The 56,034-nt window shown below is 58.6% G+C and carries 55 protein-coding genes and 1 tRNA gene (1 of these 56 only partly in view); 24 read left to right on the top strand and 32 right to left on the bottom strand.

All coding sequences use genetic code 11. From position 1 onward, the window contains the following. The 4 genes from G5221_RS10475 to G5221_RS10460 all read right to left on the bottom strand — a co-directional run. Nucleotides 1-154 carry the 5' portion of a DUF3820 family protein gene (locus G5221_RS10475; RefSeq protein WP_421263205.1) on the bottom strand. Its footprint begins 77 nt before the window's first position, so only the first 154 of its 231 coding nucleotides appear in the window; the start codon lies at nt 152-154; its stop codon lies beyond the left edge, outside the window. A gap of 1 nt (nt 155) precedes the next feature. Continuing rightward, on the bottom strand, nt 156-827 hold the full coding sequence (queE, locus tag G5221_RS10470) for a 7-carboxy-7-deazaguanine synthase QueE (protein WP_040069335.1): 672 nt from the start codon (nt 825-827) through the stop codon (nt 156-158). A 61-nt stretch (nt 828-888) separates the two neighbouring features. Beyond that, nucleotides 889-1,596, bottom strand: a complete 708-nt coding sequence (gene queC / locus G5221_RS10465; protein ID WP_005359893.1) for a 7-cyano-7-deazaguanine synthase QueC — start codon at nt 1,594-1,596, stop codon at nt 889-891. Between the two features lie 20 nt (nt 1,597-1,616). Beyond that, complete coding sequence (locus G5221_RS10460) at nt 1,617-2,240, bottom strand: tRNA-uridine aminocarboxypropyltransferase (protein WP_421263204.1); 624 nt, start codon at nt 2,238-2,240, stop codon at nt 1,617-1,619. On the opposite strand from G5221_RS10460, the gene rrtA reads away from it, so the two are divergent. Continuing rightward, nucleotides 2,239-2,832: a rhombosortase gene (gene rrtA, locus G5221_RS10455; protein ID WP_421263203.1), complete on the top strand. Its 594-nt coding sequence runs from the start codon at nt 2,239-2,241 to the stop codon at nt 2,830-2,832. The two genes, G5221_RS10460 and rrtA, sit on opposite strands and share 2 nt — an antisense overlap. Here rrtA and pyrF read toward each other — a convergent pair. From pyrF to cmk, 6 genes are all read right to left on the bottom strand, one after another. Beyond that, complete coding sequence (gene pyrF, locus G5221_RS10450; protein ID WP_108614207.1) at nt 2,807-3,508, bottom strand: orotidine-5'-phosphate decarboxylase; 702 nt, start codon at nt 3,506-3,508, stop codon at nt 2,807-2,809. The genes rrtA and pyrF overlap by 26 nt on opposite strands. A gap of 18 nt (nt 3,509-3,526) precedes the next feature. Next, nucleotides 3,527-4,693 carry a lipopolysaccharide assembly protein LapB gene (gene lapB, locus G5221_RS10445; RefSeq protein ID WP_005346478.1) on the bottom strand — a complete coding sequence of 389 codons (1,167 nt, stop codon included), beginning with the start codon at nt 4,691-4,693 and terminating at the stop codon, nt 3,527-3,529. 9 nt (nt 4,694-4,702) lie between these two features. After that, nucleotides 4,703-4,987 (bottom strand): LapA family protein, encoded by a 285-nt coding sequence (locus G5221_RS10440; RefSeq protein WP_005337143.1) that lies wholly within the window; start codon nt 4,985-4,987, stop codon nt 4,703-4,705. Nucleotides 4,988-5,145: 158 nt separating this feature from the next. Continuing rightward, complete coding sequence (ihfB, locus tag G5221_RS10435; protein ID WP_005299934.1) at nt 5,146-5,430, bottom strand: integration host factor subunit beta; 285 nt, start codon at nt 5,428-5,430, stop codon at nt 5,146-5,148. Nucleotides 5,431-5,522: 92 nt separating this feature from the next. Then, nucleotides 5,523-7,193 carry a 30S ribosomal protein S1 gene (rpsA, locus tag G5221_RS10430; protein WP_005337148.1) on the bottom strand — a complete coding sequence of 557 codons (1,671 nt, stop codon included), beginning with the start codon at nt 7,191-7,193 and terminating at the stop codon, nt 5,523-5,525. Between the two features lie 94 nt (nt 7,194-7,287). Beyond that, nucleotides 7,288-7,980, bottom strand: coding sequence for a (d)CMP kinase (gene cmk, locus G5221_RS10425; RefSeq protein WP_421263202.1), 693 nt, complete (start codon nt 7,978-7,980; stop codon nt 7,288-7,290). Between the two features lie 248 nt (nt 7,981-8,228). Here cmk and ribA point away from each other — a divergent pair, with 248 nt between their 5' ends. Beyond that, the gene (ribA, locus tag G5221_RS10420; protein ID WP_005351157.1) at nt 8,229-8,822 is read left to right on the top strand and encodes a GTP cyclohydrolase II; all 594 of its coding nucleotides are present in this window, start codon (nt 8,229-8,231) and stop codon (nt 8,820-8,822) included. A gap of 81 nt (nt 8,823-8,903) precedes the next feature. On the opposite strand, the gene G5221_RS10415 is transcribed toward ribA, so the two are convergent. Continuing rightward, nucleotides 8,904-9,860: a LysR substrate-binding domain-containing protein gene (locus G5221_RS10415; RefSeq protein ID WP_421263201.1), complete on the bottom strand. Its 957-nt coding sequence runs from the start codon at nt 9,858-9,860 to the stop codon at nt 8,904-8,906. A gap of 63 nt (nt 9,861-9,923) precedes the next feature. Then, nucleotides 9,924-10,799: a LysR family transcriptional regulator gene (locus G5221_RS10410; RefSeq protein WP_042053074.1), complete on the bottom strand. Its 876-nt coding sequence runs from the start codon at nt 10,797-10,799 to the stop codon at nt 9,924-9,926. A 95-nt stretch (nt 10,800-10,894) separates the two neighbouring features. Here G5221_RS10410 and G5221_RS10405 point away from each other — a divergent pair, with 95 nt between their 5' ends. Continuing rightward, complete coding sequence (locus tag G5221_RS10405; protein WP_421263200.1) at nt 10,895-12,118, top strand: MFS transporter; 1,224 nt, start codon at nt 10,895-10,897, stop codon at nt 12,116-12,118. Nucleotides 12,119-12,263: 145 nt separating this feature from the next. Here G5221_RS10405 and G5221_RS10400 read toward each other — a convergent pair whose 3' ends face one another. From G5221_RS10400 to G5221_RS10380, 5 genes are all read right to left on the bottom strand, one after another. Then, nucleotides 12,264-12,818: a VOC family protein gene (locus G5221_RS10400; protein WP_421263199.1), complete on the bottom strand. Its 555-nt coding sequence runs from the start codon at nt 12,816-12,818 to the stop codon at nt 12,264-12,266. After that, nucleotides 12,812-13,576 carry a DNA repair protein gene (locus G5221_RS10395; protein ID WP_216953387.1) on the bottom strand — a complete coding sequence of 255 codons (765 nt, stop codon included), beginning with the start codon at nt 13,574-13,576 and terminating at the stop codon, nt 12,812-12,814. Before G5221_RS10395 ends, G5221_RS10400 begins: the two co-directional genes overlap by 7 nt. Nucleotides 13,577-13,768: 192 nt before the next feature. Beyond that, on the bottom strand, nt 13,769-14,494 hold the full coding sequence (gene nfsA / locus G5221_RS10390; RefSeq protein WP_421263198.1) for an oxygen-insensitive NADPH nitroreductase: 726 nt from the start codon (nt 14,492-14,494) through the stop codon (nt 13,769-13,771). A 71-nt stretch (nt 14,495-14,565) separates the two neighbouring features. Continuing rightward, the gene (locus tag G5221_RS10385) at nt 14,566-16,131 is read right to left on the bottom strand and encodes an AbgT family transporter (protein WP_421263197.1); all 1,566 of its coding nucleotides are present in this window, start codon (nt 16,129-16,131) and stop codon (nt 14,566-14,568) included. A 143-nt stretch (nt 16,132-16,274) separates the two neighbouring features. Beyond that, nucleotides 16,275-18,227 (bottom strand): putative bifunctional diguanylate cyclase/phosphodiesterase, encoded by a 1,953-nt coding sequence (locus tag G5221_RS10380; protein ID WP_421263251.1) that lies wholly within the window; start codon nt 18,225-18,227, stop codon nt 16,275-16,277. Between the two features lie 833 nt (nt 18,228-19,060). Here G5221_RS10380 and G5221_RS10375 point away from each other — a divergent pair. From G5221_RS10375 to G5221_RS10365, 3 genes are read left to right on the top strand one after another with little or no spacing between them, the layout of a single operon-like run. Then, nucleotides 19,061-19,999: a LysR family transcriptional regulator gene (locus tag G5221_RS10375; protein WP_216978986.1), complete on the top strand. Its 939-nt coding sequence runs from the start codon at nt 19,061-19,063 to the stop codon at nt 19,997-19,999. 54 nt (nt 20,000-20,053) lie between these two features. Next, nucleotides 20,054-21,076: a response regulator gene (locus tag G5221_RS10370; protein WP_042055618.1), complete on the top strand. Its 1,023-nt coding sequence runs from the start codon at nt 20,054-20,056 to the stop codon at nt 21,074-21,076. Nucleotides 21,077-21,084: 8 nt separating this feature from the next. Next, nucleotides 21,085-21,516 carry a PAS domain-containing protein gene (locus G5221_RS10365; protein WP_042055615.1) on the top strand — a complete coding sequence of 144 codons (432 nt, stop codon included), beginning with the start codon at nt 21,085-21,087 and terminating at the stop codon, nt 21,514-21,516. A 90-nt stretch (nt 21,517-21,606) separates the two neighbouring features. On the opposite strand, the gene ltaE is transcribed toward G5221_RS10365, so the two are convergent. The 3 genes from ltaE to G5221_RS10350 all read right to left on the bottom strand — a co-directional run bounded on the left by ltaE (nt 21,607) and on the right by G5221_RS10350 (nt 23,935). After that, the gene (ltaE, locus tag G5221_RS10360) at nt 21,607-22,626 is read right to left on the bottom strand and encodes a low-specificity L-threonine aldolase (RefSeq protein WP_421263196.1); all 1,020 of its coding nucleotides are present in this window, start codon (nt 22,624-22,626) and stop codon (nt 21,607-21,609) included. A gap of 112 nt (nt 22,627-22,738) precedes the next feature. Continuing rightward, the gene (locus G5221_RS10355) at nt 22,739-23,440 is read right to left on the bottom strand and encodes a short-chain dehydrogenase (protein WP_421263195.1); all 702 of its coding nucleotides are present in this window, start codon (nt 23,438-23,440) and stop codon (nt 22,739-22,741) included. Nucleotides 23,441-23,527: 87 nt separating this feature from the next. Further along, nucleotides 23,528-23,935, bottom strand: a complete 408-nt coding sequence (locus tag G5221_RS10350) for a helix-turn-helix domain-containing protein (RefSeq protein ID WP_005351138.1) — start codon at nt 23,933-23,935, stop codon at nt 23,528-23,530. Between the two features lie 147 nt (nt 23,936-24,082). Between G5221_RS10350 and G5221_RS10345 the strand changes: the two genes are divergently transcribed. Then, nucleotides 24,083-24,982 (top strand): aldo/keto reductase, encoded by a 900-nt coding sequence (locus G5221_RS10345; protein ID WP_139411973.1) that lies wholly within the window; start codon nt 24,083-24,085, stop codon nt 24,980-24,982. Nucleotides 24,983-25,053: 71 nt separating this feature from the next. On the opposite strand, the gene G5221_RS10340 is transcribed toward G5221_RS10345, so the two are convergent. Further along, complete coding sequence (locus tag G5221_RS10340) at nt 25,054-25,335, bottom strand: RNA recognition motif domain-containing protein (protein ID WP_005337180.1); 282 nt, start codon at nt 25,333-25,335, stop codon at nt 25,054-25,056. A 216-nt stretch (nt 25,336-25,551) separates the two neighbouring features. Next, nucleotides 25,552-26,094 carry a hypothetical protein gene (locus G5221_RS10335; RefSeq protein WP_421263194.1) on the bottom strand — a complete coding sequence of 181 codons (543 nt, stop codon included), beginning with the start codon at nt 26,092-26,094 and terminating at the stop codon, nt 25,552-25,554. Nucleotides 26,095-26,200: 106 nt separating this feature from the next. Between G5221_RS10335 and G5221_RS10330 the strand changes: the two genes are divergently transcribed. The 9 genes from G5221_RS10330 (at nt 26,201) to G5221_RS10290 (ending at nt 32,490) form a co-directional block, all read left to right on the top strand. Continuing rightward, nucleotides 26,201-26,971, top strand: coding sequence for an amino acid ABC transporter ATP-binding protein (locus G5221_RS10330; RefSeq protein WP_069555748.1), 771 nt, complete (start codon nt 26,201-26,203; stop codon nt 26,969-26,971). Next, nucleotides 26,964-27,761: an amino acid ABC transporter permease gene (locus tag G5221_RS10325; RefSeq protein WP_216978992.1), complete on the top strand. Its 798-nt coding sequence runs from the start codon at nt 26,964-26,966 to the stop codon at nt 27,759-27,761. The genes G5221_RS10330 and G5221_RS10325 overlap by 8 nt, the downstream gene beginning before the upstream one ends. A 2-nt stretch (nt 27,762-27,763) precedes the next feature. Further along, on the top strand, nt 27,764-28,585 hold the full coding sequence (locus G5221_RS10320) for a transporter substrate-binding domain-containing protein (protein WP_043823663.1): 822 nt from the start codon (nt 27,764-27,766) through the stop codon (nt 28,583-28,585). Continuing rightward, on the top strand, nt 28,585-29,490 hold the full coding sequence (locus G5221_RS10315) for an amino acid ABC transporter permease (RefSeq protein WP_069555751.1): 906 nt from the start codon (nt 28,585-28,587) through the stop codon (nt 29,488-29,490). Before G5221_RS10320 ends, G5221_RS10315 begins: the two co-directional genes overlap by 1 nt. Beyond that, complete coding sequence (gene mepA / locus G5221_RS10310; protein WP_421263193.1) at nt 29,484-30,221, top strand: penicillin-insensitive murein endopeptidase; 738 nt, start codon at nt 29,484-29,486, stop codon at nt 30,219-30,221. The genes G5221_RS10315 and mepA overlap by 7 nt, the downstream gene beginning before the upstream one ends. An 85-nt stretch (nt 30,222-30,306) precedes the next feature. Beyond that, nucleotides 30,307-30,897, top strand: a complete 591-nt coding sequence (locus tag G5221_RS10305) for a LemA family protein (RefSeq protein WP_421263192.1) — start codon at nt 30,307-30,309, stop codon at nt 30,895-30,897. Then, nucleotides 30,894-31,619, top strand: a complete 726-nt coding sequence (locus tag G5221_RS10300; protein ID WP_421263191.1) for a TPM domain-containing protein — start codon at nt 30,894-30,896, stop codon at nt 31,617-31,619. The genes G5221_RS10305 and G5221_RS10300 overlap by 4 nt, the downstream gene beginning before the upstream one ends. A 20-nt stretch (nt 31,620-31,639) precedes the next feature. Further along, entirely contained in the window at nt 31,640-32,257 is a 618-nt protein-coding gene (locus G5221_RS10295) for a TPM domain-containing protein (RefSeq protein WP_005337196.1), read from the top strand. Between the two features lie 145 nt (nt 32,258-32,402). Continuing rightward, a tRNA-Ser gene (locus G5221_RS10290) sits at nt 32,403-32,490 on the top strand. A gap of 449 nt (nt 32,491-32,939) precedes the next feature. Here G5221_RS10290 and G5221_RS10285 read toward each other — a convergent pair. The 4 genes from G5221_RS10285 to G5221_RS10270 all read right to left on the bottom strand — a co-directional run bounded on the left by G5221_RS10285 (nt 32,940) and on the right by G5221_RS10270 (nt 39,204). Continuing rightward, nucleotides 32,940-34,835, bottom strand: coding sequence for a DEAD/DEAH box helicase (locus G5221_RS10285; RefSeq protein WP_199258754.1), 1,896 nt, complete (start codon nt 34,833-34,835; stop codon nt 32,940-32,942). A gap of 180 nt (nt 34,836-35,015) precedes the next feature. After that, a complete protein-coding gene (locus G5221_RS10280) occupies nt 35,016-35,477 on the bottom strand; it encodes a hotdog fold thioesterase (RefSeq protein WP_064336666.1) in 462 nt (153 codons plus the stop codon). A gap of 167 nt (nt 35,478-35,644) precedes the next feature. Then, nucleotides 35,645-36,133 (bottom strand): hypothetical protein, encoded by a 489-nt coding sequence (locus tag G5221_RS10275; protein WP_421263190.1) that lies wholly within the window; start codon nt 36,131-36,133, stop codon nt 35,645-35,647. Then, nucleotides 36,133-39,204: an FAD-binding and (Fe-S)-binding domain-containing protein gene (locus G5221_RS10270; RefSeq protein WP_421263189.1), complete on the bottom strand. Its 3,072-nt coding sequence runs from the start codon at nt 39,202-39,204 to the stop codon at nt 36,133-36,135. The genes G5221_RS10275 and G5221_RS10270 overlap by 1 nt, the downstream gene beginning before the upstream one ends. Before the next feature lie 166 nt (nt 39,205-39,370). Between G5221_RS10270 and G5221_RS10265 the strand changes: the two genes are divergently transcribed. From G5221_RS10265 to G5221_RS10250, 4 genes are all read left to right on the top strand, one after another. Further along, nucleotides 39,371-40,297 (top strand): cation diffusion facilitator family transporter, encoded by a 927-nt coding sequence (locus G5221_RS10265; protein WP_421263188.1) that lies wholly within the window; start codon nt 39,371-39,373, stop codon nt 40,295-40,297. Between the two features lie 284 nt (nt 40,298-40,581). Next, on the top strand, nt 40,582-42,117 hold the full coding sequence (locus G5221_RS10260) for a TerC family protein (protein WP_421263187.1): 1,536 nt from the start codon (nt 40,582-40,584) through the stop codon (nt 42,115-42,117). A gap of 196 nt (nt 42,118-42,313) precedes the next feature. Next, nucleotides 42,314-43,414, top strand: coding sequence for an alkene reductase (locus G5221_RS10255; protein WP_421263186.1), 1,101 nt, complete (start codon nt 42,314-42,316; stop codon nt 43,412-43,414). A 167-nt stretch (nt 43,415-43,581) separates the two neighbouring features. Then, nucleotides 43,582-44,568: a zinc-binding dehydrogenase gene (locus G5221_RS10250; RefSeq protein ID WP_421263185.1), complete on the top strand. Its 987-nt coding sequence runs from the start codon at nt 43,582-43,584 to the stop codon at nt 44,566-44,568. A 111-nt stretch (nt 44,569-44,679) separates the two neighbouring features. On the opposite strand, the gene G5221_RS10245 is transcribed toward G5221_RS10250, so the two are convergent. Further along, nucleotides 44,680-45,744 carry an adenosine deaminase gene (locus G5221_RS10245; protein WP_279623733.1) on the bottom strand — a complete coding sequence of 355 codons (1,065 nt, stop codon included), beginning with the start codon at nt 45,742-45,744 and terminating at the stop codon, nt 44,680-44,682. A 197-nt stretch (nt 45,745-45,941) separates the two neighbouring features. Between G5221_RS10245 and G5221_RS10240 the strand changes: the two genes are divergently transcribed. The 4 genes from G5221_RS10240 to asnB all read left to right on the top strand — a co-directional run bounded on the left by G5221_RS10240 (nt 45,942) and on the right by asnB (nt 50,676). Then, on the top strand, nt 45,942-46,691 hold the full coding sequence (locus tag G5221_RS10240; RefSeq protein ID WP_005337281.1) for an HAD-IIA family hydrolase: 750 nt from the start codon (nt 45,942-45,944) through the stop codon (nt 46,689-46,691). A gap of 54 nt (nt 46,692-46,745) precedes the next feature. Then, complete coding sequence (locus tag G5221_RS10235) at nt 46,746-48,320, top strand: cation:proton antiporter family protein (protein WP_160880283.1); 1,575 nt, start codon at nt 46,746-46,748, stop codon at nt 48,318-48,320. Nucleotides 48,321-48,450: 130 nt separating this feature from the next. Next, nucleotides 48,451-48,819: a cupin domain-containing protein gene (locus G5221_RS10230; protein WP_421263184.1), complete on the top strand. Its 369-nt coding sequence runs from the start codon at nt 48,451-48,453 to the stop codon at nt 48,817-48,819. A 192-nt stretch (nt 48,820-49,011) separates the two neighbouring features. Then, entirely contained in the window at nt 49,012-50,676 is a 1,665-nt protein-coding gene (asnB, locus tag G5221_RS10225; RefSeq protein WP_005361356.1) for an asparagine synthase B, read from the top strand. A 317-nt stretch (nt 50,677-50,993) separates the two neighbouring features. On the opposite strand, the gene G5221_RS10220 is transcribed toward asnB, so the two are convergent. The 5 genes from G5221_RS10220 to G5221_RS10200 all read right to left on the bottom strand — a co-directional run. Further along, nucleotides 50,994-51,500 carry a hypothetical protein gene (locus G5221_RS10220; RefSeq protein WP_227342501.1) on the bottom strand — a complete coding sequence of 169 codons (507 nt, stop codon included), beginning with the start codon at nt 51,498-51,500 and terminating at the stop codon, nt 50,994-50,996. A gap of 60 nt (nt 51,501-51,560) precedes the next feature. Beyond that, nucleotides 51,561-52,895, bottom strand: coding sequence for a capsule biosynthesis protein (locus G5221_RS10215; protein WP_216953368.1), 1,335 nt, complete (start codon nt 52,893-52,895; stop codon nt 51,561-51,563). A gap of 7 nt (nt 52,896-52,902) precedes the next feature. Further along, nucleotides 52,903-54,936 carry a capsular polysaccharide biosynthesis protein gene (locus G5221_RS10210; RefSeq protein ID WP_421263183.1) on the bottom strand — a complete coding sequence of 678 codons (2,034 nt, stop codon included), beginning with the start codon at nt 54,934-54,936 and terminating at the stop codon, nt 52,903-52,905. Between the two features lie 106 nt (nt 54,937-55,042). Next, complete coding sequence (rfbC, locus tag G5221_RS10205) at nt 55,043-55,594, bottom strand: dTDP-4-dehydrorhamnose 3,5-epimerase (RefSeq protein ID WP_421263182.1); 552 nt, start codon at nt 55,592-55,594, stop codon at nt 55,043-55,045. A 63-nt stretch (nt 55,595-55,657) separates the two neighbouring features. Further along, nucleotides 55,658-56,034: sugar phosphate nucleotidyltransferase (locus G5221_RS10200; RefSeq protein ID WP_421263181.1), on the bottom strand; the 377-nt coding region annotated here is incomplete at its 5' end.

Below are 56,034 nucleotides of genomic sequence, written 5' to 3'. Positions count from 1 at the left end.
GCGTCTGGCCCAATTTACCCACCGGAAAACCGCTGCGCGCCATCCACACCAGATAGGGCTCTGGAATATCGATGATACGCCGCCCCTGATATTTACCGTAAGGCATCTTGTTGGTCAGGGTCAGCAGTACCTGTTCGTCGGATAGCCAATCCATATTAATCGATATCCAGATATTTATGAGTCTGGATTGAGAGTCGCCAGTTACGCGCGATACAGGTATCCATCGCCAATTGGGTGGCCCTTGGCTTCTGGCTGATCGGCTGCAAGGCAATGACCACATCAGGGCGCAGGGTAGCAGTAGCGAGCAGCGTATCCAGCTCTTCAATATGGTGCTCGGTGGCCACCGGATGCTTGATCTCGTTGGCCCGCTCCAGCGCCGAGACCAGCACAGGCAGCCCCCCTTTCATGCCAATTTTGGGGGAGACGGTCACCCAGGTCTGCTCATGGGTCTTGATCTCGCTGGTGCCACTGGTTTCAATCTGCACCTGATAACCCGCCGCCAGCAGGGCTGACGAGAGTTCGTGCAGATCATAGAGGCAGGGCTCGCCACCGGTGATCACCACATGGCGCGCCTGATAACCCAGGTCGGTAAAGCTCTTGATAATCTGCGCGGTGCTAAGTTGGCTCCAACAATCGGATTCGTTGGAGCGATCCAGCACCGCCTCCTTGCCCACTTCACGAGCCGGATCAACAACCCAGGTATGACGGGTATCGCACCAGGGGCAGCCCACCGGGCAACCCTGCAGGCGAACAAAGATGGCGGGCAGGCCGGTAAAGATGCCCTCCCCCTGGATGGTCTGGAAAATCTCGTTGATTGGGTAGTGCATCTCGATCACGGCTTGTTGCAAAAGTCGCGGATTATACCCCAAGCCACGGCAAGACGCAGGCTCACTCTGCGCTTTTCTCGCCCAGCCCGGTTTTCTCAAACAGTCTGGCCATGATGCCCGCCTTGTCGGCCAGATAGTTGTTCAGGCCGCGACTGCGCAGTTCACACGCAGGACACGTGCCGCAGCCGTCACCGGCAATGCCGTTGTAGCAGGTCAGGGTCTGCTGGCGCACCGTGTCGAGGTGACCATAGTGATCCGCCAGTGCCCAAGTCTCGGCCTTGTCGAGCCACATCAAGGGAGTTTCAAAACGGATGCCGCGATCCAACCCCAGCGACACCGCCTGATTGAGGGCCTTGACGAACTCGTCACGGCAATCGGGATAGCCGGAGAAGTCGGTCTCGCAGACACCGGTGATCACCGCTTCGGCGCCCACCTGATAGGCATAGATGGAAGCCAGGGTCAGGAACAGGATATTGCGACCCGGCACGAAGGTGTTGGGCAGGCCATTATCCTGCAGCTCGCAGCTGACCGGGATGTCGTCACGGGTCAGGGCAGAGACCGCCAGCTCATTGAGCAGCGTCACATCCATCACCTTATGGGCGGCGATCCCCAGTGCACTGCCCAGACGGCGCGCGGTGTCGATCTCTTCCCGATGGCGCTGGCCATAGTCAAAGGTGATGGCGTGCACTTCATCATACCGGGCCAATGCCTGCACCAGACAAGTAGTGCTGTCCTGACCACCGCTGAAAACCACGACTGCTTTTTTCATCTTGATAACTCCTTGAATTGTCACGCGCGGCGGCCTTCGGCAAAGTCCTGCCACTGGGTATTCAACCGATTGAACAGGGTCAGCAAGGGCGCATAGCGCTCCGGCCTCCCCTCCCACCGGGACAAGAGGTGATAGCCCGCCTCTATGGTAGAGAGGGCATCGGGAAAGGGTTTCTTTCGAATGGCATATTGACCGGCAATGGCACCAATGCAGATGCGGGGCAAGCAGGCCAGTGCCGGGTTGCTCTGCAACATGCGATAGGCTTTGCGCCAGGTGCCGTCAAGCAAGATAAAGGCGACTGATGCGGAGCCAGAGGATTCACTCTCCCACTGTTGGCGAAGATCGGTCAGCGAAATGGCATCCTCATCCGGCCAGAGCAAATAATAACGACGGGATTGGTCAGCCAGCAGCACATTGAGCCACTCATCGCGGGAAAAGTCCTCCCCCACATGGATCTCGCACTGTTGCAAAGAGGCCGCCAGCAGTGCCGCGGTCCCCTTGGGATGTGCCACCTCGTTGGGGTGCTGCAAGATGTAGAGGGGCGTGTGATTGTCAACCGGCACAATATAATCGCACATGCAGGCTTTGAGGGCTCGGGTGCAACGTGTACAGTATCGACTGTTCTTGTCGTTGGACTGTTTCATGTTGTCAGACAAATCTGGATTGCTCTGGGTTATCACGCTCTCTCTCACCAGCTTGCTACTCTTCTTTACCGTTCCCAATCTTCAGCTCTCCTTCGATCGGCCCTTGATCGCCGGGGGCGAAGGGTGGCGGATCATAACAGGCAATCTGGCTCATACCAATCTGTGGCACCTGCTGCTCAATCTGGGCGGCCTCGCCATCCTCTATAGCCTGTTTCGCGACTATCTGGGTGGGGCTCGCCTGCCGCTGCTGATGTTGCTGCTCTGGTTGGCCGTGGGCTTGGGGATCTGGTGGTGGTGCCCGCAGACCCAGTGGTACATGGGGCTATCCGGCTCGCTGCATGGCCTGTTTGTCTGGGGGGCAATGCAGGATATTCACCACGGACGCCGCACATCGGGCTGGCTACTGCTGGCAGGGATGGGGCTCAAGCTGGCGATGGACTTCTACAACGCAGGAGAGAGCCCGATCTCCACCCTGATCAATGCCAGGGTACACATCGGCTCTCATCTTATCGGGGCCGGTGCAGGCCTGTTGCTCGGCCTGCACCGTGTATCACTGGGTGAGCCTGTTACGCACCAACCAACTCGGCATTGATGCTGGCCAGCATGGCGGCCGGATCGGCAGCCTGCGTAATGGGGCGACCGATAACCAGATAATCGGACCCCGCCTCGACCGCCGCTTTGGGTGTCATCACCCGGCGCTGATCCCCGGCCGCGGAACCGGTCGGGCGAATACCCGGGGTCACCAGCTTGAACTCATCACCCAGCAAGGCTTTAAGCTCATGGGCCTCGTTGGCAGAGCAGACAACCCCATCCAAGCCGGATGCCTTGGTCAAGGTAGCCAGCCGGATCACCTGCTCGGCAGGGCTCACATCCAGACCAAGAGGGATCATGTCGGACTGCTCCATGCTGGTCAGTACGGTCACCCCGATCAACAATGGCGCCTTGTCGCCATAAGGCAGCAGCGCCTCTTTGGCGGCACGCATCATCCGCTCACCACCACTGGCATGCACGTTGACCATCCAGACACCGAGCTCGGCACTGGCTGCCACGGCTTTGGCAACGGTATTGGGAATATCGTGAAATTTCAGATCCAGAAAGACATCGAATCCCTTGGCCACCAGCTGGCGTACAAACTGCGGGCCAAACAGGGTAAACATCTCCTTGCCTACCTTGAGACGGCACTGGGCCGGAGAGATACGTTCAACGAACGCTAAGGCATCTGCCTCGTGCTGATAATCCAGCGCTACCAGTACTTTGGGATCTTGCATCTCACATCCTATTGCTTGTTATTCACCGTCCAGACCACGGATCGGCTTGATGGAACCCCACTGGCGACAAGACGGGCACTGCCAGAACAACGAGTGAGTGGCAAAGCCGCACTGCCGACACTTGTGGGTTGACTTGATTTTTATCTGCTCGCCGACCAGCTGTTGCAGCAGTTCGAGGCTCTCCTTGGCAGGCCCCTCTTCCGCACTGGCCAGCTGAAAACCCACCAGCTGGTAAAAACCTTTCATCGACGGATGACGACGCAGCTGACGCAACACCAGCGAACGGGCCTGGCTCAGGCCATCACGCTCTTCAACCAGCTTGGCAAGGGCCAGGGTCACGCTGACACCGGCGTGATCTTCCACAGCCTTCTCAAGCAGCGGGATCAACGCAGGCGTGCGCCCCAACTGCTGATAGCACTCGAGCAATTTGGGCATTGCCTCGGAGGCAAAGTCGATATCCTGCTCGAACACCCGCAGCAGCTCCTTGCTGGCCTGCTCATACTCCCCCTCTGCCATGGCGAGCTCAGCGAGGCGCAAACTGGCTCGGGCACATGCCGGATTGATACTGAGCGCCCGTTTGAGCTTGGCCAGCCCCTCCCCTTTATTGCCCTCACGCAGCGCGATCTCGGCTTGCTCGCAATAGAAATGGGAGATGGGGTCGGCCAGCTTCTTGCCCTGGAATTTTTGCAGACGAACCGCCACATCGATGGCCTTATCCCAATCCCGCAACTGCTGATGGATGATCAACAGCTGTGCCAGCGCCGTCTCTTCATAGTCGCTGTCATCGCACAGCTCATTCCAGAGCGCTTCAGCTCGGTCCAGCAGACCAGCAGCCAAAAAGTCGCGCGCAAGCTCCTGCAGGGCAAGCTGTCGCTGCTCCCGGGTCAGTTGGCGGGTTACCAGGTTCTGGTGGATCTTGATGGCACGATCGACCTCCCCACGCTGGCGAAACAGGTTGCCGAGGGAGAGGTGTGTTTCGATGGTTTCACTGTCCACCTCAAGCAGTTGGATAAAGAGATCCACCGCCTTGTCGGATTCATCGGACAGCAAATAGTTGAGGCCCGCCACATACTGGCGGGAAAACTGGTTACTCTGTTTTTGGGTGTCCTGGCGAACACTCCTGCGACCCATGTACCAGCCATAACCGGCGGCGATGGGTAACAGCAGGAAAAGCAGTTCAAGCATTGAGGAACATTATTCCTTACCCGGTGACCGGGCCAGCTCCAACTCGCGGGATTGACGACGCATGGTGCGGTTGAGGGTGCGGTTTTGCATTTTCAGGCGCAGGAACAGCAGGCCGAATACCAGCCAGCCCAGCAAAAAACCGCCAGCGAAGAAGAAGCCCAACAGCATGGCAAGCGAAAACTCACCCTGAGCAATCAGGTAATTGAACTGAACCAGCTGGCCATTTTGTGAGCCCAGCGCCAGGGTCAGAACAAACACCAGCACCAGCGGAATGAGGGCCAAAATACGCTTCATAAGAGCTCCCTGTCAGTATCTAATGAGAGGCTGATTATCCTTAAAATCGCAGGCAGACTCTAGAGTGAATGGGAAAAGAGTTTAAGAAACAAGACGATTGGCACAGGAATCGGTGCCAAAAAGAAAAAAGGCATACCCGAGGTATGCCCATTTCTGCATTATTCAATGATGTTGACGCGCTCGCGCAACTCTTTGCCAGGTTTGAAGTGCGGGACATATTTCCCGGTCAGTTCAACCTTGTCCCCAGTCTTGGGGTTGCGGCCCACACGGGGCGCACGATAGTGCAGTGAAAAACTGCCAAATCCGCGGATTTCAATCCGGTCGCCGTTTTGCAAGGTCGACGCCATCTGCTCAAGGATCTCCTTGATGGCGGCTTCGACATCCTTGGCCGGCATATGCATGCGGCTGGCTGCCAGTTGTTCGATGAGATCTGATTTGGTCATAACGTTAAATCTCCTTCCCCGATCACATGCAATATTCATTTTGCCAGGATAAAAAAGGGCGGCGCAATGCCGCCCTTTTCTTGCATCAAGGATTACTCACCCTTGGCGGCTTTGAACGCTTCCATCATAGCATTGCTGAACACAACTTCTTCTTGCTGGTTCAGGTTATCGATAGCAACACGCTCATCAGCCTCGTCCTTAGCACGGACAGACAGGCTTACGGTGCGGTTCTTACGATCAACGCCCATGAATTTAGCTTCAACTTCGTCACCAACAGACAGCACCAGAGTGGCGTCTTCTACACGGTCACGAGCAGCGTCGGAGGCACGCAGGTAGCCTTCTACGCCATCAGCCAGTTCGATAACGGCACCTTTGGCATCAACCTCGGTAACCTTACCCTTCACGATAGCACCTTTCTTGTTGTCAGCCAGGTACTTGTTGAACGGGTCTTCTTCGATCTGCTTGACACCCAGGGAGATGCGCTCACGCTCCGGATCCACTTGCAGAACAACGGCTTCGATCTCGTCGCCTTTCTTGAATTCACGCACGGCTTCTTCGCCCTGGTTGTTCCAGGAGATGTCAGACAGGTGAACCAAGCCGTCGATGCCGCCATCCAGACCGATGAAGATACCGAAGTCAGTGATGGACTTGATCTTGCCGGAAACACGGTCGCCTTTGGCGTGAGTTTCGGCAAACAGCTGCCACGGGTTGGATTTGCACTGCTTCAGACCCAGGGAGATACGACGACGCTCTTCGTCGATGTCCAGAACCATCACGTCAACCACGTCGCCAACGTTAACAACCTTGGACGGGTGGATGTTCTTGTTGGTCCAATCCATCTCGGATACGTGTACCAGGCCTTCAACGCCTTCTTCGATTTCAACGAAGCAGCCGTAGTCGGTCAGGTTGGTCACGCGGCCAGACAGACGGGTGGTCTCCGGGTAACGCTTGGCGATAGCAACCCAGGGATCTTCGCCCAGCTGCTTCAGACCCAGGGATACACGGGTACGCTCGCGGTCGAACTTCAGAACCTTGACAGCGATCTCGTCGCCAACGTTGACGATTTCGGAAGGATGCTTAACGCGCTTCCACGCCATGTCGGTGATGTGCAGCAGGCCGTCAACACCGCCCAGATCTACGAATGCACCGTAGTCGGTCAGGTTCTTGACGATACCCTTAACTTCTTGACCTTCTTGCAGGTTAGCCAGCAGGCTTTCGCGCTCGGAGGTGTTCTCGGTCTCGATCACGGCACGACGGGAAACAACAACGTTGTTGCGCTTCTGGTCCAGTTTGATGACTTTGAACTCGAGTTCTTTGTTTTCCAGGTGAGCGGTGTCACGGATCGGACGCACGTCAACCAGAGAACCCGGCAGGAAGGCACGGATGCCGTTCAGTTCAACGGTGAAACCACCCTTGACCTTGCCGTTGATGATACCGATAACGGTAGCTTGCTCTTCGTAAGCCTTCTCAAGCTGCAGCCAGGCTTCGTGGCGCTTGGCTTTTTCGCGGGACAGCTTGGTTTCGCCGAAACCATCTTCGATAGAGTCCAGAGCCACGTCAACGGTGTCGCCGACGTTGATTTCCAGCTCGCCCATGGCGTTCTTGAATTCTTCAGCCGGGATAGCGGACTCGGATTTCAGACCGGCGTCAACCAGTACGAAACCGTTCTCGATAGCAACGACAGTACCCTTGACGATGGAACCTTGACGGGTTTCAACGGCGTTCAGGGACTCTTCAAAGAGTTGAGCAAAAGATTCGATCATTGTTTATGTCACAAATGAAACATCCACTTGCAATCCGGCACAAGCGGGGCTGTTTTAAATAATCTGCGCCATCCTTGGTGCAGACGACCGGATGTCAGCTTGCGCTGGCATCACCAAGTTGTTGCTCTGCATAGGTGAGCACTGTTGCCAGCACTTCATCTATGGTCATGGCGGTAGAGTCTACCACCAGAGCATCTTCTGCCGGTTTCAGGGGTGCAGTAGCGCGATTTCTGTCGCGATCGTCACGTTCCCGAATCTCGGTTAAAAGACGCTCAAAGTTAACATCAAAGCCCTTATCTTGCAACTGCTTATAGCGACGCTGGGCCCGTTCTTCGGCACTGGCGTCGAGGAAAATCTTTACCTCGGCCTCGGGGAAAACAACTGTACCCATGTCACGACCATCGGCAATCAGACCCGGGGCCTGACGAAATGCCCGCTGACGGCGCAACAATGCTTCGCGCACCCGGGGGAAGGCGGCGATTTTACTGGCAGCATTACCCACTTCTTCGGTGCGAATGGTGCGGGAGACATCTTCCCCTTCCAGGATCACCTTGACCAGATCGCCCTCAACCTGAAATTGCACATCCAGATTGGCGGCCAGCGGCACCAGTGAGGCTTCACTGTCCAGCTCTACATCGTGATGCAGGGCGGCCAGGGACAACACCCGATAGATGGCGCCCGAGTCCAGCAAGTGCCAACCCAGCTTCTCAGCAAGCAGCTGACACAAGGTGCCTTTACCTGCACCACTGGGGCCATCAATTGTCATTACGGGGGCCATCTGAGGCATAACTTCTCTCCTGCACTGTGTTGCTCCCATCCCGAAGGGGTGGGTTAATGGGCGCCGATTATACCCGAATGTGGTGAGCCGGGCAGTCATCAATCCGCACAAAGGGCCAAAACCCCGCCGGACAGCTGTGCTTGTATCTCATTTGGATATTTCATTAAGCAATGCAGGGACTTGTTCTTATGGTCGTTCCTGACAAGGCGCGCTAAACTGGCCCCCTTTTTTGAGCCGTTAGTAGTAAGGAGCAACCTATGAGCAGCGTTACCCTCGTGGCCAAATCCAAATTGCCAACCCCCTGGGGCACCTTCACGCTGGTAGGTTTTCAGGAAACCGGCACAGGCAAAGACCACGCCGCACTGGTGATGGGCGACATTACAGGTGACGAGCCCGTGCTGGGCCGGATCCACTCAGAGTGCCTGACCGGCGATGCCCTGTTCAGCCTGCGTTGTGACTGCGGTTTCCAGTTGCAGGCGGCCATGGAGAATATCGCCAAAGCCGGTCGTGGCGTGTTGCTGTATGTGCGTCAAGAGGGCCGTGGCATCGGCTTGCTCAACAAGATCCGCGCCTATCACCTGCAGGATCAGGGTGCCGATACCGTGGAGGCCAACGTAGCCCTTGGTTTCGCCGCCGATATGCGCGACTACACCATCTGCGCCGATATGCTCAAGCAGCTTGAGGTCAAGTCTCTCAAACTGATGACCAATAACCCGCGCAAGATGAAAGCGATGGAATCCTTCGGTATTCCGGTGGCCGAACGGGTACCGTTGCAGGAAGGGCGCAATCCCCACAACGAGTTCTATCTGTCGACCAAGGCCAACAAGCTGGATCACATGCTCAAAAAATGAGCCTGCATTGACGAATACCAGATAGTCAAACGCCTCCTATTCGGAGGCGTTTTTCTTGGATCGACCACACATCAACCCTGGCTATCGCTGTGGTACGGTCAGATTGACCAGCAGAGCTTCAAGCTCTTCGCCAGTGCGGGCCGCGCAGTATTGATCGACCCGCTCCCGGGTCAATTGCGGCGCGAGACGTTCAATCAGATCGTAGAGATAGCCGCATAAAAATGCCCCTCTGCGCAACCCGATAGCGGCCACACCGCCTGGTAGCCAAGGCGCCGTTTTGAGCACCAGATCGCCATCGCGCTGGGGCTCCCAAGCAAAAGTTGCCATCATCCCGATGCCCATTCCTTGTCTGACATAGGTCTTGAGCACATCGCTGTCGCTCGCACAGCAGGCGATCCGGCTCTCGGCATGAGCGCAATCAGTGCCTTGAGCTGTGGAGAGAGCCCTTCCATCGGTCACCAATGCAAACTCCACCAGCTCAGCCGGGGTCAGCGATGTTGCTTTGGCCAACGGATGATCCTTGGGCAGCACCAAGCCCCGTTGCCACTGAAAAGAGGGGAGCATGAGCAGCTCGCTCCCCTCCTCCGGTTCATCCGCCAGCAGCAGATCGGCAGAGCCATCATGCACGGCTGCGCGGCACTGCGTCGCACTCCCCTGCATCACAGTTACGGCAACTTTGGGAAAGCGGGCCATAAAACCCTTGAGGATGGCGGGCAGAATATAACGGGCTTGCAGATGAGTAGCGGCAATGGTGAGAGTTCCCTTCTCCGGATGCACATGCTGCCTAGCCATCACTTTGATGGTGGCGACCTTGTCCAACACCTCGGCGGCCACTTTGATCACATCCCGACCGATGGGGGTGATCTGGGTCAGGTGTTTACCGCTGCGCTCGAAGATCTGGATCCCCAGCTCATCCTCCAGCATCCGCACTTGTTTGCTGATCCCGGGCTGGGAGGTAAAGAGGCTCTCGGCGGTGGCCGACAGATTCAGCCTGTGGTTGGCCACCTCGACGATATAGCGCAATTGCTGCAGTTTCATGGTGTAGCCCTCAAGCGAACCCACCATTAATAGTAACAAACTTTCAGAAATGGCCCGCAGCCATCAGGCCGGGCGATCCTTGAGTAGGAAATCACGCAAGGCACGATTGGCCATGGAGAGCGGATCACCACGCCGCCACGCTACGCAGAGATCGAGATAGATGGGCGGGTCGAAGGGTACGCCGCTCAGATCCGGCTCCTCTTCCAGCACCATCCGCAAGAAAGTGGTCACCGCAAAGCCTTGCCGCACTACCGCCTTGAGCAGAGGGATGAGATTACTCTCGAAGGCGATATCGGGTTCAACGCCAAGGCTCTGGGCCAGTGCCTCCATATGCTCCCGGTGATAGAAACCACGGCGAAACAGCGCCAGCTCCTGAGCAAAGAACTGCGAGAGGGTGACGGCCGGTTCGCCGCGCAAGGGGTGATCGTCCCCCACCACCATCAACATCTCTTCGCTCAACAGATGTGCCCCCTCGATGGCGGGGGGGAGATCACTGGTGATGAGAATGGCCAGATCGAGGGAACCATCCACCATCCGGCTGAGCAGCTCACGGGTGCCGGCCTCTTCGACCCGGATCTTGAGGCCGGGATAGCGATGCTTGAAGGCCATCAGACGAGGGGGGAAATAGTAGGAGCCCATCATATAGGGGATCCCGATCCGCACCTCCCCCCGCTCCAACCCCTTAAGCTCGGCCATCTCGGCCTCAGCCTGATGCATCTGCAGCAACAGACGCTCGGCATGGCGACAGAGCACCTCCCCCTCAGGGGTGAGCCGTACCGCCCGGTCCTGTCGATCAAACAGTCGCAACTCGAGCTGCTGTTCCAGCTTGGCGATGGCCATGCTGATGGCCGGTTGTGCCACATGCAGACTGTTGGCTGCCTTGGTAAATGAGCCGGCATCCCTGACCGCCAGCAGATAGGTGAGCTGTTTCAGATCCATGTATCAATTCATCTTATGAGATGGATAACTTAAATATATTATATTTATAACCGCAAGGACTCTACTCTGACCAAAAGCAGTCAGGACAATACGCAATGATTGAAGTTGGAAGTCGCGAGTGGATACGTGCAACCCTGGCCCTCAGCCTGGGCTCTTTTCTGGTGTTTCTGAACCTCTACCAGACCCATCCCCTGTTACCCCTGATTGCCGAGGTCTTCTCGGTCAACTCCCTCTCGGCCAGCTGGACCCTGGCAGGATGCACTGCAGGCCTCGCCGCCTCCCTGCTGATCTGCGCCAGACTGGCGGATCGCCATGGCCGTCGGCAGGTCATGCTGGGTACCCTCACCCTGGCGATCCTGCTCTCACTGTTGATCCCGCTGGTTGAGCAGTTTGGTTCCCTGCTGTTGCTGCGCATCCTGCAGGGCGCGCTGCTGGCAGGACTGCCCGCGACCGCGATTGCCTATATGGGGGAAGAGTTCAGCAAACGGGCGCTGCTCTCGGCGGTGGGGGTCTATATTGCCGCCAACTCCCTCGGTGGCATTGCCGGTCGGGTGGTCGGCGGCCTGCTGGCGGGCTGGTTTGGCGACTGGCAGCATACCTTTCTGGGGATCGGTGTGATCAGCCTGTCACTGCTGCCGCTGGTCTTCTGGCTGCTGCCCCATCAGACCCGCTTTGTGGCGAGCGCCCCCGTTCGCGGCCAATTTGCTCGCGCCTTGCAGCAACACTTGACCAATCCCTTGCTGGTAGGGGCCTATCTGATTGGCGGCCTCAACTTTATGGTGTTTCTGAACCAGTTCAGTTATCTCACCTTCCTGCTGGCCAAGCCCCCTTTCTCCCTGCCCACCCAGTGGCTCGGCATGCTGTTTCTCACCTATCTCTCGGGGACTGTAGCCTCCTCTCTGAGTGGCCGATTTGCCAATCGCTGGGGGACACAACGCATGCTGCTGGTCGGGATCGCCCTGATGGCCCTCGGGAGTCTGTGGCTGCTGCAAGCTAGCCTGCTCGGGATCCTGAGTGGCTTGCTGATCTCCAGCTTCGGCTTTTTCCTGGCACACGCCTGCGCCAGCGCCTGGGTCGGTCATCATGTCGAACACAACCGCGCCCTCGCCTCCTCCCTCTATCTGGTGGCCTACTATCTGGGAGCCAGTCTGGGTGGGCTTTACCTGCACCCCTTCTGGGAGCAAGGCGAGCTGGGCGGTCTGGTCATGGGAATTGAACTGGTCCTCATCCTGACGGCGGGCTTGAGCCTCTGGCTCGGCCGTCTCAAGCAGCGAAGCCAATCGCCACTGCCCGCCCAGCAACCCCACCGACACGGGTAACAGGCTCAGCGCAAACAGGGTCACCTACGAGCAGATGGCGATCTCGCAACCCAGCACCGCCAGATAACAAAAGGGGTCACACCGGTGACCCCTTTTACTGCGTTATTCAAGAGCCTGTCAGGCTCGCACCGCATTTAGAGCAGGATCACTCCTGATCGAAATAATCCGCAGGCACCGCGACCACAGCACCGGTCGCCACCTCTTCGGCGATCACCTCAGCCAGCGAGCGCAGATGAAACTTGATCTGTCCGGAGGGCAACATCATGCCGATATCGGGGTTGCGGGTATCTTGCATGTTGCCGGTTTTGAACGGTAACTCGGGATAGCGCGCTACCAGATCCTGCAGTGAAGTAACCACCAGCTCGATATGTTCCAGTCCTGCCTGATGGATGCGCCCCGGTTTCGGCGCCGCCAGCTCGATACAGGGTACCTGCACCTCACCAGCCAGCAGTGGTTGATGCAACTGATAAGTGGCAATCGGGCGACCGCCGATCATCCCCTCCACCAGCAAGGAGCCCGCTTCAGCCAATACAGCACACAGCGCGCGGTACTCCTGCAAGGTCGCCGCCCGATAACAGAGGTGATCGACCGTTGGCTGGGAAAATGTGACGCCAGCAGCGGCCAGTTCGGTCAACAGCTGAGAAACAAATGGGGCCATTGGCCCCAGTGTGGAATCGAGTGGGTGGGACATGCTTACCATTTCTTCTTGGGTTGAAACAGGACATCGAGCTCGTCGGCTTCCTTGTCCTTGATGTTTTGCAGATCCTGCGCGCTGTTTTGCTGCTGCAGCTCTTCAAGCTCCTTGAGCCCCTGACGCATATCCTCTTCACGAGCCAACAGATAGGGATCCTTGTCGCCAATGCTGGCCATTGCCGACAACCCCTTGGTATAGAGCTGGCGGCAAGTACCATATTGGCCCTGAATGCGGGCATCCATCGCCCGCTTGACCAGATTCGAGATGTTGATTTTGAGCTGCATCAGCTCGAGACGACGATCTTCCTGAGCAAACCCCTGCGGATCAATTTTGCCCTTGTTGTGCTCGACACGCAGTACGGCACGTAGCTTTTTTACCAGCTGCAACATCTGGATCGCCTGACGATCAGACTCGGGGGTTTTGAAGTGCCCCTCATCCTGCGCACTGTAATTTTCCTGCACGTTCTTGATCTGGATCTGCACATCGGCGATGCGCTGCTTGATCTGGTTGTTGGGCATCACCTGGGCGATGGCGCGATAGGCATCAAGGATCCGGTGCTGCAACAGCAACACCATGTTTTTGGAGAAAGGCACCAGATTGACGTTCAGCAGTACCTCTTCGGTCTCGTCGGCTACCGTCTTGTGTCTGGCAACGGCGTGACGCTTTTCAGCCTCCGCCTTCTGCTTATATTGCTGTACCACGTTATAGGCGATAACCAAAAACAGGAGCGCGCCGATAGACAGCAATACCAAAGTTAAAATCATAGGATGTCCAAACCCCTGTCCCAATCCAATTGCGTGATCCTACAACAGCTTATCTACTTAAGGTAGCCTGTAGATCCCCCCTTGCCCACGATTTGTCGCCAAGCTGTATACCCGGTCTCAGGGAAAGATTTCAGGATCACGGGAAAATGACCATGGTGGTCATCACTCCCATAGTATCGCCCATCAGCGCCATTACTTGAGGTTAAAGCCCCGCGATTGCAGGAATCCCAGCATGAAAGGGCGGGACTCCTTGCCCAGAATGGCGCGGATCTGGCTACTCCAGGTCTGCTGTTTGTTGTTGCTGCTGCGGGCCTGATAGTAGTCCGCGATCTGCTGATCGTACCGGGCCAGCAGGTCGCGATCCAGCTCGTGCTGGTAGCGCTCCTGATGCACCACCAATCCCCTGGGCAGGCGGGGTTTCTGCTCCGGCTGCTGGGCAGGGTGGCCAAGGCAGAGGCCAAACAGCGGGATCACCTGATGGGGCAAGCCCAGTAGCTCGCTCACCTCGGCAGGATGGTTGCGAATGCCGCCGATATAGACCCCGCCCAGCCCCAGCGACTGCGCCGCCAGCAGAGCATTTTGCGCCATCAGGGCGCCGTCGATGGCCCCGATCAGCAACTGCTCCGCATAACCGGTCTGGGCCTCGGGCACGATCTGGCTGTGACGATGGTAATCGGCGCAGAACACCAGAAACTCGGCCGCCTGCACCACATAGGGTTGATTGCCCGCCAGCATGGCCAGCTGCTGACGCGCCTCGGGTTCACTGACTCGCACAATACTGGTCACCTGCAAAAAGCTCGAGGTCGAGGCGGACTGGGCGGCGGCGAGAATGACATCCAGCTGCTGCGGGACGATCGGCTCGGCAGTGAACTGACGAATGGAGCGATGGGAAAGGATAAGATCGATGGTCTGATTCATGGCACCTCCAAAATGAGGTAACACCATAGCGAAAAAAACGAGGGAGCCCAAGGCTCCCTCGCACACCCAGCTTAAGGGGCCGGATAGACGTAAGGGGCTTGCAACCCGAGCGGGAAGCCGAGCGCCCAGTAGAGCAGCAGGAAGATGGTCCAGCTCACCAGGAAGGCCAGTGAGTAGGGCAGCATCATGGAGACCAGAGTGCCAATCCCGGTGCTCTTCACATACTGCTGGCAATAGACCACCACCAGCGGGAAGAAGACCATCAGCGGGGTGATGATATTGGAAGCAGAATCCCCGACCCGATAGGCCGCCTGGGTCAGCTCGGGGGAGATCCCCACCGCCATCAACATGGGTACCAGGATCGGGCTGATCAGCGCCCACTTGGCGGAGGCCGAGCCGACTACCAGATTGACGCTGGCGGTGAGCAGGATCATCCCGACGATAGTCACCTCACCGGGCAGCGCCAGCGCATGGAGCACTTCGGCACCGGAGAGGGCCAGCAGGGTGCCCAGATTGGAGTCACCAAACGCCTTGATAAAGAGCGCGCAGAAGAAAGCCATCACCATGTAGGAGCCCATCTTGTTCATGGTGGCCGACATGGCGTCGATCACATCCTTGCCGCTCTTGAAGCTGCCTGCGACAAAGCCGTAGACAATCCCGGGCAGGATAAAGAGCAGGAAGATGAGCGGTACAATGGACTTCATCACGGGGGCAGCGAAGGTAGTCAGGGAGCCATCGGCAGCACGCAGCGGGGAATCGTTCGGGGAGAGCGCCAGCGCCAGCAGCACGATAGCCGCCAGCATGGCAAACCCGGCCCAGTTGAAGGCTCGGCTCTCTTGCGCGCTGTAGCGCCCCATCTCGTCGGCACTCTCCAGATCCTCGTTGAGCGCCACATGCTTGAGGCGCGGCTCAACCACCTTTTCGGTAATGAACCAGCCGACGCAGATGATCAGCAGCGAAGAGGCTCCGGTAAAGATGATGTTGCAAAGGGTGTTGACCATGTAGTCAGGATCGAGCAACTGAGCGGCGGACTGGGTAAAGCCCTGCAGCAACGCATCCCCGCCGGAGGGCAGGAAGTTGGCGGCAAAACCGCCGGAGACACCGGCAAAGGCAGCGGCGATCCCCGCCAGCGGATGGCGTCCGGCAGCGTGGAAGATGATGCCACCGATGGGGATCACCAGCACATAACCCGCATCTGCGGCGGTGTGGCTGACGATCGCTACCAGGATCAGCATGGGGGTGAGGAAACGGGCAGGCGTCACATTGAGCAACTTTTTCAGACCGGTATTGATAAAACCGGACTGCTCGGCCACCCCAACCCCGAGCATAGCCACCAGCACGATCCCCAGCGGGGCAAAGCCGGTGAAAGTGGTCACCATAGTGGAGAGAAACTCGGCCAGACCGGCACCGGTCAGCAGGTTGTTGACCACTACCGCCTCCCCGGTACGGGGGTTGACCAGATCAAACTGGAATTGTGACAACACCCAGGAGCCGACCCAGACGATCAGCAAGGCATAGAGGAACAGCATGGCGGGGTCGGGTAATTTGTTCCCGGCTTTCTCGACGCCATTGAGGAAACGGTTCAGCCAACCCTTGGGAGGGCTGGCCGGACGGTCATTGACAGCAGTATGACTCATTATTGCAATACTCCTTTCCCTAGAAATGAGGTCGCATGCTAGCAACTCCAGCCAATCCGTCTCATGACCGATCGCAAAATAATGATTAATTTTGATTAAATATTACGGAATAAAATCCCAGGTTGTGGTCTAACGCACACTTGTTACTCTGCCATCACGGCATCTAACAGTGGATAACGCCCAACCTGACACTCCACCACGAAACCGCTCGCCTCGACTTGTGCCACCGTCAGCGGCTTGCTGAACAGATATCCCTGGAACACATGGCACCCCTGGGTCTGCAGTGCGGCCAGCTCGTGAGGCTCCTCCACCCCTTCTGCCATGATCCCCAAACCCAGATTGGTGGCCATGGCGGCGGTCGCCCGGATCACCGGCAGGTTGAGGCCGACCACGAAAGAGCGATCCAGCTTGATCGTATCGATGGGCAGGCGATTGAGATAGGCAAGGGATGAGTAGCCGGTACCAAAATCGTCGATGGCAATCTTGATCCCCAGTTCACTCAAGTCATCGAGAATATCGAGGCACCCCTTCATATCCAGCATAAGCACAGTTTCGGTCAGTTCCAGCGTCAACAGGGAGGCATCCACCCCGTGCAGCTCCAGCTGCTGGCGCACTTGCCCGGGCAGTGCCGACGAGAGCTGGAAACCAGAGAGGTTGACGGAGACTGGCACCCGGTGATGGAGGCGCTTCTTCCAACTGGCCATTTGGGCAAGCGCGGTAGAGAGCACCCAGCTGCCGATCTCGCGGATCAGCCCCATCTCTTCGGCAAGGGGGATAAACTCCACTGGCGAGACATGGCCAAGCACCGGGTTATACCAGCGCAGCAGCGCCTCGTAACCGATCAGACGCCGTTTGGCGACATCGACCTGTGGCTGGTAACAGAGGCTCAGCTCCTGACGACCGATAGCCTTGGCCAGAAACTGCTTGAGATTGAGCTTGCGCTGCAGGGTCTGCTGCATGCTGGGGGTAAAACGCTGCCAGCGCAGCCGCCCCATCTGCTTGGCCTGATACATGGCCATATCGGCGCGGGTGATGAGGTTATCACCATCGTCCGCATCATCGGGATAGATGGCAATGCCGATACTGCCGCCGATGGTTACCTCCGGCAGACCGCTCAGTTGCAGCGGCTTGGTCATCTGGGAGAGCATCTGATCGGCCACATCCTGGGCTCGTTCGCTCTGGTTTCCCAAGGGAACCAACGCGGTAAACTCGTCCCCGCCAAGACGGGCCAGCTCAACATCGCGGGGGCAAATCTGTTTGAGGCGACCGGCAACCCGCTCCAGCAGGCGGTCTCCCGCCTTGTGGCCGTAGTTGTCGTTGACCAGCTTGAAGTTGTCCAGATCCATGAATACCAGCGCGAAACGCTCCCCCAACCCGCAATAGGCCTCGAGAGATTTCATCAAGCCATAACGGTTGAGCAGGCCGGTCAGGGAGTCATGCCAGGCGAGGTGGCGATGCTCCAGCTCCTCGAGTTTGCGATCGGTAATATCGCGCATGGTGAGCAGGATCCGTGCTCCTTGCTGGATATAGCGGAACTGATACTGGAACCAGCGCATCCCCTTGAGGGTTCGGCACTCCCCTTCGGTCACTACTTCATCGAGTCGGGAGAGCTTCTGGTAAAAACTGTCGTCACTACCGGAAAAAACTTGGGAGAGCGTGGTGATCCGATGACCGAAACACATCTCGAAGTGATAGTTGCCGCTTTCGAACGCGCCATTGCTATCGAACAGGCAGGCCAGGGTATCACCGGTTGCCAGCGAGGACTCCTGATAGAGGGTATCGGAGTCGAGCACCGCCTCGGTCATCATCATCAGACGGCCAGCCAGCTGAATGCCGGAGAGGCGTAGATAGATCTGCTTCTTGACCCCCTTTGGGGAGATAGTCCACCACTCGTTGTAACTTCGCCCCTGCTGAAAATCACCGAGGTAGCGTTGCAACAACAGCGCTATGGCTGTGGCCATATCAGCCGAAAAATCCCTGGAACAGAGCTCGTCAAGGGAGGTGGCCTCCCAGAGAGGAAGTGCTGCGCGGTTTGCCCAGAAAATATGGTGATGTTCGATGTCATATACCCAGATAGGGGTATGCAGAACATCCATTGTCTTCAGTAACCGTTCGTCAAGCGTATTCATCTGGTCAAAGTCATTCATGCTGGATGGTCACTGGTGAACCGGAAAACAAATGGGCAAACCGCCGTATGCAGAATGCAAGGTGAAAACACCTCTCGGCCACTATTTCTCGCGATGGCCAAAAGCAGATAACTGATTTCAGAAATCAACAACAGGAGAGCCAATCCAGCCACAGAAAAAAGGACTCAGCCAATACTCCTGTCAATCAGAACAAATCCCTCGTTCGTTTTTAACTTTTTTTCCCAGCAAAAACAAGCACTAAGAATTGCACTCTGGATACTTCAAAAAACATTTTTACGATTCACAACAAACACTTATTTACTGACAAAAAAGTCAACTAAAAAAAGTGCCGGCATTTCCCTCGTAAAACTTTCATTTATTAACCAGTGCGTTGAATAAACAGACAAAAAAGAGCAAAACCGGCCCCAAATAGCGACTTAACAAGGAACTTAAATACCTCAAAACCGAATATCTACCTTCACCAGACCGGCATGATGAATATGCGACTGTCATCACATTCACATCGCCGAAAAAAAGAACTGCTCTTGACCAGCGCGATCCTCTTTTTTCCTGAGGATGGGTCGTATTGTAGTCATACCATGTCGCCTCTCTCTCTTGAGCTAACGGGTGACATCTCGCAACAATGACTGTGGCGCAGAAAATAATCCTCATTCGAGAACAATTGAAAATTTAAACTGGTATCAGTAGAAATCGAATCCAGATCAATTAAACGCTGAATTACCCTTGCCAAGCGATAAGGCTCTTTTTATGGTTGCCCCCTTGTTACACCCAGAACAGCGTTTATGAAGCACATCGAAGAGTTCTACCTGTTCGTCAAGGTGGTGCAAGAGGGAGGATTCTCCCATGCTGCAGCCGCACTGGGCATGCCAACAGGCACCATCAGTCGACGCATTTCCCAGCTGGAAGAGCAACTGGGTTGCTCCCTGCTACATCGCTCTACCCGTAAACTCCGTCTTACCGATGAAGGGCTCAGATACTACGAGCGTCTCTGCACACCGCTTGCACAAATCGAGCAGGCCACCAGCGAGATCCGGGGTAAAGAAGCAGACATCACCGGGCTTATCCGGATAGCCGCGCCGATCGCGCTCTCCAACACCATCCTCATCGATATGCTGGCCGAATTCGGGCTGCACTATCCCGAGGTACAGTTCGATATCACCCAGACCAATGATCACCAGCACCTGTTCGACAATGATCGGGATCTGGTGTTCTTCAACGGTGAGCTGCCCCAGTCGCTGCCCAATGCGATCTGTCTCGGTCATATCGAGTACGGCCTGTTTGCCTCGCCACTCTATCTGACCAAGAAGGGAACCCCCTCCCACCCCAGCCAGCTGGAAGAACATGATCTCATCTACTGCTGGCCACACCAGCACTGGCAACTGACCGACAAGGATGGCCAGAACATCTGCATCAAACGCAGCGCCAAACTGACCGTCAACCAGACTCAGGCCGCCGTGCGCGCAGCCCGGCGTCATCTGGGGATAGTCAACGCCCCGCTGCACTATCTGAGCAGCTTCCTCCATGACGAGCAGCTGGTACCGGTACTGACCGACTGGCAGACCGGCAATCGCCCCTTCTACATGTTGTGTTGCCAGCACCAGTTCGCCCCGTTGCGTGTTAAGATGTTCGCTGAATTTGTTGAGAAATACTCCGCACGCTATCGTAACCGGCAATGGGATAACCAATTTTCACAGGGTGACAACCTCCCACATTGCATCTGACTGTTAGCGGGCCACACTTATAGCAATCCTTGCCAACAGAGCCTGCCTAACGCCATGAATGTATTGATATGTGATGACTCCGGGTTCGCCCGCAAACAGCTGGCACGAGCGCTACCGGCTGACTGGAAAGTCGATTTGCACTATGCGGCGAATGGCCTTGAAGGGATCGAACAGGTGCTGATGGGCCATGGGGATCTCATCTTTCTCGATCTGACCATGCCGGAAATGGACGGTTACGGCGTGCTGGAGACCCTCCAACGGGAGGGTCTACGCAACAAGGTGATCGTGGTCTCCGGGGATATCCAACCAGAGGCCTATCAACGGGTCATGGGGCTAGGGGCGCTCGATTTCATCAAGAAACCTGCCGCCCCAGAAACCCTGCTCGCCCTGCTCAAAAAGCATGATTTCTGGAGTGCCACCCCGAGCGGTCAACCAAGCGCCCCCGAGCAGCAGCCAAACGGAGTGGTAGCCGATGCAGGCGTCAAGATCACCCCCGAAATCCGCGATGTCTATCAGGAGCTGGCCAACGTCTCCATGGGTCAGGCCGCCGACTTGCTGGCTCGTCTGCTCAACGCCTTCGTGGTACTGCCTATCCCCAACGTCAACGTGCTGGAGGTCTCCGAGCTGCACATGGCCCTTTCTGCCGCCGCCGACTCGGATACCCTCTCCGCCGTCTGTCAGGGGTTTATCGGGGCGGGGATCGCCGGCGAAGCGCTGATCCTGTTCCATGACTCCAGCTTCAAAGATTTGGCCAAGCTGATGAACCATCAGGGGACGCTGGATCGCACCGCCGAACTGGAGCTGTTGATGGATACCGCCAACGTGCTGATAGGCGCCTTCCTGCGCGGCTATGCCAACCAGCTCGACACCCCCTTCAGTCAGGGACACCCGGTGGTGCTCGGCCAGCACAGACCCATCAACGAACTGATCCACACCAACAAGAGTCGCTGGCGCCGCACGCTCGCCATCGAGATCAACTACCGGATCCAGGATTACGCGGTGCAGTGTGATCTGCTGCTGCTGTTTACCGAAGATTCCATCGCCACCATGAACAACAAAATCATGCACATGCTCTAGGAGTGACTATGGAAATCCGTGAATTTCATTGGTTGATGAACATAGTCCAGAACCTGGACGTAGGCTTGGTGGTGCTTGACAAGGAGTACAAGATACAGGTGTGGAACGGCTTTATGGAGAGCCACAGCGGCCGACTGGCCAGTGACGTGCGCGATGGCCTACTGTTCGAGCTCTTCCCCGATGTGGACAGAGCCTGGTTCGAGCGCAAGGCCAACATGGTCTTCAAGCTCAACAACCGCGCCTTCAGCACCTGGGAACAGAAGCCCTACCTGCTGCGTTTCTCCAACTATCGCCCCATTACCGGCTCGGCCCCCCACATGTTCCAGAACCTGACGCTGGTACCACTGGCCGATTTCGGCGGTCAGGTGACCCATATCGCGGTGATGATCTACGACGCCACCGATGAGGCCATGCTGATGAGCGGCCAGCGGCAGGCTTAAGTTTGCTGCAAACAACAGAGGGCGCCGCGGCGCCCTCTGTTGTTTCGGTATCAACAAATATCGGGATAACGGCTACATCACCAAGCCGTCTCAACGCGCCCCGAGATACTCGGTGAAAGCGTCGATAACCTCTTCAATATCGTCATCGTTGATCTGCAGATGGGTCACCAGTCGCAGCTCACCGTAACCGGAAAAGAGGATCCCCCGCTCCTTCATAAAGGCCAGCAGAGGGGCTGATTCCCCCTCACGCAGTCGCAGAAACACCATATTGCTCTGCACCAGCGAGAGGTCGAGTTCGATGCCAGGCAGTGCAGCCAACCCTTCGGCCAGCCGCTTGGCACGGCGGTGATCATCGGCCAGACGGGTCACGTGCTGCTCGAGGGCAAACAGACCGGCTTGCGCCAGAATGCCCGCCTGGCGCATGCCGCCCCCCAGCATCTTGCGCAGTCGGCGCGCACGGGCGATGAAGTCGTGACTGCCCACCAGCAGCGAGCCCACCGGTGCGCCCAACCCCTTGGAGAGACAAATCGAGATGCTGTCAAATGGCGCGGCGATCACCTCGACCGGGGTCTCGCTGGCCACGGCGGCGTTAAAAAGCCGTGCGCCATCGAGATGGAGCTTCAAGCCACGTTCAGCAACAAATGCCCCCATCTCTTGCAGATAGGGGAGCGGCAGCACCTTGCCGTTGTGGGTGTTCTCAAGACAGATGAGGCGAGTCTGGACGAAGTGGGCATCATCAGGGGCCAGCTCGGCCTTGATATCATCGAATGCCAGCGTGCCGTCGCGTTGCATCGGCAAGGGTTGCAGGGCCACGGAGCCCAGCACGGCACTCCCCTGCGCTTCGTAGCGATAGATGTGAGCGGCGTTGCCGAGGATGGCACCCTCACCACGATGACAATGGCTCATCACCGCCAACAGGTTGGACATGGTGCCCGATGGCACAAACAGCGCCGCCTGTTTGCCCAGCAATCTGGCCCCATGGGCCTCCAGCGCGTTGACGCCCGGATCTTCACCATAGACATCGTCACCCACTTCGGCGTGGAGCATGACCTGACGCATGGCGTCAGTAGGCTGGGTGACGGTGTCACTTCGTAAATCGATATAGCGCATGAGATCCCTCCTGAAACAGGAGAGTGACGTTAGCCATGCGCCCCTCGCTTGGCAAGGGGCGCATGAGCAGAATGTGAAGCCAATAGACGTCCGTAGAACCCGCAGGCGGGATTTACCAAGGCAGCGGCCGACCGTTGAGAGCCAGTAGCTGGCCCGATTGAGTCAATGATAACCCCTTGATGAGATTGAGCAGTTTCACCGCCACCTCGGCAGGATCCTGCAATTGATCCGCGGGCAACTCGCTCAGAAAGGGGGTATTCATCGGGGAGTCCATCAAGCCGGGCGCAACGGCCACCACCCCTGCTTGCGGGAAACGCTGCGTCCACTCAAGGGCCAGGGTTTTCACCCCCATGTCGAGGGCCGCCTTGCTCATCCGGTAGCTGTAACGTCCCCCCTCCAGATTGGCGGTGATGGAGCCCGCCAGATCGGAGATGGCGCAGAGCCACAGCGGATGGTCATTGCCCATCAACCGGCTGAAACGGGCAGCCAGCGCCAGTGTTGGCCAGGCATTGGCCAGCAGGCTGTCGCACAGCCACTTGGGGTGCACCTCTTCGACCCGCCGCTCCGGCATAAAGCTGACATCGTGCAACAGGCCGATGGTGTTGATCACCACAGTGGGAAGAGGATCGGTGTCGTAGAGGGTAAACAAGGCATCGAACGAGATGGCATCGACATCTGGCAGCGGGAAGAAGTCCTCCATCTCGATCCCTTTGGGATAGTTGCGCCCGGCTAGAAGGAAGGACTCCCCCCTTGCCATCAGCTCTCTTGCCAGCGCCGAGCCCAGCGCACCGCTTCCGAGGATCAAGTAGCTCATCGCCCATTCCATGGAGAGTTATCTTGCTTAGAGCGTATCAGAATAATCAACCGGCCGTGACACGACCAAAGGGTAATATGCCCCTCATCACGCTTCCCCCAGATGGCGACCAAACTCCCGCGCCAGCGCCAAGTCGAGAAAACCGTCCGCTTTCTTGTGGGTGCGCAAAAACTGGTAATAGGCGAGCAGGGTGACCAGAGCCTCCTCATCGGGCAGCCCAACCCCGGGTTGCTGCTCGCCCAGCAGTAGCTGCGCCGCTGCCAGCGCCTCCCTGTCTACCACTTCCGCCTGACGGTAGAGATAACCGCAGCCGGTTGCCAGCCACTCCAGCGAGCAGTTGGCCCCCATGGCGATCTGGTTGGCCCGCGCCAGGCCAGGCTCGGCTCCCTTCAAATATTTGCGGATCAGCGCTTCACTGAGCCCCACCTTGCGGGCAAACGCGCTCACGCTCATCTCCCCGATCAGGCTCTGCAAGCGCTCGGCAAATCCTTCCATCCAACTCTCTCTCCTACTCTGCGATCAGAACCAAAGTTCGAATCATGCAACTGCCCATTATTGCTTTGCCAGCCACATGAGGCCAAGATGCCCGCAGTCATCTATGTTGCACATCGTTTTCGCATCGTGTTTTTCAAGGAGTCAACCATGTCTGTATCCCGTGTCGCCCTGCATCCGCAAGGCCCCACCTTCTCTCGCCTCATCATGGGTTACTGGCGCCTGATGGAGTGGCAGCTCTCTCCGGCCGCTCTGCTCGATCTGATGAAATATCATCTGGATCTGGGGGTCACCACCATCGATCACGCCGATATCTATGGTGGCTACCAGTGCGAAGAGGCCTTTGGTCACGCCCTGCGCCTCGAGCCTTCCCTGCGCAGCCGGATGGAGATCGTCACCAAGTGCGGTATCGCCCTCACCGCCAAGCCGGAGCATGCTCTCAACCACTACAACACCGGCAAGGACCATATCATCGCCAGCGCCGAAGCCTCGCTGCGCAAGCTCGGCACCGACCATCTGGACCTGCTGCTGATCCACCGCCCAGATCCCCTGATGAACGCAGATGAAGTGGCCGACGCCTTTATCACCCTGAAACAGGCGGGCAAGATCAAGCACGCCGGGGTATCCAACTTCACCGCCCGTCAGTTCGAGCTACTGCAATCGCGCCTCCCCTTCCCGCTGGTCACCAACCAGCTGGAGATCTCGCCGCTTCATCAGGAAGGGACCCTCGATGGTACCCTGGATCAGTGCCAGCAGCTTGGCATCAAGCCGATGGCCTGGTCATGTCTCGGCGGCGGCCGACTGTTCAGCGATGACGCCTATGCCCCGCTGCGTGCCGAACTGGAGCAGATCCGTCAGGAAGTGGGCGCCCAGACTATCGAGCAGGTGGTCTACGCCTGGGTAATGATGCTGCCAAGTCAGCCGCTGCCATTGATTGGCTCCGGCAAACGGGAGCGGATTGCTGCCGCCGTGGCCGCCGAATCCATCGCCCTCAATCGCCAGCAGTGGTTCCGCATCCGCAAGGCGGCGCTCGGTTACGACGTCCCCTGATCACAACAAAACGTACAGAAACAAAAACGGCATGGGGGAAACCCATGCCGTTTTTTTATTGCCGAGGCACCTTAGCGGTGGCGCTGTTGCGGGCGACCACGGGGAGCATCTGTCTTCGGTTTGGCCTGGTTGACGGTGATGGTACGGCCACCGACTTCAGTGCCATGCAGACCAGCGATGGCCTTCTCGGCATCACCATTGACCGGCATTTCAATAAAACCAAACCCCTTTGACTGGCCGGTATCGCGGTCGATGATGATATCAACCTTGTCGACCTGTCCAAACTGGCTGAACAGGGTTTTCAGTTCGTCGGCCGTCATCCGGTACGACAGATTTCCTACGTAAATCTTCATGCCATCCACTCTCGATTCAAGGTGCCTTCTCTATGCAATTCCCAGCATAACGGTAAGGGCACAACCCCTATGCCGGACCTGCCATGGCTTCATGCCGTGGCCTTCTCCACACTGTCGTCAAGTGATTGATCTCTTGGGTTAACAGTGCAGACAAGATCAATTCGAGTCACTGGCAGTATCTGAGCTTTGCCGGGAATTGTCGAGAAAATAGTCGACTCAGGCCGATTGCAGATCTGACAACCGTTGCGCCAGCATCCGGCGACCGTGCCAGGCCCGTTTAAAGCCGAAGCGATAGACAGACGGGCTCACCAGATGCAGCTCCCCCGCCTTGAGATCCAGCAAGGCCATGGCCGCAGCCAGCTCCTCTTCACTCAGCTGCAGATCGAGGCTGAAGTCGAGCCACTGGCCGTCGTGACCCACTCGCCGCTCCCGTTCGAGCGCCACCAGCTGGCTGCGGGGCAGCGCCAGCGCCTCATCCTTGTTGCCATTGAGCAGATAGATATGCTGTTCATCCCACCCCAGCTCCGCCAGTCGCCAGGGCTGCCAGCTGCGGGGCAGCGACACCATGATCCCGGTGATACCACCAAAGACTACGCACACCCAGTTGAGCAGCGCCATGGCGCCCCAGCCATCCCACAAGGAGGCTGCCACCACGCCCCAACTCACCAGCAACAACAGAAAAATGACGCAGCGATAGCGAACCGCTGGCGGCATCAACAGCTGCACCTGCGAATCGGCAAGCAAGGATGTAATACGCATGAAAAGCTCCTGTCATCACGAAATGGCACCATTGTGAATAGCCATCAGGATGCTGACAAGGGGGTTTTCTTTGTCATCCCCCTATAAAATCAATACCATGGCGTAAATGATTCTGAGTGGAACCCGCTTCTTGACCAGCTCGCAACCCTGTGTGCGCTTTTGTGGCGTCGACAAATTCTATGGCGACTTTCAGGCTCTTCATCACATCGATCTCACCATTGAACGGGGAGAGAAGTGGGTTATCTGTGGCCCGTCAGGCTCGGGAAAATCGACCCTGATCCGCACCATCAACGGGCTGGAGGGGATCGACGGCGGCCAGCTATTCCTGTTTGGCGAGCCGGTAACCCCCGCCTACTTGCGTCGCCTGCAAGGTCGGGTTGGCATGGTGTTTCAGCAGTTCAACCTCTTCCCCCATATGACGGTGCTGGAGAACCTGATGGTGGCGCCGGTGCATACCTTGGGGTTGCGCCCTCAGGAGGCCAAAGCCCGGGCGCTCGGGCTGCTCGAGCGGGTGCGCATTCAGGCACAGGCCGACAAGTACCCTCACCAGCTCTCCGGTGGCCAGCAGCAGCGGGTCGCCATCGCCCGCTCACTCTGTATGCAACCCGAGCTGATGCTGTTTGACGAGCCCACCTCCGCCCTCGACCCCGAGATGATCCGCGAAGTGCTCGATGTAATCCGCGAGCTGGCTGACGAGGGGATGACCCTGATCTGCGTCACCCACGAGATGGGCTTTGCCCGTCAGGTGGCGGATCGGGTACTCTTTATGGATGAGGGGAAGATCATCGAGTCAGCCCCGCCCGCCCAGCTGTTCAACGCCCCCCGGCACCCGCGAACCCGAGCCTTCCTCGAACAGGTGCTCAGCTATCATGGCTAGGCTCAATCGCCCCCGCCTGCTTGGCTGGCTGTCGGGCACTGTGATGCTCTCTGCGCTACTGGGCTGGGCGCTCTATAGCGGCGCTCGCCAGATGGGCTATGAGTGGCAGTGGCCTCGGGTGTTGCCCTTTCTCGGCGAGTGGGATGAGGGAACCTTTTATGCCGGCCCCTTGCTAAACGGCCTGCTGGTCACTTTGCAGGTGGCGCTGCTCAGCCTGTTGGGCACTCTGGCGGTCGGGGTGTGCGTGGTCAGCCTGCGGCTGCTCCCCTCCCGGCTCGGCCCATGGCTCGCCATCGCTTATCTGGCGCTGGTGCGCACCACGCCCCAGCTGGTGCAGCTCTATATTCTCTATTTCTTGCTGGGCCCCATGCTGGGATTGGCCCCCCTTGCCTGCGCCGTGTTGAGCCTCTCCCTCTATCAGGGCGCTTTCACCGCCGAAGTGCTGCGTGCAGGCGTACAGGCCATTCCCAAAGGACAGTGGGAGGCAGCCCAGTCGCTTGGCTTGTCGCGAACCATCACCCTGCGCAAGGTGATCCTGCCCCAGCTGGTGCGCATCACCTTGCCGCCGCTCACCAACGAGCTGGTCTCCCTTATCAAACATTCGGCGCTGGTGAGTGTGATCGCCATCTTCGATCTGACCAACGAAGGGCGTACTCTGGTTGCCGATACGTTTCTGACCTTTGAGGTGTGGTTTACCGTGGCTGCCCTCTATTTGCTGTTAACCCTGACGCTGTCAGCCTGTTCGCGGGCACTGGCCCGTCACCTGAATCCGGATCAACAAGGACGCTAACCATGAATCTGTCATTCAAGACGACCCTGTCGGGCGCAGCCCTGCTGCTGGCAAGCCTGCTCACTCCGGCACTGGCAGAAACTGCCCCCTCCGACACCCAGGCGCAGATCGAGCAGAGCGGTACCCTGCGGGTCGGCATGTCCACCTTCGCCCCCTGGGCGATGCGCGACAAGCAGGGGGCCCTGATCGGTTTCGAGATTGACGTGGCCCGTCGCCTCGCCACAGATAACGGCTGGCAGGTAGAGTTCGTGCCTACCGCCTGGGATGGCATCATCCCCTCCCTGTTGGCGAAAAAGTATGACGTCATCATCGGCGGCCTCACCATCACCCCCGAGCGGGAGAAGAGCGTGCGCTTCACCCAGGCCTACTCCCATTCGGGGGTGCAGCTGGCCGCCTCCAGCACCATGGCCAAAGAGAAGAAAACCGTGGCGGACTTCAACCAGCGCGGGGTGATCCTGGCGGTACGTCGTGGCGCCTCACCGGTACAGGTGGCAAAAGAACACTTCCCCAAGGCCACCCTGCGCCAGTTTGATGACGAGTCACAGGTATTTCAGGAGGTGCTGAACGGCCGCGCCCACGGCGCCCTCTCCTCTTCCCCGAAACCCGAGCAAGAGGCGCTGCGCCACCCGGATGCCCTCTTTATGCCGTTTGCCGAGCCGTTGGCACAAGGCGATGAAGGCTTTGCCCTGCGCAAGGGGGATGATGCCCTGGCTGAGCAGTTCAACGAGTGGATCGCAGCCCGTCAGGCCGATGGCTGGCTCAAGGCGCGCCATGACTACTGGTTCAAGTCGCTGGCGTGGGAAGCACAGGTCGCCAATCCCTGATGCTGATTGCTCTAAAAGAGACCATCCGGCGCATCGTCCGTGGGGCATGTCGGAACATCAACTGGCTAGATGGGGCGATCGCCCTGATCCTGCTGCTGGCTGGCCTCTGGCTGGCCAGCCGCTTGCACATCGGGGTGGCCTATCAGTGGCGCTGGCATGAGGCCTTCGATCTGCTGTTCACCCCTGGCCCTCACGGCGAGTTGCCGTACTTTTTCAGCGGTCTGCTCACCACCTTGCGCATCGCCCTGCTCGGCATGGTGCTGGCGCTGCTGCTCGGCACTGCGCTGGGGGTAGCCGCCTTCAGCCGCCGCCCCTGGCTGGTGATGCCCGCGACCCTGTTTATCCAGCTGATCCGCAATTTGCCGCCGCTGGTCTTTATCTTCATCTTCTACTTCTTTATCGCCAACCAGCTGCTGCCTGCGAGCGGCCTCTCCCGCTGGCTCGGCACCGTATCACTCTCCCCGTGGCAAGAGGCGCTGTTTGGCCCACCTGCCCGCTGGGAAAACCTTATCTCAGGCACCCTCTGCGTTGGCATGATCAGCGCAGCCTTCGTCGCCGAGATCGTCCGCGCCGGGCTGGCCGCCATCCCCCGTGGCCAGTGGGAGGCGGCGCAGAGCCTCGGGCTCTCCCCCTGGGTGCGGCTGCGCCATGTGATCCTGCCGCAGGCCATGCTGCTGATGCTCCCCCCCCTCACCGGCCAGCTCATTGCGCTGGTGAAGGATACCGCCATCGTTTCCCTTATCTCGGTACAGGAGCTCACCTTCGTCGGCACCGAGATGGCCAACTCCAGCGGACTGGTCTACGAGATCTGGCTGCTGGTGGCCGCGGCCTATTTATTTATATGTTTGAGTCTGTTCGTATTGCTGAGCCGACTCGAAGCAAGACAAGGAGCACGCACATGCTGACGTCCCTGTTGCTGGCGGCCGTATTGCAAGCGGAAGCCATCGGCGGTTATGCCGCCGGTTGCCTGAAAAACGGCGTATCCCTGCCCCTCGAAGGGCCGGGGTATCAGGTGATCCGCACCAAGCGGCTGCGCTACTACGGCCACCCCGACCTTATCCACTATCTGCAGACGCTAGCCAACCAGACCCGCATGGCCGGGCTGCCGGATCTCTATATCGCCGATCTGGCGATGGCCCAGGGCGGCCCCTTTACCTCCGGCCATCGCAGCCACCAGACCGGACTCGACGCCGATATCTGGTTTCGCATGGCCAACCGCCCCATCAGCAAATGGGAGCAGGATGCCCCCAAGGAGTGGGCACTGATCGACGAACCCAGCTACAAGATGTTACCGGGCCGCTTTGGCCCCCAGCAGCTCACCCTGCTGCGGCTTGCGGCCAGCAAACCCGAGGTGGCCCGCATCTTCGTCAATCCGGTGATCAAATCCGCGGTCTGCCAACAGGCTGGTAACGAACCCTGGGTCGCCAAGCTACGCCCCTGGGTGGGCCACTTCAGCCACTTCCACGTGCGGCTGCGCTGCCCGGTGGGCAGCCCCGATTGTGAACCCCAGGCTCCCATTCCGCCCGGCAATGGCTGTGGGGAAGAGCTGGCATCCTGGCTAAAAGACAAGCCCCAGCTGCCCAAGGTCTCCGGCATCAACAAGCGACCTGAGCTACCTACGCGTTGTGGCAACTGACCCCAAGCTGGTATGGTGGTGCACTCTTGGTCGTACATCATCCATGGCGCACTATCGACTCGAAATACCAAAGGAGAACAACAAGATGGCCACATCACTCTGGCGCAGAACCACGCAGAGCCTGTTGACCCTGACCCTGCTGCTCGCCCTGACCGGCTGCGGCATGAACAATATTCCGACCCTGGATGAGCAGGTCAAGGCGAGCTGGGGGCAGGTTGAGAACCAGTATCAGCGCCGTGCCGATCTCATTCCCAATCTGGTGGCAACCGTCAAGGGCTACGCCAGCCATGAGCAGGAGACCCTCAAAGCGGTCACCGATGCCCGTGCCCGGGTCGGCAGCGTGCAGGTGAGCGATCCTGCCCAGCTCAAGGAGTTTGAAGCGGCACAGAACCAGCTCTCCAGCGCCCTCTCCCGCCTGATGGTAGTGGTAGAACGCTACCCCGAGCTGAAAGCGGATCAGCAGTTCCTTGCCCTGCAGGCCCAACTGGAAGGAACCGAGAACCGCATCTCGGTGGCTCGTCGCGACTATATCGAGGCGGTACGCCAGTTCAATACCGAGATCCGCACTTTCCCCGGCGTTATCTGGTCCAAGCTGCTCTACTCGGATCTGGAGGCCAAACCCAGTTTCAGTGCCAAACCCGGTGCCGATGAGGCGCCCAAGGTCAGCTTCCAATGAAGATGATGCTGCGCTGGTTTCTTCCCTGTCTGCTGCTCTGGGCCAGTGCCCTGCAAGCGGCACCGGACTTCCCGACGCTGAGCGGACGGGTAGTGGATGAAGCCAGTCTGATGTCCCGCAAACAGGCCCATCAACTGACCCAACAGCTGGCCGCCTTTGAAAAGCGCAGTGGTATCCAGCTGGTGGTGGTCTCTGTCGACAGCCTCGATGGGGAGACTATCGAGGAGTACGGCTACCAGCTCGGTCGCCACTGGGGGATCGGCCAGAAAGGCAAAAACAATGGCGTTTTGTTGCTGATCGCCCAGGATGAGCGCAAGGTGCGGATCGAGGTGGGATATGGGCTGGAAGGCGCCCTGCCCGACGCCATCGCCGCCAACATCATCCATGGCCGCATCCTGCCCGCCTTCAAGCGCGGCAATATGGTGGCCGGGATCATGGCGGGCAGCCAGAGCATCATGAAGGCACTCGCCGGAGAATATCAGCCGGTCGAGCAGCCAAAGAGTGACAACGGTGGCGGCCCCTGGCTGTTTATTCTGGTGGTGATTGCGATGATCGTGCTCCACAACCTGCGCGGCGGTGGTGGCGGTGGGCCGGGAGGACGACGTCGGTCGGCCTATATGGCTGGTGGATTGGGTGCCGGCTCCTTTGGTGGTCGCTCCGGCGGCGGATTCAGCGGTGGCGGCGGCAGTTTTGGCGGCGGCGGAGCCTCCGGTGGCTGGTAACAGGAGTAAAGAGACAAATCATGATTTCTAAACAGTTCTTCCACACGCTTCAGGCAAAGGTGCGCGAAGCGGAGCTAGAGACTGATGCTGAACTGGTCACCGTGCTGGCCCCGGCCAGCGATGGCTATCGCTACATTCCCACCCTCTGGGCGGCGCTGCTGGCGATGCTCACCCCGCTGCTGGTGTTCCAGCTCGGCTTCTGGCTCGGCTGGTACGAAATCCTGCTGGTGCAGTGGTCGGTCTGGCTGCTGCTGAGCCTGCTGTTCCACTGGACCCCCATCAAGATGCGGCTCATCCCGAAAAAGGTGCGCCAGCACCGGGCGGCCCTGATGGCTCGCCTGCAATTTGTCGAGCAAGGGCTGCACCGCACCCGCGACCGGCTCGGGGTGCTGATCTTCGTCTCGGCCGCCGAGCACTATGTAGAAATACTGGTGGATGACGGCATCGCCCAGCATATCGACAACGGCCAGTGGCAGGAGATCATCGACGACTTCGTGGCGCGAGTGCGCAACAAGGAGATCGAACAGGGTTTTCTGGAGTGCGTGGAGCGCGTTAGCGCCATTCTGACCGACGCCTTCCCGGCCACCCGGGATCAAAACGAGCTGCCGGACAGTCTGATCATCCTCGACAAGCCCTGATCCGGTTTAAAAAACCGGCATTCTGCACAAGGGTTAGGCATTCGGAAAAGATTATGAAAAATAAGGGGAAAAGAGGTTGACCCACACAGTCCTTTCCCCTAAATTACGCCCCGTTCCAGCGCAACAGCACAGCGAACGAAAATTTGGTGAGGTGTCCGAGTGGCTGAAGGAGCACGCCTGGAAAGTGTGTATACGGCAACGTATCGAGGGTTCGAATCCCTCCCTCACCGCCAAATTTAAAAAAACCGACCTCAGGGTCGGTTTTTTGCTTTCCGGAAAACACAAACATCGGTGCCGACAACGGCAACAACGACAAAAACAGGTGAGCACTCTCGCCAGACCATCGCCTGTATGAGCAACACCTCCCCGGCACTTCCCATGGAGCAGCTGGTTGGGCATGGGCTTGCTCATCGCCTTGTGTCATTAGCCGGCATGCCCCCCTTTTCTAACGCTCTGCGACGGGTACCCAGCAACCCCCCCTCAGGGCGATGGTGAGGCATGCCACGTCGGCGTCATCTATCTCCTCGGCATGACAGCTTTATGGCAGCCTGAGCGCTCACCACAAGGTTCTGAGCACAGTTTTCCTGTTATCCTCGGCGCACCAGCACCTTACCGCCTCGCGAGAGGCTGGCACAAAAAAAGGCCGCTCAATGAGCGGCCTTCTTCATAACGGGATCAGCAATCAGCTTTCGCGGCGCTTGCCACCGAATTTGCGATCTTTGTTGAAACCACCTTCGCGGCGATCCTTGTTGAACGGACGGTCACCCTGCGGACGGCGATCCTTGTTGAAAGGACGGTCGCCACGGAACGGACGATCACCGCGCGGCGGACGGCTGCTGGTGTTGCCACCGGCCGGCACCTCGGTGTAGCGAGTGATCTGCAGCGGACGCTGGCAAACACGGGCTTTCTTGATCACTTCCAGCACATCGGCGCTAATGCCCTTGGGCAGGTCAACGGTGGAGAAGTCGTCAGCGATGTCGATGTTGCCGATGAAGCGGCTCTCGATGTTCGCTTCGTTGGCGATGGCGCCCACGATCTGGCCCGGCTTGACACCGTGATGGGCACCCACGTCTACGCGGTAACGCTCCATCTCCACATCTGGGTTGTCTTTCAGCGGACGCGGCTCCAGGGACGGCATGCGACGGGCCGGACGATCGCCACGGTCACCGAAGTCACGACCGCCGCGATCGTTGAAGTCACGACGCTCGAAGCCACCACGATCGTTGCTGTTGTTGAACAGCGGATCCGGGATGGAGTCATCCAGCAGCAGCGGTTGGTCGCCCTGTACCAGCTTGGCCAGTGCAGCAGCCAGCTCCAGCGGATCGGCAGAATCTTCTTCGATCAGCTCGTTTACCAGGTTGTGGTAGATCTCGAGCTCTTCGCCCATCATGGTTTCGCGGATGCGCTCTTTGAACTTGGCCAGACGGTGCTGGTTGATGTCCTCGGTGCTCGGCATCTTCATCGGCTCGATGGCCTGACGGGTTGCGTGCTCGATGGCGCGCAGCATGCGGCGCTCGCGCGGAGCCACGAACAGGATGGCCTCGCCCTTGCGACCGGCACGACCGGTACGACCGATACGGTGAACGTAAGATTCGGTGTCGTACGGAATGTCGTAGTTCACTACGTGAGTGATGCGCTCAACGTCCAGACCACGGGCAACCACGTCGGTGGCGATCAGGATGTCCAGCTGGCCCTGACGCAGTTTGTCGACGGTACGCTCACGCAGTTTCTGCGGGATGTCGCCGTGCAGCGCTTCACAGGCGTGACCACGGGCGGCCAGCTTGCCAGCCAGCTCTTCGGCAGCGTTCTTGGTACGCACGAACACCAGCAAGGCTTCGTAGGATTCCACTTCCAGCAGACGGGTCATGGCGTCCAGCTTGTGCAGACCGGTTACCTGCCAGTAACGCTGGCGAATAGTGGTAGCGGTAGCAGTCTTGGAGGCGATCTTGATCTCTTTGGGCTGCTTCAGGTGCTTCTGGGCCACGCGACGGATCTGCTCCGGCATGGTGGCAGAGAACAGAGCAACCTGACGAGAGCTCGGGCACTGCTCCATGATCCAGTCCACGTCGTCGATGAAGCCCATACGCAGCATTTCATCAGCTTCGTCCAGTACCAGAGCTTTCAGGCCGGAGAGATCCAGGTTCTTGCGACGGATCAGATCCATCACGCGGCCCGGAGTACCGACGACAACCTGGGCACCGCGACGCAGGGCGCGGGTCTGGGTTTCGTAGGAGGCACCACCGTAGATCGGCAGCACGTGGAAATCAGGCATGTGGTGGGCATAGCGTTGGCACGCTTCAGCCACCTGCAGCGCCAGTTCGCGGGTAGGCGCCAGCACCAAGATCTGGGTGTTGCGGTTACCAGCTTCCAGACGAGACAACAGAGGCAAGGCAAAAGCAGCGGTCTTCCCTGTACCGGTTTGCGCCTGCCCCAGCAGATCGTGTCCCGCCATCAGGTGGGGAATTGCTGCGGCCTGGATCGGTGACGGGCGCTCATAGCCCACGTCCTGCAGCGCTTTCAATACAGGCGCGGCCAGTCCAAGCTCACTAAAAAGGGGCAGTTGTTCGGTATCAGACATAGATTCTTCCAGATTAAGGCAGGCGGCTAACACCGCGGAATAGCAAAAAGGCGGCGATTATAGCGCCACTTTGTTCTGCTGTCTTGAAAAATGTGATAAGCCTCTCAAGACGTTGGCAATTATAGAGGGATCTGGCGAGTATGGCTTGCTTATTTTGCACTCATAGTGCGTTATTGCAGATCACTCCTCGCTGGAGTCCTTGCCCCGCTTGTGTTTGAGCACCGCCATGGTCAGTCGGCTGGTGCACAATAAACGCTCACGTTCGTCCCGAATTTCAATCTGCCACACCTGGGTTGTTGCTCCCAGATGGAGCGGCGTGCAACGCCCGGTCACCACCCCTTCCCGCTTGGCTCGCAGATGGTTGGCATTCACCTCCAGCCCCACACAGTAGCTATCTGGCCCGACAGCCATATTGGCGGCAATCGATCCCAAGGTTTCCGCCAGCACCACGGATGCGCCGCCATGCAGCATGCCCAGGGGCTGGTGAGTGCGATGATCCACCGGCATGGTCGCTTCAAGCCAATCGGTGCCAAAAGCCGTGTAGACGATATCGAGATGGGCCATCAGGGTGTTGCGAGAGGTGGCGTTGAGCCCCTCCAGACTCATGGGTTTACGCCAGATGGGCGCAATATCGTGACTCATTGCGAGCAGACTCCTTATGTAAGCGATGAATGCGTACCGATATGAGTGAAACGCCCTCCATCGGCAACATGGTTCTGTTATATGAGTTGTTGGTTATCAGGTGACGTGGTAACAACGCAGCCCCGCCCGGCGCTGCGTGTTACACAATCATGCCCTTAAGCGGGATGTCACCAGGGGTAGGTAACGCCGGGCCATTCGGACCAAGGCACTTCTCGCCCCGGCAAGCGGGGGTCTGGCCACTGCCACACCCTGGCGAGCCACTCGCGCAGCTGAATCTCCAGCTCCTCATCCGTGATGGACGCCTCGGCCACCTTCCAGAAGAAGAGCTCCACCGCTACCTCTGGCAACACCGAGGGGTAGAGATAAACCCCGCCCCAAAATTGTGGCTCCCGATCCGGGCTCCAGAGGCCATAGGCAAAGGAGCGCTTGGCCAGAAACTCCGACTGCTGCCACTCCAGATCCCCTTCGTGCTGGCTCAGGCTGAAATTGGCCGAGGGCCAGAGATCGTTCGGGCGAAACAGCTGATGGAGCTGCTCGCGCTCGCGCAACATGGCGACAAACTCCACCACCGCCTGAGCGGGAGTGGCGGGTAACAGCAAGAAACGCGGGTGCCGATAGGCCTTCGGTACCCGAAACCGCTTGGGAAACGTCAGCATCAGAGCAGCTCCAGCAGGGCTTGCAATGGATGTTTGAGCTTTTCTCCCTCCATCCGTTTGACCTGACTGCGGCACGAATAGCCGGTCGCCAGACAGCGCGCTTTGGGCAGGCGGGCGAGCGGGTCGGCCCAGCTCAACCCATAAATCCCCTTGGAGTTCTCCACCTGTTTGACGTCGTGACCATAGGTGCCCGCCATACCGCAGCAACCCACTGAGACCGGCTGCAAGCTGGCCCCGAAGCGGCCAAACAGGGTGCTCCAGTCACCATGAGTGGAGGGCTTGGCGGTCTTCTCGGTGCAGTGGGCAAAGAGATACCAGGGTTCGCCCCCCTCCTCGCTCTTTGCCTTGTTGGCGCTAGCAGGCAGTTGATCTGCCGGCAGCGAGAGCAGCCACTCCTGTGGCAGCAACACCTGAAAATCACCGCGAGCCGACCCCAGCGCCTTGGCGTACTCGTCGCGATAACAGAGCACCATGGCCGGATCCACCCCCACCATGGGAATGCCAAGCGCCGCCACCTTGTTGAGGAACTGGGCGCTGTTGGCAGCAGTGCGGGCAAAGGCGCGCAGGAACCCCTTGATATGCTGGGGTTTACCGTTGGGTTTAAAGGGCAGCAGGTAGGGCTGGAACCCGAGCTTGCTGGCGAGTTTCACCAGGTCGCGCACCACGGGGGCGTCGTAATAGCTGGTGAAGGGATCCTGCACGATGAGCACTACCTGCTTGCGCTGCTCGGCACTCATCCGCTCCAGACCCGGCAGATCAAAATAGCGGGCGCGGTTGTCGTGCAGACTCTCGGCCAGGGTCGGCACCGAGAGCAGCGGCACATCGACCATGCCGATGCTCTTCTCGGTCGCCTTCTGGGCCCACTCTTTTTCGAGGAAGAAGTTGACCAGCTTCGGCGCCTTGGCAAGCAGCGGCGCATAGCTCTCCACCGTGCCGACGAAGTAATCCTTGGGGGCGCGCAGGTAGCGGCCGTGGTAGAGCTGCATAAAGCGGGCGCGAAAATCGGGTACATCCACCTTGATCGGGCACTGGCTGGTACATGCCTTGCAGGCAAGGCAGCCCGCCATCGCCTCCATCACCTCGTGGGAGAAATCATACTCGCCGCGCTGTTTGGCCCAGCTGTTGCGCACCTTGTCCACCAGCTGTTTGAAGCGCACACCACCGGATTGCAGCGCCACCTCTTCCGCCAACGGGTCGAAGCCCTGCTCTGCCAGCTGACGCAACCATTCACGCATCAGGCCCGCCCGCCCCTTGGGGGAGTGGCGACGATCACGGCTGATCTTGACCGAGGGGCACATGGGGGAGTCGGTCTCGAAGGTGAAGCAGAGACCATTGCCGTTACAATCCATGGCACGGGTGTAGCTGGTGCGCACCGCGAGCGGGATCTGGCGGTCATACTTGCCACGCTTGGGGCCATCCACCGACACCAGCTCGGCGCCGCTACCGTAGGGGATACAGATCTTGCCCGGGTTGATGCGGTTGGCCGGGTCGAACGCCCCCTTGACCCGCTGCAGCTCTTCCCACAGCTCGCCAAAGAAGGCGGGGCTGTATTCGGAGCGAAAGCCCTTGCCATGCTCGCCCCACATCAGACCGCCATATTTGGCGGTGAGCGCCACCACCTGATCGGAGATGCGGCGCAGCAGCACCTCCTGCTCTGGATCGCACAAATCCAGCGCCGGGCGCACGTGCAGCACACCGGCATCGACGTGGCCGAACATGCCGTAGTCGAGGCCGTGGGCATCCAGCAGGGCGCGAAACTCCATGATGAAATCGGCCAGTGACTCGGGCGGCACGGCGGTATCTTCGGTGAAGGCTACCGGCTTCTTGCGTCCTTCGGCGTTGCCCAGCAGCCCCACCGACTTCTTGCGCATGGTGTAGATGGTTTCGATGCTCGGCAGGTGGTCACACACCTGATAGCCGATAATCCCCGCCTCGCCCTTGGCCAGCAGCTCGTCGATACGGCGGCACAGCTCCGCCACCTTGGCCTTGTGTTCCGCCTCGTCGGTGTCGGCAAACTCGACAATGTTGAGCCCCTGCAGATCCTTGCCGGGCTCATCCTGAATAAGTTCTTTCACCGAATGCCAGATGATGTCGGCGCGGGCCAGCCCGAGCACCCGGGAATCCACCGTTTCCACCGACAGCGCTTGGGCCTCAACCATAAAGGGGGCGTTGCGCAGAGCCGAAGGAAAGCTGTCGTACTTGACGTTCACGAGCGTACGGTAGCGCGGGATGGGTGTGATGTTGAGTCTGGCTTCGGTGATAAAGGCGAGAGACCCTTCAGATCCGCACAACACCCGGCTCACATCCAGCGTGTCGGTATCCGGTTGATAGAGGTGCTTGAGATCGTAACCGGTCAGAAAGCGGTTGAGCTTGGGGAAGGTCGCCTCGATGTCGGTGCGGCGCTCCTTGCCGATGCGATAGAGGGTGCGATAGATCTCCCCTTCCCTATTCTCCAGCGCCAGCTTGTCAGCAAGTCGCTCACCGGTCAGCGGCTCGGTAGTCATCAGATCGCCATTCTCCAGCACGGCTTTGAGGCCGAGCACGTGATCCGAGGTTTTGCCGTAAACCAGCGAGCCCTGCCCCGAGGCATCGGTGTTGATCATGCCGCCCAGGGTAGCGCGGTTGGAGGTGGAGAGATCCGGCGAGAAGAAGTAGCCGTGGGGTTTCAAGTAGGCGTTGAGCTGGTCTTTCACCACCCCGGCCTGGGCACGCACCCACCCCTCTTCAAGATTAATTTCCATGATCTGGTTCATATGACGAGAGAGATCGACGATAATGCCGCCGCCCAATGACTGACCGTTGGTGCCGGTACCGCCACCGCGAGGGAAAAAACTCAGAGTGTGGTACGCCGGCTCCGCCGCCAGCTTGAGCATCACTGCTATGTCGTCCGCACTGCGTGGATAGAGAACCGCCTGAGGTACTACCTGATAGACGCTGTTGTCCGTCGCCATCGCCAACCGGCTTGCATAAGACTTTTCGATATCACCACGAAAGGCGCTGCGCCCTAGCAACTCTAGGAACGACAGGGTTGTGGGTGACAAACTGTCCTGGTAATCGAGTCTCGGGATCATGAATCCTTGTTCCCTTATTTGCTTGATGCCGGCACCCCGGCGACAACGACTGGCCAGCCGCCTGTCAATGGCAGTCAGGCCAGTCCGCTCACATGTGAGCGGGCAGTATATCAGCTCGAAAACCGCTTGCGCGTAGCAATATTAACCATTTGAAAGGAGGACTTTTATGGCTCACCACAGCCATGTTATCAGTACGCTGGTCACCACAGAGAAGCAGGCGCTCACCCTGTCGCTGTTTGGCTGCATCACTTTCGCCATCTTCGGCATCGGCTACGGCCTGTTCGTTGGCTCCAACGCCATCATGCTCGATGGTATCTTCACCCTGTTCAGCATGGGCATGACGGGCCTCGGTCTGGTCACCGCCTACCTCGTCACCCGCCCCTCCGATGCGCGCTTCCAGTATGGCTATGCGCACTTCGAGCCCATCGCCAACGTCATCAACGGCTCCATTATTCTGCTGCTCTGTCTGGCGGCACTCTACAACGGCCTCACTACCCTGTTTGAAGGGGGACGGGAGATCGATCTCGGTCATGCCCTCATCTATGCCGTTGTCTCCACCTTCTTCTGCGCCATCCTCTACCGGATTGAAGCCCAGGTCGCCGAGCAGGTTGACTCCGAACTGGTGCGGGTAGACTCCAAGGAGTGGCTGGTGGATACCCTGCTCAGTGCCACCCTGCTTATCGGTTTTGTGGTCGCCATCGGCCTCGATGCCATCGGCTACGGCCAATACAACCGCTATATCGACCCGGTGCTGGTCTCGCTGCTGGCCCTTTGCGCCACCCTCATTCCCATCAAGGTGCTCGGTCGCAACCTGCGGGAAGTGCTGAAAATCGCCCCCAGAGGGGATGTCTCCCAGCTGGTCGAGAACGAAGTCGAGGCGCTGCGCCAGCGTCACGGCGTCGAGTGCTACAGCCATCTGGCGAAAAGCGGTCGCCGCTTCGATCTCGAACTCAACATTCTGGTCGCCCCGGGTCAGGAGTGGCCCGTCGAGCGTCAGGATGCCCTGCGTCAGGAGCTCTGGTCCCGCCTCGGCGACACCCTGGGCGATGCCTGGCTCTCGGTCTGTTTTACCCGCGAAAAGCGCTGGTTGTAACCCGATAACCGGTGGAGGCTGGCTGCCAGCCTCCACCGGCTGCGTCACATCCCGACACCGCCCACTTGCCAAATTGGCGCCAGCCGCTATCATCAGGGCTCATTTTTAACCCGAGGTTTTATTGCCCATCATGGACAATCCCCGAAGTTGCCCTTCGTTTCTTCCCGTCAAAAGCTATCTGTTTCTGCTTAACCAGCGCCTCTGAATAACGCCATTGCCTTGCTGCTGCGGCTTTCGCTAGCCCTGTTCACTGTTCGCTCTGTCTGTTTTTTTGAGGTCACATAATGGAATTGCTGCTGGATCCCCACATCTGGATCGGTCTTTTTACCCTGATCATTCTCGAGATCGTGCTCGGGATCGACAACCTGGTCTTTATCGCCATTCTGGTGAAAAAGCTGCCCCCCGCCCAACGGGACAAGGCACGCGTCATCGGCCTGTCGCTGGCCCTGCTGATGCGACTTGGGCTTCTGAGCGTCATGTCATGGCTGGTCACCCTGACCACCCCGATTTTGCACCTGTGGGATCACCCCTTCTCCGGCCGGGACCTGATCCTGATGGGTGGCGGCCTGTTCCTGCTGTTCAAGGCTACCTCCGAGCTGCATGAGCGACTGGAAGCCAAACCCCAGGATGATGGCCCGGTCGGCGCCTACGCCAGCTTTGGCGTGGTGATCGCCCAAATTCTGGTGCTCGATGCGGTCTTCTCGCTCGACTCCATCATCACCGCCGTCGGCATGGTAGAACACTTGGGCGTGATGATGGCCGCCGTGACCATCGCCATGGTGGTGATGGTGCTCGCCTCCAAGCCCCTGACCCGCTTCGTCAACGCCCACCCGACCGTGGTGGTGCTCTGTCTGAGCTTCCTGCTGATGATCGGCTTCAGCCTGGTGGCGGAAGGGTTCGGTTTCCACATTCCGAAGGGCTACCTCTACGCAGCCATCGGCTTCTCGGTGCTGATCGAGTTTTTCAACCAGCTGGCCCAGCGCAGCGCCATGCGTCACGAATCCAAGCAGCCCCTGCGTGAGCGCACCACTGCCGCCATCTTCAAATTGATGGGCAGTAAGGCGTATCAGGACAGACCGGATGACGATCTGGATGCCCCGGCCGTAGCGCCGGTGAGCTTTGGCGAGGAAGAGCGCTATATGGTGACCGGCGTACTGTCGCTGGCCGAGCGCTCCATTCGTACCATCATGACCCCGCGCTCCGAGATGGCCTGGATCGATATCAACGACTCCAGCGACGAAATCCGTGCCCTGCTGCAGCGCGAGCCCCACAGCCTGTTCCCTATCTGTGACGGGGATCTGGACGAGGTGATCGGGGTGGTCAAGGCGCGCGACCTGCTGTTTGCCTTGAACGAAGGGCAATCCTTGAGCGAACTGGCCAAGCAGAACGACCCCATTATCGTGCCGCAGACCATCAACGTGATTAAGCTGCTGGCGGAGCTGCGCAAAGCCAAGGGGAGCCTTATTCTGGTCTCCGACGAGTTTGGCGTGATCCAGGGGCTGGTCACCACCCACGATCTGCTGGAGGCCATCGTCGGCGAGTTGCCGGACGAGGACGAAACCCCGGATATCGTGCGCGATGGCGAAGGGTGGCTGATCAACGGCAGCACCAACATCCACCATGTGGAACAGGTGCTGGAGCATGAGGGGCTGGTGAGCGAAAGCGACGAGTACGTGACCCTGGCCGGCATGCTGCTCTCCCACTTCGGCACTCTGCCCACCCCGGGTCAGCAGTTGCAACTGCAGCAGCTCAACTTCGAGGTGATCGAGGTGAGCGAGCGGCGCATCGAGCGGGTGAAAGTGATGCCCGCCGCGGCTTGAGCCAGCCACCGGCAGAAAACAGAAGAGGGCCAGACGGTCCTCTTTTTTATGCTTCAACTTTATGCCTCAACGCCTCCTTTCCTGGCGGGTTGCACTGATTGCTGCATCAAGCACAATTCTCTTGTGCAATTACCCCTCTTTTTCACAACAAGATGGCGGCATAAAGTGGCCTCACTTCCACCATGAGGAACTCAAGATGAGCCACGATCACCTGTTCTGCCCGCTGCGCCTCGGCCAGCTGCACCTTGCCAACCGCATCGTCATGCCCCCCATGACCCGCTCCCGTGCCAGTCAGCCCGGTGATGTGGCCAACGCCATGATGGCGAGCTACTACGCCCAGCGCGCCGAGGCGGGCCTGATCATCAGCGAAGGCACCCAAATCGACCCCATGGGCAAGGGCTATGCCTGGACGCCGGGCATCTACAGCGCAGAGCAGATCGCTGGCTGGAAGCTTGTAACCGATGCCGTGCACGCCAAGGGAGGCACTATCTTCGCCCAGCTCTGGCACGTGGGCCGGGTCACCCATCCGGACAACATCGGCGGTGCCCAGCCCATCTCCGCTTCAGCCCTGCCCGCAGTGGGCGTCAAGGTGTTCGTCGATAACGGCAGCGATGTGCCGGGCTTTGTCGAGACCGTCACCCCGCGCGCCATGACCCAAGCCGATATCGATGCGGTGGTGGGCCAGTTCCGTCAGGCGGCTCGCAACGCCATCAGCGCCGGTTTTGACGGCATCGAGCTGCACGCTGCCAACGGTTATCTGATCAACCAGTTCCTCGACTCCGAATCCAACGCCCGCACCGACAGCTACGGCGGATCGCTGGAAAACCGGCTGCGCTTCCTCAAAGAGGTGACCGAGGCAGTCAGCAGCGAAATCGGCGCCGATCGGGTCGGGGTGCGTCTTGCGCCACTCACCACCCTCAACGGCACCGTGGATGCCAACCCGCAGGAGACCTATCTGGCCGCCGCCCGCCTGCTGGGCCAGCTCAACGTGGTCTACCTGCACATCGCCGAAGCGGACTGGGACGATGCCCCCCTGATGCCGGAGAACTTCAAGCAGGGTCTGCGGGATGCCTTCCCCAACACCCTGATCTATGCCGGCAAATATGATGGCAAGCGGGCTCGCGCCGCCCTCGAAGCGGGCTGGGCCGACATGATTGGCTTTGGTCGCCCCTTCGTTGCCAACCCGGATCTGCCGAACCGTCTGCGCCACGGCTACCCGCTGGCCCCCCACGATCCGGCCACCCTGTTTGGCGGCGGCGAGAAAGGGCTGACCGACTACCCCGTCTATCAGGCCTAGGACGCAACCACCAGCAGCTGATTGCCGATGGCCAACCAGCCATGTAACGCAGGCCCCACAGGTTGGGGCCTGCCGTATTGTTGCCCATTCGCAGCAGTGGCAGTTTCTCTATATTGCTGTTGCAATGATCTCGTTGTTATCTCCCCTCGCTTTCACAAGGAGTCACCATGAATCACACCCAAGCCTGGTGCTGGCATGCCCCCGGTGAACCGACCCAGCTGACCCTCGCCGATCTGCCCCTGGCACCGCTCGCCCCTGACGAGGTGCTGGTGGCAAACCGGGTTATCGCCTTCAATCCGGTGGACTGGAAGCTGATCGAATATGGCCACTCCAACTGGCAGGATGGTCAGGTGCCCGGTGTCGATGGCATGGGCACTATCATGGCCCTCGGCGCCAACGTCAGCCATCTGCGTCTCGGTGCCCGGGTCGCCTATCACACCGACCTGCGCCACCACGGCAGCTTTGCCCGCCACACCCGGGTACCCGCCCGTGCCCTGCTGCCGGTGCCCGATGCCCTGAGTGACGAGGCAGCCGCCGCCCTGCCCTGTCCCGGCCTCACCGCTTGGCAGGCACTGGCCAAGCTGCCGCGCCTGCACGGGGAAGCACTGCTCATCACAGGTGCCGGCAGCAGTGTCGGCCGCTTTGCGGTGCAGCTCGCCCTCCAGAAAGGTGCGCGGGTCTTTGCCAGCGCCAGCTCACGCCACCATCACTGGCTCAAGCAGATAGGTGTGCAGGGGGTGGCCGATTATCGGGATCCCGAGTGGCTGGCCACTTTGCAGGCGGCCAACGGCAACGAGCCGTTCGAGGGGATCATCGATCTGGTCTCCAGCCAACAGGCAGAGAGCCTGCTGCCCGCGCTGGGCTACTACGGCCATATGGTGACTGTGCTCGGGCGCATCCCGCACAATCCGCTGCCCGCCTTTGCCCATTGCCATTCGTTGCACGAGATTGCACTGGGTGCCCAGCACGCCTTTGGCTCGGACAAACAGTGGAGCCGACTGGTCGCCGCCGGGGTCGCCATGATGGCGCAGATGGCGAGCGGCGAGCTGACCCTACCGCCGCTGGTGGTCGGCGACTTTGAGGCACTGCCTACCCAGCTCGAGCGCTTCAAGCGTGAAGGACAGGGTGAGAAGTTTCTGGTGCGAGTGGCATAACGCTGACCTGCCCCGATAACCACACCGACCATTGAAACGAAAGAGGCACGCCAGTGATGGCGGGCCTCTCTTTATATAGTGTATGTCATCTCGACTTCATTGGCGCCTGACTCAATGCAGGATCACCCCGTGAGTCTCGGCATAACTGCGGATCTCCCGGGTCAGCCGCGCCTTGTCGGCCAGAGACAGCCAGCTCGCCTCAACGGCATTGAGCGACAAGCGGCAGAGCTGACTCATGGTCGCGCCAAGGCCATCGGCCAGCGCCACAAAGTTGGCATTCATATAGCCGCCAAAGTAGGCGGGGTCGTCCGAGTTGATGGTGACGCAGAGCCCCTGCTCCAGCAGCCGCAACACATTGTGCTGGGCCATATTGCCGAACACCTTGAGCCGGGTGTTGGAGAGGGGGCATACGGTGAGCGGCAGCCGGGTATCCGCCAGATAGCGCAGCAGCTCGGGATCGTCTGCCGAGCGCACCCCGTGATCGATGCGGCATACCTGCAGCTCGTTGATCGCCTGCCAGATGTAGTCGGCAGGCCCCTCTTCGCCGGCGTGGGCCACCACCGGCAGCCCCAGCTCGCGGCAGCGGGCAAAGACCCGGGCAAACTTGGTCGGCGGATTGCCCCTCTCCCCCGAGTCGAGGCCGATGCCATGAATGCGTGACAGGAAGGGCATAGCCTCTTCCAACGTCGCAAAGGCATCCTCTTCGCTGAGGTGGCGCAAAAAGCTCATGATAAGGCGCCAGCTGATGCCAAACTCCTGCTCTCCGCTCTGCAGCGCCCGCTCGATGCCGCCCAGCACAGTAGCAAAAGGGACACCGCGGGCGGTGTGGGTCTGCGGGTCGAAGAAGATCTCCACATGCACCACCTTGTCGGCGGCGCAACGCTCAAGATAGGCCCAGGTGAGGTCGAAGAAGTCCTGCTCGGTCACCAGCACGCTGGCGCCGCGATAGTAGAGGTCGAGAAAGGATTGCAGGCAGTCAAAGTCATAGGCGGCGCGCACGCTGGCCACATCGGGCCAGGGCAGTGGCACATTATTGCGGCGGCCCAGCTCAAACATCAGCTCGGGTTCGAGGCTGCCCTCGATATGCAGGTGCAGCTCCAGTTTCGGCAGTCCGGCGATAAATTGCGCGGCGGTGAGGTGTTCGGGGGTGACTGGCTTGGGAATCGGGGTGTCCATGGCAACGGCTCCATCAGCAAAGTGATCCGGCGTCAGCCCCTCCACCAGACTGACCCGACGGCAGCTTTATTGTGCACCGAAGTGGCGAGACAGGGGAGACTTGTCATCAAACAGACTTATAATGGCGTCACAAAAATCATAAATGATTGAACATCTTAACGATTGGCGGCTCGCCTACGCCCTGACAAGGAGTTTTCATGAAGAAGAACGTCATCTGCGATATCGACGGTGTCATCCTGCACAACAACGATCTCATCCCCGGTGCCGACCGTTTCGTCCATCGCCTGCTGGAGCAGGGCAGCAAGCTCTTGTTCCTCACCAACTACCCGGCCCAGACCCAGAAAGATCTGCAAAACCGCTTCCGCTCCGCAGGTATCGAAGTGCCGGAGGAGTGCTTCTACACCTCCGCCATGGGTACCGCCGACTTCCTCAAGCGTCAGGATGGCAAGAAGGCCTATGTGATCGGTGAAGGGGCGCTGACCCACGAGCTCTACAAGGCCGGTTTCACCATCACCGACATAGACCCCGACTTCGTGGTGGTGGGGGAGACCCGCAACTACAACTGGACCATGATGCAACAGGGGGCCAAGTTCGTCGATCAGGGGGCCCGCTTTATCGCCACCAACCCCGATACCCACGGCCCCATGATGCACCCGGCCTGCGGCGCCCTGTGCGCCCCCATCGAGCGAATGACCGGCAAGAAGCCGTTCTATGTCGGCAAGCCGAGCGCCTGGATCATCCGTGCGGCGCTCAACCGGATGGAGGCCCACTCCGACGACACCATCATCATCGGCGACAACCTGCGCACCGATATTCTGGCGGGCTTTCAGGCCGGTCTCGAGACGGTGCTGGTGCTCTCCGGGGTGAGCAAGGTCGCCGATATCGACCGCATGCCGTTTCGCCCGAACCATATTTTCGACTCCGTGGTCGACATCGATATCGTCTAATCACCACCCAAGCGTTAAACAGGGCAGGTCTCTCCTGCCCTTGCAGGATCTGTTATGGAACCCATTCTGATCGCCGTGGCCTTTGGCTGCGGCATGGTAGTCAATCTGATTGGCCTGCCCCCCCTGCTCGGCTTTCTAGCCGCCGGTTTTATCCTCAACGGCATGGGATATGAAAATACCCCCGCCCTGAGCGAGGTGGCAGATCTCGGCGTCACCCTGCTGCTGTTCACCATCGGCCTCAAGCTCAATATCAAGACCCTGATGCGGCGCGATGTGTGGGGCACCACCAGCCTGCACCTGCTGCTCTCCACCCTGCTCTTTACCGTGGTGCTGCTGGTCTGCAAGGGACTGGGGCTTGAACTTGCCCTCTCGCTGGACTGGAAACTGGCGCTACTGCTGGGCTTTGCCCTCTCCTTCTCCAGCACCGTCTTCGCAGTCAAGGTGCTGGAAGATCGCAGCGACATGAATGCCCTCTACGCCCGCATCGCCATCGGCGTGCTGGTGATGCAGGATGTGTTCGCCGTGGCCTTTCTGGCCTTCTCCAGCGGCAAATGGCCCAGCATCTGGGCGCTCTGGGTACTGGGGCTGCCGCTGCTGCGCCCGCTGCTGTTCAAGCTGCTGGAGCGTGCCGGGCACGGCGAGTTGCAGGTGCTGTTCGGCGTGTTTCTGGCGCTGGTGGTCGGGGCAGCCGGTTTTGAAGTGGTCGGCCTCAAACCGGATCTGGGGGCCCTTATCATCGGCATGATGCTCGCCTCTCATCCGGCGGCGGCGGGATTGGCCAAGGCGCTCTTCAACCTCAAAGACCTCTTTCTGGTCTGCTTCTTTCTCACCATCGGCCTCAACGGTCTGCCGACCCACGACACCATGTTGCTGGCGCTGGCGCTGGTGCTGGCCCTGCCGCTCAAAAGCGCGCTCTACTATCTGGTCTACAGCGGCGCACACCTGCGGGTGCGTACCGCCCTGCTCTCGACCCTGGCGCTCACCAACTTCTCGGAGTTTGGCCTGATCGTCGCCGCCATCGCCGCCAAGGCGGGCTGGCTCTCCCACGAGTGGCTGGTGGCGGTCTCGCTGGCGCTGGCGGCCAGCTTTATGATCTCTGCCCCGCTCAATGCTCAGAGTGAGCGCATCTACCATCGCATCGGCCACTGGCTGCGGGGATTGCAGGCGAGCAACCTCCATCCGGAAGACAGACCCATCGAGCTGGGCGATGCGGAGGTGATCATCCTCGGCATGGGGCGGATCGGTCAGGGGGCCTACTTCGAGCTGGAGAACAAATACGGCAACGTCATCCTCGGAGTGGAGAACGACAGCGAGAAGCTACCCACCCTGCGAGCCCAGGGGATGAACGTCATCGAGGGGGATGCCACCGATACCGACTTCTGGGACAAGGTGCTGCTCTCCAATCAAGTCAATCTGGTGCTGCTGGCGATGCCCCACCACTCGGGTAACCTCTACGCCATCGAGAAGCTGCGCAGCCATGGATTCAACGGCAAGATCGCCGCCATCGTCCGCTTCGAGGATGATATCGCCTCCCTGCAGGAGCAGGGGGTGGATGCGGTGTTCAACGTCTACAACGAGGCGGGCAGCGGCTTTGCCCGCCATGTGATCCGCCGCTTGCAGCCGCTTTGAGTCGTCGACCAGCGGCCCTTGGCAAGTGAGGATGCATCGTTTAAGTTATGCATAACCTCGTTTAATAAAACGAACAAACGCGGGGCCGGGATGGCCCCGCTTTCCTATCTGACGAAGCCAAGGAGGCACCATGAAGACCCTCAACGACTGGATTTTGCTCGACCGCCACGAGGCGGCCCCTACCCCGCTGATGCCAGCCCCCGAGCGCATTAAAGCGGGCAACCCGGCGCAAACGGTGTGGAACCACTACTCCGACCCAAGCCAGCAGTTTCACATCGGCTTCTGGAGCTGCGAGCCAGGCCGCTGGGCCATCCACTACACCGAGTACGAGTATTGTCAGCTGCTGGAGGGGGATGTGGTGATCCACGACAGTCAGGGCGGCCAGCTGGCCCTCAAACCCGGCGATCAATTCGTCATTCCCGCCGGTTTTGTCGGAGAGTGGGAGACCCTTACCCCCTGTCGCAAGGTCTACGTCATCTTCGAACCCACCTCGGCTTGACGTTCACGTCACCCTGCCCCGTTGCAGCAGCCCTTATCCTGTTGATCCGCTTGACGCTTACGGCATGATTTTCTGCGGTTTTCCCGCTTGCAAAAGGTTTTTCCGCTAGGCATTGTGTCTGACGAGGAATGTAAATGGAATTTCGAGCCCAAACGTGGGGGGCTCATATAAAAATCAAGAGGATTACCGCTAATGTGTTCAATTTTCGGCATTCTGGATATCAAGTCCGATGCAGTAGCCCTGCGCAAATCGGCGCTGGAGATGTCCAAGCGACTTCGTCACCGCGGGCCTGACTGGTCCGGCGTCTACAGCTCCGACAAAGCCATTCTGGTGCACGAGCGTCTGGCCATCGTCGACCCGGGCAATGGCGCCCAGCCGCTCTACAACCCCGAGCGCACCCATGTGCTGGCGGTCAACGGCGAGATCTACAACCACAAAGAGCTGGAAAAGACCCTCAAGGTCGACTTCCAGTTCCAGACCAAATCTGACTGTGAAGTGCTGCTGGCCCTCTACAAGGAGAAGGGCCCGGCGTTTCTCGACGATCTCAACGGCATCTTTGCCTTTATCCTTTATGACGCCGAGCAGGATGCCTACCTGATTGGTCGCGACCACATGGGGATCATCCCCCTCTATACCGGTCGTGACGAGCACGGCAACTTCTATGTCGCATCCGAAATGAAGGCGCTGGTGCCGGTCTGCAAGAGCGTCGAAACCTTCCCGCCGGGACACTATCTGTGGAGCAAGGATGGTGAGCTCAAACAGTGGTACAAGCGCGACTGGATGGAATACAGCGCGGTCGAGCACAACGTCAGCGACAAGGCCGAGCTGAAAGCCGCGTTGGAAGCGGCGGTCAAACGCCAGCTGATGTGTGACGTGCCTTATGGCGTGCTGCTCTCCGGCGGGCTGGACTCCTCCGTCATCTCCGCCATCACCAAGCTCTATGCGGCGCGCCGCATCGAGGACGATGGCAAGAGCGAAGCCTGGTGGCCGCAACTTCACTCCTTCGCCGTCGGGCTGGAAGGGTCGCCGGATCTCGCCGCCGCCCGCAAGGTGGCCGATCATCTCGGCACCATCCACCACCAGATCCACTTCACCGTGCAGGAGGGTCTGGATGCCCTGCGCGACGTCATCTATCACCTCGAGACCTATGACGTCACCACCATCCGCGCCTCCACGCCCATGTATCTGATGGCCCGCTACATCAAGGCGATGGGGATCAAGATGGTGCTCTCCGGCGAAGGCTCCGACGAGCTGTTCGGCGGCTACCTCTACTTCCACAAGGCGCCCAACGCCCGCGAATTTCACGAAGAGAACGTGCGCAAGCTTGCCTCTTTGCACCTCTATGACTGCCTGCGCGCCAACAAGTCGATGGCAGCCTGGGGTGTGGAGGGTCGCGTGCCCTTCCTCGACAAGGAGTTCATGGATGTGGCGATGCGCCTGCAGCCCGCCGACAAAATGTGTGGCAAGGGCAAGATCGAGAAGCACATCCTGCGCGAAGCGTTTGAAGATCTGCTGCCCCACGAAGTGGCATGGCGCCAGAAGGAACAGTTCTCCGACGGCGTAGGTTATTCGTGGATCGACAGCCTGAAAGCCATGGTGGAGCAGGAAGTGACGGATCAGATGTTCGAAGCGGCCGCCTTCCGCTTCCCCATCAACACCCCGCTCACCAAGGAGGCCTACTTCTACCGCGCCATCTTCGACGAGCACTTCCCGCTGGAAGCTGCCGCCCGTACCGTGCCCTACGGCAAGTCGGTCGCCTGCTCCACCCCCACCGCGCTGGAGTGGGATGCCAAGTTCAAGGAGATGGCCGACCCGTCCGGCCGTGCCGTGATGGACGTGCACCAGCAGGGCTACTAAGCCAGAGCGGGGCGACCCCATCGGCTAACGCCAGATAGCAAAAAGCCCTTCACCATGGCGAAGGGCTTTTTATTTTTAAATGTTCCAGATGCAATCAATATTGATAAATGAATATGCCACTTAGCTCATCTTGAAATAAATCCACAATAATTGTTGCTCAGATAAAATGGGGCATCATTTTATGACTCACAAGTCAAAATCTGGCCTGAAATATATTTCACACAGCTTGCCAGATTATATCCACCACAAATGTGTATTAAAAAAACGTGACAAAATGACAAAGTACAATGCGTAATGGCGATCATATTTCGCTAATATTACAGCGTCCATCGCAATGAGAAGGTGGTGACCGCGACATGGTCTCCCCCAGGTACCCAATCAACCTTGGGTGCATAACCGACTTCCAATGCAACTGACTTGTAACCCAGTATCACTATCGGCAAAGCGGCAAAACCATCAATACCCGAACCGTTGAGATAACCAGCCTGCGCCCCTACCCCAGCAAAAACATGTTCGGTGAGATACCACTCTTTCCGATAAGAGAAACCCGCATAACCAGCTGTATTTTCTAGAGAATCCCGATAAAGCCCGCCGCGCAGCGCAAGTTTTCCCGTGTCGTTGTCACCCAAGAACACCCACGCCAATCCCAATCCCGGGTTAAAACCATTAAAGTCACAGGTTTTGCTTTTTTTTCCTGTTCCCTGCGAACAATCACTGTGTATTGATGCCCCGTGAATAATAAGTGAAAGATCATGTTCAGCTGCCATGGAAAAAGTCGGCAACCCCAAGAGTCCAATGGATAACAAGCAACCGTGAATGTTCATGTTAACCTTCCTGGTTTTATTTACCTCTCACTAACACACTAAATCAAAAATAGGCAGACATCAAACGAGTAACATCAGAGCGGTTGAACCGATAGATGTAAACGGGTCGCTAATACCATCGAGAGTGGCCAGCCAGGGTAATGTAAGGCACATGGTATTATTCACCCTCATACGGCGTTCCGGCGATACAAGCTCATCACGCATATTCGGCGCTGAAAGCTTCATTTTTTCCATGACCGCCAGCGCACTCATTTTCAGATGACGGTAAAAACTGGCATTGAGCTGGGTCAGATGGAGCAAGGAGTGGCGCACCCGTTTGAATGTCTCGGCACATACCGGGCTCTGCGAGTGCCAGAAGGAGGCCAGCGAACCTTTGGTGGTCAGACCGTCAATATCATAGAGTGCCCGCCCCATGCAGAAGGTGGGTACATCATGGAGCAAAGCAGAGAGACCGACCGTGCTGTTGATGGTGATCACCCCTTTGAGCAAGGGATACAGGGTTGGCAGCGGCAGTTCATAACCGTAAAAGACCCTCCCCTCAAGGCCAAGCACCGCAATGAGTCTGTTTATCTGGGCACGATAACTGACATAGCCCCGATCCATGGGGTGGTGCTTGAACAGCAACACATCTTCGGGTTTGGCATGCTCCGCAAAGGAGTTGATCACCTGCGCAACCATCTCCTCCACCCCGCTCAGGTCAGAGTGCTCCCGGATCTGAAAATCCTCGGTCACTTGCAGTGGCACAAAGAAGATCCGCCCGGCGTGCTGCGGCAACGCCTTGAGCAGGGCGCGATCCTGGCGCAAGTTGCCGTATTTCACCATGGCGCCACAGACCCACCCCATCGCCTCCTGCACCAGACTCCAGGGACGGTGATTCACAAAGTGGGGATAACGCCAACGGAACAGCGACTTGTTGATGTGGTAGCGACTGGCATACCAGGCGCGCACCGCAAAGGTCTTGCCCACCTTGAGCGAGCTGTCATAAGGCACAGGCCAATCCAGTTGGGCAAGTTGATCGCGCCGCTCATACCAGGGGCTGAAGGCATTGACCCCACCCTGCTCCAGCGTGACGAAATCGGGTCTGAGATAGCCCTCCTCCATCGCCCAGAATGGCACTCGCTTCAACTTGCAGATACGGCCAGCCTCCAGATGGTAATAACGGCAGTCCCCGTAACAGATCACCGTATCGATACCCTGCTGCTTGAGCACTCGGCGGAAAAAGGCGTTCCAGCTCTCCGGTTTCCCGCGAAAACGCAGATTTTTTCCGGCACAGGGCCAGCACTCATCCCCGCCATTGAAATGGATCTTCACCACCTGATGTCCCGCCTCGGTCAACTGGCGACTCAGGGTCTGAAAGAAAGGGCCAAGCGGGCCTTGCAGTAACAAAATCTTCATTGACGACTTATCTCAAAAACGGGGAGAGAGAGGGGCGCTGCATGAGCGTCTGGAACAAGTAACCGAGCTTGAGCTGCCAGCGTTGCCAGCGGCTCGCTTTTTGGGCCGATGAGTGTCCCTGCTTCGCCAGTTGGTGGATCAACTGCTCCGGACTTATCCAGAGCCCGGTCTGCCAATCGAGATAGAGCGGATAGGCAACCAGCGTCAGATAGACCAGCGCCGCCAGCGGCAGACTACGTTGACGACGAGCAGGCGGATTGGCATCCGTGGTCAACCCCCAGCCACTGTAGAAGGGTTGGCCCCAGGTCGTCACCTTGACCCCCTGCACCAGCGCCTCGAAGCCACTGAGCGAGGTCATGGTATGCAGCTCATCCACATGGGGATAGAGGCTGGTGAGCCCAATATCCAGCACCTGACTATCGACACACTCCGCCAGACAGGCCGCAGAAATCGCCCCACCACGATTGCCCGCCACCACATCAGGGTGTGGCTTGTAGAGAATATGAGCGTCGGGTTTGGCCGCTCGCACCGCCCACAGCAACTGCTCGTTGCTGCGAATATGGGGGCTCCCGGTCAGGATGGAGGCATCGCCATCCACCTGACCCACCACCAGCACCAGCTCACGGCCATCATCGGGCCTGGTGTAGTGCTGCGGCTCGCCCACATTGTATTTGCTGACCCTGTGTTCCCGTAGCAAGGCAAGCAGCGCATCCCCGCGTTTGACCTCCGCCTCTGTCAACTCCTGATAGTTGAGCAACTGTTCCAGCCCGCTGGGAGTGCGACTGTCGAAATAGATCCCGACCGGGTCCAGTGACAAGGAGGAGGGACGACAGAGATTGGAGCCCAGCCCCCTCGAGCGAATAAAACCATCCTCGACCCGGATTGCAGAGGCGAGATCGGGGTGGCGGCTACCCCACACCAATATCTGCTCGTCACCGGTCAACCGCTTGGGTGGCTTGCGCACAAAGCGCAACTCATCGGCCAAATGCTGGCAAAACGCCTGCATAAATGCCCGCTTCCACAGCGAGAAACCGACCAGATAAAGCCTGCGCCAGCGCGGCGCGGGGCGGCGCTGATTGTCAATAATGGCGATCACCTCCTCTACCTCGCAACGCTGGCCCAGCACAGGGTCGAGATAGCGGGGATAGCGGATCAAGGCTGCCGCGACCAGCTGGGCGAGCGACACTTTTACGTTGCGCCGTTCACACTGCTTGCTGTCATGGGTCAGCCCCCAACCCGCATAAAACGGCATACCGAAGCAATAGACCGGCTTGCCAAGCAACAGACCCTCAAAACCAAGCTGGGATGACACCGTATAGACAGCATCCACCACATTGAGCAGTGCATGGGGATGGCAGTGATCGGCCACAATCTCCACATCATCCAGGTTCAGACGGGCCAACACCCCGCGCTTCTTGCCAAGGCGAGTATCGGGATGGGTGCGCAGCAGCAGGCGCGCATCGGGATGATTGCGGCGCGCCGCCTCCACCATCGCCACAAAATCAGCTTCACTGGCCAGCGCCCCCGGAATGGAGAGATCCCCCGCCACCTGATCGACCAGTAGGACCCTGGGTTTGGCGCTCTGCTGCAGACGTGTGGCAAGCCCTGATGGCAAGCCGCCATAGTCCCCGACAGCAGAGAGCGCGGTCACGCTGCCGCTGGCAATCGACTGACCGGGGGCAGTGGCATAACAGTTGTATTTGGTGACCCCGAGGCGTACCAGCTCATCGATCAGTCGCTCGGCCCGTGCCAACATCTGTGGCTCGCACGGGGTGGCAATCAACTGCTCAAGCTGGCTGGGCTGGCGGGCATCGTAATAGATCCCCACCGGATCGGCGATCAGCGAGACCGCCTTGCCCCCCCTGGCGGGATGGCCGATATAACCGATAAAGCCATCTTCAAGCTGCCAATAGGGCAATCCTAACGCTTGTGCCTTCTGCTTAATCTGCCTGGTATTGGCTTTTTGGCCCCAACCAACTAAAACATCATTTTCAGAAAAAGAGACAACCCCTTCCATATGACGTAATGGGCAACCAAGCATAGGTTCAATACTGTTTTTTCTAGCCAGAATGCCTTTCGAACCCGTATATAAAGCCATATTATCTCAGCGAACTAAAGACTCCCTGCCGTAGTGCAGGGAGTGTAATTTAGATAAACAGATCTGCGGTCTCTAATGACTTGGCAGTACTATCCTTTACAGAGGTAAGGATGTCCGCGTTTAATTCTGGCCATTTAATACCAATCGAGGCATCATTCCATGCAATACCTCTATCGCTCACTGGTGCATAATAATTCGTTGTTTTATATAAAAACTCGGCCGTTTCTGTCAGTGTGATAAAGCCATGGGCAAACCCTTCCGGGATCCACAACTGTCGCTTGTTTTCACCAGACAAGTGAACCCCAACCCACTGGCCGAAGCTCGGTGAGCTTTTGCGGATATCGACCGCCACATCAAACACTTCACCCGCCACACAGCGCACCAGCTTGCCCTGGGCATGGGGAGGCAATTGATAGTGCAATCCACGCAATACCCCTTTCGACGATTTGGAGTGATTATCCTGCACAAAGTTAACCTGATATCCGACGGCCTCTTCAAACAGCTTGTGGTTGAAACTCTCAAAGAAAAAACCACGCTCATCACCAAATACTTTTGGCTCAAAAATAAGCACATCAGGGATCGCTGTCTTGATTACATTCATCTGTCTATCCACATTTGATTCAATTTTTATGGGGGGAGCATCTTCCCTCCCCCCTATATCACATCAGGCTTTGGCAACCATTCTTAACAAATATTGTCCATAGGCATTCTTTGCCAATGGCACTGCGAGATCTCGAACCTGCTCGGTAGTAATAAATTTCTGGCGATAGGCGATCTCTTCTGGGCACGCAACCTTCAACCCCTGACGGGTCTCGATGGTCTGAATAAAGTTGCTCGCTTCAATCAGGCTTTCATGAGTACCGGTATCCAGCCAGGCATAACCACGGCCCATCATCGCCACCGACAGATTGCCTTGCTCCAGGTAGATACGGTTCACATCGGTAATTTCCAGCTCACCACGGGGCGACGGCTTCAGGCTCTTGGCGATCTCCACCACGCTGTTGTCGTAGAAATAGAGGCCGGTCACCGCATAGTTGCTCT

Source organism: Aeromonas sp. 602200 (genome assembly GCF_049173895.1).
GTDB classification, from domain to species: Bacteria; Pseudomonadota; Gammaproteobacteria; order Enterobacterales; family Aeromonadaceae; genus Aeromonas; species Aeromonas veronii_A.
This window is presented reverse-complemented; position numbering and strand designations above follow the sequence as displayed.

Coding starts and splice junctions, on each gene's coding strand:
- queE (WP_040069335.1), bottom strand. CDS start 827: ATGCACTACCCAATCAACGAGATTTTCCAGACCATCCAGGGGGAGGGC.
- queC (WP_005359893.1), bottom strand. CDS start 1,596: ATGAAAAAAGCAGTCGTGGTTTTCAGCGGTGGTCAGGACAGCACTACT.
- rrtA (WP_421263203.1), top strand. CDS start 2,239: ATGTTGTCAGACAAATCTGGATTGCTCTGGGTTATCACGCTCTCTCTC.
- G5221_RS10460 (WP_421263204.1), bottom strand. CDS start 2,240: ATGAAACAGTCCAACGACAAGAACAGTCGATACTGTACACGTTGCACC.
- pyrF (WP_108614207.1), bottom strand. CDS start 3,508: ATGCAAGATCCCAAAGTACTGGTAGCGCTGGATTATCAGCACGAGGCA.
- lapB (WP_005346478.1), bottom strand. CDS start 4,693: ATGCTTGAACTGCTTTTCCTGCTGTTACCCATCGCCGCCGGTTATGGC.
- G5221_RS10440 (WP_005337143.1), bottom strand. CDS start 4,987: ATGAAGCGTATTTTGGCCCTCATTCCGCTGGTGCTGGTGTTTGTTCTG.
- ihfB (WP_005299934.1), bottom strand. CDS start 5,430: ATGACCAAATCAGATCTCATCGAACAACTGGCAGCCAGCCGCATGCAT.
- rpsA (WP_005337148.1), bottom strand. CDS start 7,193: ATGATCGAATCTTTTGCTCAACTCTTTGAAGAGTCCCTGAACGCCGTT.
- cmk (WP_421263202.1), bottom strand. CDS start 7,980: ATGCCTCAGATGGCCCCCGTAATGACAATTGATGGCCCCAGTGGTGCA.
- ribA (WP_005351157.1), top strand. CDS start 8,229: ATGAGCAGCGTTACCCTCGTGGCCAAATCCAAATTGCCAACCCCCTGG.
- G5221_RS10415 (WP_421263201.1), bottom strand. CDS start 9,860: ATGAAACTGCAGCAATTGCGCTATATCGTCGAGGTGGCCAACCACAGG.
- G5221_RS10410 (WP_042053074.1), bottom strand. CDS start 10,799: ATGGATCTGAAACAGCTCACCTATCTGCTGGCGGTCAGGGATGCCGGC.
- G5221_RS10405 (WP_421263200.1), top strand. CDS start 10,895: ATGATTGAAGTTGGAAGTCGCGAGTGGATACGTGCAACCCTGGCCCTC.
- G5221_RS10400 (WP_421263199.1), bottom strand. CDS start 12,818: ATGGTAAGCATGTCCCACCCACTCGATTCCACACTGGGGCCAATGGCC.
- G5221_RS10395 (WP_216953387.1), bottom strand. CDS start 13,576: ATGATTTTAACTTTGGTATTGCTGTCTATCGGCGCGCTCCTGTTTTTG.
- nfsA (WP_421263198.1), bottom strand. CDS start 14,494: ATGAATCAGACCATCGATCTTATCCTTTCCCATCGCTCCATTCGTCAG.
- G5221_RS10385 (WP_421263197.1), bottom strand. CDS start 16,131: ATGAGTCATACTGCTGTCAATGACCGTCCGGCCAGCCCTCCCAAGGGT.
- G5221_RS10380 (WP_421263251.1), bottom strand. CDS start 18,227: ATGGATGTTCTGCATACCCCTATCTGGGTATATGACATCGAACATCAC.
- G5221_RS10375 (WP_216978986.1), top strand. CDS start 19,061: ATGAAGCACATCGAAGAGTTCTACCTGTTCGTCAAGGTGGTGCAAGAG.
- G5221_RS10370 (WP_042055618.1), top strand. CDS start 20,054: ATGAATGTATTGATATGTGATGACTCCGGGTTCGCCCGCAAACAGCTG.
- G5221_RS10365 (WP_042055615.1), top strand. CDS start 21,085: ATGGAAATCCGTGAATTTCATTGGTTGATGAACATAGTCCAGAACCTG.
- ltaE (WP_421263196.1), bottom strand. CDS start 22,626: ATGCGCTATATCGATTTACGAAGTGACACCGTCACCCAGCCTACTGAC.
- G5221_RS10355 (WP_421263195.1), bottom strand. CDS start 23,440: ATGAGCTACTTGATCCTCGGAAGCGGTGCGCTGGGCTCGGCGCTGGCA.
- G5221_RS10350 (WP_005351138.1), bottom strand. CDS start 23,935: ATGGAAGGATTTGCCGAGCGCTTGCAGAGCCTGATCGGGGAGATGAGC.
- G5221_RS10345 (WP_139411973.1), top strand. CDS start 24,083: ATGTCTGTATCCCGTGTCGCCCTGCATCCGCAAGGCCCCACCTTCTCT.
- G5221_RS10340 (WP_005337180.1), bottom strand. CDS start 25,335: ATGAAGATTTACGTAGGAAATCTGTCGTACCGGATGACGGCCGACGAA.
- G5221_RS10335 (WP_421263194.1), bottom strand. CDS start 26,094: ATGCGTATTACATCCTTGCTTGCCGATTCGCAGGTGCAGCTGTTGATG.
- G5221_RS10330 (WP_069555748.1), top strand. CDS start 26,201: ATGATTCTGAGTGGAACCCGCTTCTTGACCAGCTCGCAACCCTGTGTG.
- G5221_RS10325 (WP_216978992.1), top strand. CDS start 26,964: ATGGCTAGGCTCAATCGCCCCCGCCTGCTTGGCTGGCTGTCGGGCACT.
- G5221_RS10320 (WP_043823663.1), top strand. CDS start 27,764: ATGAATCTGTCATTCAAGACGACCCTGTCGGGCGCAGCCCTGCTGCTG.
- G5221_RS10315 (WP_069555751.1), top strand. CDS start 28,585: ATGCTGATTGCTCTAAAAGAGACCATCCGGCGCATCGTCCGTGGGGCA.
- mepA (WP_421263193.1), top strand. CDS start 29,484: ATGCTGACGTCCCTGTTGCTGGCGGCCGTATTGCAAGCGGAAGCCATC.
- G5221_RS10305 (WP_421263192.1), top strand. CDS start 30,307: ATGGCCACATCACTCTGGCGCAGAACCACGCAGAGCCTGTTGACCCTG.
- G5221_RS10300 (WP_421263191.1), top strand. CDS start 30,894: ATGAAGATGATGCTGCGCTGGTTTCTTCCCTGTCTGCTGCTCTGGGCC.
- G5221_RS10295 (WP_005337196.1), top strand. CDS start 31,640: ATGATTTCTAAACAGTTCTTCCACACGCTTCAGGCAAAGGTGCGCGAA.
- G5221_RS10285 (WP_199258754.1), bottom strand. CDS start 34,835: ATGTCTGATACCGAACAACTGCCCCTTTTTAGTGAGCTTGGACTGGCC.
- G5221_RS10280 (WP_064336666.1), bottom strand. CDS start 35,477: ATGAGTCACGATATTGCGCCCATCTGGCGTAAACCCATGAGTCTGGAG.
- G5221_RS10275 (WP_421263190.1), bottom strand. CDS start 36,133: ATGCTGACGTTTCCCAAGCGGTTTCGGGTACCGAAGGCCTATCGGCAC.
- G5221_RS10270 (WP_421263189.1), bottom strand. CDS start 39,204: ATGATCCCGAGACTCGATTACCAGGACAGTTTGTCACCCACAACCCTG.
- G5221_RS10265 (WP_421263188.1), top strand. CDS start 39,371: ATGGCTCACCACAGCCATGTTATCAGTACGCTGGTCACCACAGAGAAG.
- G5221_RS10260 (WP_421263187.1), top strand. CDS start 40,582: ATGGAATTGCTGCTGGATCCCCACATCTGGATCGGTCTTTTTACCCTG.
- G5221_RS10255 (WP_421263186.1), top strand. CDS start 42,314: ATGAGCCACGATCACCTGTTCTGCCCGCTGCGCCTCGGCCAGCTGCAC.
- G5221_RS10250 (WP_421263185.1), top strand. CDS start 43,582: ATGAATCACACCCAAGCCTGGTGCTGGCATGCCCCCGGTGAACCGACC.
- G5221_RS10245 (WP_279623733.1), bottom strand. CDS start 45,744: ATGGACACCCCGATTCCCAAGCCAGTCACCCCCGAACACCTCACCGCC.
- G5221_RS10240 (WP_005337281.1), top strand. CDS start 45,942: ATGAAGAAGAACGTCATCTGCGATATCGACGGTGTCATCCTGCACAAC.
- G5221_RS10235 (WP_160880283.1), top strand. CDS start 46,746: ATGGAACCCATTCTGATCGCCGTGGCCTTTGGCTGCGGCATGGTAGTC.
- G5221_RS10230 (WP_421263184.1), top strand. CDS start 48,451: ATGAAGACCCTCAACGACTGGATTTTGCTCGACCGCCACGAGGCGGCC.
- asnB (WP_005361356.1), top strand. CDS start 49,012: ATGTGTTCAATTTTCGGCATTCTGGATATCAAGTCCGATGCAGTAGCC.
- G5221_RS10220 (WP_227342501.1), bottom strand. CDS start 51,500: ATGAACATTCACGGTTGCTTGTTATCCATTGGACTCTTGGGGTTGCCG.
- G5221_RS10215 (WP_216953368.1), bottom strand. CDS start 52,895: ATGAAGATTTTGTTACTGCAAGGCCCGCTTGGCCCTTTCTTTCAGACC.
- G5221_RS10210 (WP_421263183.1), bottom strand. CDS start 54,936: ATGCTTGGTTGCCCATTACGTCATATGGAAGGGGTTGTCTCTTTTTCT.
- rfbC (WP_421263182.1), bottom strand. CDS start 55,594: ATGAATGTAATCAAGACAGCGATCCCTGATGTGCTTATTTTTGAGCCA.